At 32.2% G+C, this 57,671-nt stretch carries 45 protein-coding genes, 3 tRNA genes and 2 rRNA genes (2 of these 50 only partly in view); 11 read left to right on the top strand and 39 right to left on the bottom strand.

The window, feature by feature from the left end:
• From AX016_RS15325 to AX016_RS15340, 4 genes are all read right to left on the bottom strand, one after another.
• Window positions 1-710: ribosomal RNA gene (locus AX016_RS15325) — 23S ribosomal RNA — on the bottom strand; it reaches 2,115 nt to the left of the window's first position.
• Between the two features lie 145 nt (window positions 711-855).
• Window positions 856-932, bottom strand: a tRNA-Ala gene (locus AX016_RS15330).
• A 180-nt stretch (window positions 933-1,112) separates the two neighbouring features.
• Window positions 1,113-1,186, bottom strand: a tRNA-Ile gene (locus AX016_RS15335).
• A gap of 115 nt (window positions 1,187-1,301) precedes the next feature.
• A 16S ribosomal RNA gene (locus tag AX016_RS15340) occupies window positions 1,302-2,821 on the bottom strand.
• Together the 16S and 23S rRNA genes with 2 tRNA genes alongside form the textbook arrangement of a ribosomal RNA operon.
• A gap of 812 nt (window positions 2,822-3,633) precedes the next feature.
• Here AX016_RS15340 and thrS point away from each other — a divergent pair.
• The 6 genes from thrS to AX016_RS15370 all read left to right on the top strand — a co-directional run bounded on the left by thrS (window position 3,634) and on the right by AX016_RS15370 (window position 8,551).
• Window positions 3,634-5,577 carry a threonine--tRNA ligase gene (gene thrS, locus AX016_RS15345; RefSeq protein ID WP_100896449.1) on the top strand — a complete coding sequence of 648 codons (1,944 nt, stop codon included), beginning with the start codon at window positions 3,634-3,636 and terminating at the stop codon, window positions 5,575-5,577.
• 39 nt (window positions 5,578-5,616) lie between these two features.
• The gene (infC, locus tag AX016_RS15350; protein ID WP_100896450.1) at window positions 5,617-6,165 is read left to right on the top strand and encodes a translation initiation factor IF-3; all 549 of its coding nucleotides are present in this window, start codon (window positions 5,617-5,619) and stop codon (window positions 6,163-6,165) included.
• Between the two features lie 108 nt (window positions 6,166-6,273).
• Window positions 6,274-6,471, top strand: coding sequence for a 50S ribosomal protein L35 (gene rpmI, locus AX016_RS15355; RefSeq protein WP_034647033.1), 198 nt, complete (start codon window positions 6,274-6,276; stop codon window positions 6,469-6,471).
• Between the two features lie 96 nt (window positions 6,472-6,567).
• Complete coding sequence (gene rplT / locus AX016_RS15360; RefSeq protein ID WP_013621964.1) at window positions 6,568-6,912, top strand: 50S ribosomal protein L20; 345 nt, start codon at window positions 6,568-6,570, stop codon at window positions 6,910-6,912.
• A gap of 350 nt (window positions 6,913-7,262) precedes the next feature.
• The gene (locus AX016_RS15365) at window positions 7,263-7,649 is read left to right on the top strand and encodes a DUF4870 domain-containing protein (protein WP_100896451.1); all 387 of its coding nucleotides are present in this window, start codon (window positions 7,263-7,265) and stop codon (window positions 7,647-7,649) included.
• A 98-nt stretch (window positions 7,650-7,747) separates the two neighbouring features.
• Window positions 7,748-8,551, top strand: coding sequence for an HAD family hydrolase (locus AX016_RS15370; protein ID WP_100896452.1), 804 nt, complete (start codon window positions 7,748-7,750; stop codon window positions 8,549-8,551).
• Here AX016_RS15370 and AX016_RS15375 read toward each other — a convergent pair.
• From AX016_RS15375 to AX016_RS15390, 4 genes are all read right to left on the bottom strand, one after another.
• Entirely contained in the window at window positions 8,548-9,807 is a 1,260-nt protein-coding gene (locus AX016_RS15375; RefSeq protein WP_198519448.1) for an asparagine synthetase B, read from the bottom strand. The genes AX016_RS15370 and AX016_RS15375 overlap by 4 nt on opposite strands.
• A 125-nt stretch (window positions 9,808-9,932) precedes the next feature.
• The gene (gene dnaB / locus AX016_RS15380) at window positions 9,933-11,483 is read right to left on the bottom strand and encodes a replicative DNA helicase (protein WP_100896453.1); all 1,551 of its coding nucleotides are present in this window, start codon (window positions 11,481-11,483) and stop codon (window positions 9,933-9,935) included.
• A 168-nt stretch (window positions 11,484-11,651) separates the two neighbouring features.
• Window positions 11,652-12,605: an acetyl-CoA carboxylase carboxyltransferase subunit alpha gene (locus AX016_RS15385; RefSeq protein WP_100896454.1), complete on the bottom strand. Its 954-nt coding sequence runs from the start codon at window positions 12,603-12,605 to the stop codon at window positions 11,652-11,654.
• Between the two features lie 120 nt (window positions 12,606-12,725).
• Window positions 12,726-14,912 (bottom strand): glutamine synthetase III family protein, encoded by a 2,187-nt coding sequence (locus AX016_RS15390; protein WP_100896455.1) that lies wholly within the window; start codon window positions 14,910-14,912, stop codon window positions 12,726-12,728.
• 204 nt (window positions 14,913-15,116) lie between these two features.
• On the opposite strand from AX016_RS15390, the gene AX016_RS15395 reads away from it, so the two are divergent.
• Window positions 15,117-16,133 (top strand): glutamine synthetase beta-grasp domain-containing protein, encoded by a 1,017-nt coding sequence (locus AX016_RS15395; RefSeq protein ID WP_100896456.1) that lies wholly within the window; start codon window positions 15,117-15,119, stop codon window positions 16,131-16,133.
• Between the two features lie 103 nt (window positions 16,134-16,236).
• Here AX016_RS15395 and AX016_RS15400 read toward each other — a convergent pair whose 3' ends face one another.
• Window positions 16,237-17,172, bottom strand: coding sequence for a calcium/sodium antiporter (locus tag AX016_RS15400; RefSeq protein WP_100896457.1), 936 nt, complete (start codon window positions 17,170-17,172; stop codon window positions 16,237-16,239).
• 578 nt (window positions 17,173-17,750) lie between these two features.
• Here AX016_RS15400 and AX016_RS15405 point away from each other — a divergent pair.
• On the top strand, window positions 17,751-17,903 hold the full coding sequence (locus tag AX016_RS15405) for an SsrA-binding protein (protein ID WP_100896458.1): 153 nt from the start codon (window positions 17,751-17,753) through the stop codon (window positions 17,901-17,903).
• On the opposite strand, the gene AX016_RS15410 is transcribed toward AX016_RS15405, so the two are convergent.
• On the bottom strand, window positions 17,900-18,412 hold the full coding sequence (locus tag AX016_RS15410; RefSeq protein ID WP_100896459.1) for an adenine phosphoribosyltransferase: 513 nt from the start codon (window positions 18,410-18,412) through the stop codon (window positions 17,900-17,902). The two genes, AX016_RS15405 and AX016_RS15410, sit on opposite strands and share 4 nt — an antisense overlap.
• Window positions 18,413-18,491: 79 nt before the next feature.
• Between AX016_RS15410 and AX016_RS15415 the strand changes: the two genes are divergently transcribed.
• Window positions 18,492-18,565, top strand: a tRNA-Arg gene (locus AX016_RS15415).
• Window positions 18,566-18,660: 95 nt separating this feature from the next.
• Here the strand turns inward: AX016_RS15415 and AX016_RS15420 are convergent.
• The 18 genes from AX016_RS15420 to AX016_RS15505 all read right to left on the bottom strand — a co-directional run bounded on the left by AX016_RS15420 (window position 18,661) and on the right by AX016_RS15505 (window position 35,265).
• Window positions 18,661-19,662, bottom strand: a complete 1,002-nt coding sequence (locus tag AX016_RS15420) for a tetratricopeptide repeat protein (RefSeq protein ID WP_100896460.1) — start codon at window positions 19,660-19,662, stop codon at window positions 18,661-18,663.
• A 75-nt stretch (window positions 19,663-19,737) separates the two neighbouring features.
• Window positions 19,738-20,745 (bottom strand): hypothetical protein, encoded by a 1,008-nt coding sequence (locus tag AX016_RS15425; RefSeq protein WP_100896461.1) that lies wholly within the window; start codon window positions 20,743-20,745, stop codon window positions 19,738-19,740.
• 54 nt (window positions 20,746-20,799) lie between these two features.
• Window positions 20,800-21,378, bottom strand: a complete 579-nt coding sequence (locus AX016_RS15430; RefSeq protein ID WP_100896462.1) for a hypothetical protein — start codon at window positions 21,376-21,378, stop codon at window positions 20,800-20,802.
• Between the two features lie 2 nt (window positions 21,379-21,380).
• A complete protein-coding gene (locus tag AX016_RS15435; RefSeq protein WP_100896463.1) occupies window positions 21,381-22,082 on the bottom strand; it encodes a hypothetical protein in 702 nt (233 codons plus the stop codon).
• Between the two features lie 71 nt (window positions 22,083-22,153).
• Complete coding sequence (locus tag AX016_RS15440; protein ID WP_100896464.1) at window positions 22,154-22,579, bottom strand: hypothetical protein; 426 nt, start codon at window positions 22,577-22,579, stop codon at window positions 22,154-22,156.
• 360 nt (window positions 22,580-22,939) lie between these two features.
• Window positions 22,940-23,422 carry a hypothetical protein gene (locus AX016_RS15445; protein ID WP_157811142.1) on the bottom strand — a complete coding sequence of 161 codons (483 nt, stop codon included), beginning with the start codon at window positions 23,420-23,422 and terminating at the stop codon, window positions 22,940-22,942.
• Window positions 23,403-23,654 (bottom strand): hypothetical protein, encoded by a 252-nt coding sequence (locus AX016_RS15450; protein ID WP_100896466.1) that lies wholly within the window; start codon window positions 23,652-23,654, stop codon window positions 23,403-23,405. Before AX016_RS15450 ends, AX016_RS15445 begins: the two co-directional genes overlap by 20 nt.
• Before the next feature lie 7 nt (window positions 23,655-23,661).
• Window positions 23,662-24,129, bottom strand: coding sequence for a lipocalin family protein (locus AX016_RS15455; protein WP_100896467.1), 468 nt, complete (start codon window positions 24,127-24,129; stop codon window positions 23,662-23,664).
• Between the two features lie 205 nt (window positions 24,130-24,334).
• Window positions 24,335-24,724 (bottom strand): hypothetical protein, encoded by a 390-nt coding sequence (locus AX016_RS15460; protein WP_100896468.1) that lies wholly within the window; start codon window positions 24,722-24,724, stop codon window positions 24,335-24,337.
• A gap of 191 nt (window positions 24,725-24,915) precedes the next feature.
• On the bottom strand, window positions 24,916-25,842 hold the full coding sequence (locus AX016_RS15465; protein ID WP_100896469.1) for a retropepsin-like aspartic protease: 927 nt from the start codon (window positions 25,840-25,842) through the stop codon (window positions 24,916-24,918).
• A 121-nt stretch (window positions 25,843-25,963) separates the two neighbouring features.
• Complete coding sequence (locus tag AX016_RS15470; RefSeq protein ID WP_100896470.1) at window positions 25,964-27,097, bottom strand: hypothetical protein; 1,134 nt, start codon at window positions 27,095-27,097, stop codon at window positions 25,964-25,966.
• Between the two features lie 270 nt (window positions 27,098-27,367).
• Window positions 27,368-28,237, bottom strand: coding sequence for an RNA 2'-phosphotransferase (locus tag AX016_RS15475; protein ID WP_100896471.1), 870 nt, complete (start codon window positions 28,235-28,237; stop codon window positions 27,368-27,370).
• A gap of 181 nt (window positions 28,238-28,418) precedes the next feature.
• Window positions 28,419-28,886, bottom strand: a complete 468-nt coding sequence (locus AX016_RS15480; RefSeq protein ID WP_100896472.1) for a hypothetical protein — start codon at window positions 28,884-28,886, stop codon at window positions 28,419-28,421.
• A gap of 73 nt (window positions 28,887-28,959) precedes the next feature.
• A complete protein-coding gene (locus tag AX016_RS15485; RefSeq protein ID WP_100896473.1) occupies window positions 28,960-29,622 on the bottom strand; it encodes a hypothetical protein in 663 nt (220 codons plus the stop codon).
• A 227-nt stretch (window positions 29,623-29,849) separates the two neighbouring features.
• Window positions 29,850-30,230 (bottom strand): hypothetical protein, encoded by a 381-nt coding sequence (locus AX016_RS15490; protein ID WP_100896474.1) that lies wholly within the window; start codon window positions 30,228-30,230, stop codon window positions 29,850-29,852.
• Window positions 30,231-30,466: 236 nt separating this feature from the next.
• Window positions 30,467-33,202, bottom strand: a complete 2,736-nt coding sequence (locus AX016_RS15495) for a class I SAM-dependent DNA methyltransferase (protein ID WP_100896475.1) — start codon at window positions 33,200-33,202, stop codon at window positions 30,467-30,469.
• A 336-nt stretch (window positions 33,203-33,538) separates the two neighbouring features.
• Window positions 33,539-34,210, bottom strand: a complete 672-nt coding sequence (locus tag AX016_RS15500; protein ID WP_100896476.1) for a bifunctional 4-hydroxy-2-oxoglutarate aldolase/2-dehydro-3-deoxy-phosphogluconate aldolase — start codon at window positions 34,208-34,210, stop codon at window positions 33,539-33,541.
• A gap of 32 nt (window positions 34,211-34,242) precedes the next feature.
• Entirely contained in the window at window positions 34,243-35,265 is a 1,023-nt protein-coding gene (locus tag AX016_RS15505) for a sugar kinase (protein ID WP_100896884.1), read from the bottom strand.
• Between the two features lie 150 nt (window positions 35,266-35,415).
• Between AX016_RS15505 and AX016_RS15510 the strand changes: the two genes are divergently transcribed.
• Window positions 35,416-36,429, top strand: coding sequence for a LacI family DNA-binding transcriptional regulator (locus tag AX016_RS15510; protein ID WP_100896477.1), 1,014 nt, complete (start codon window positions 35,416-35,418; stop codon window positions 36,427-36,429).
• A gap of 71 nt (window positions 36,430-36,500) precedes the next feature.
• On the opposite strand, the gene AX016_RS15515 is transcribed toward AX016_RS15510, so the two are convergent.
• From AX016_RS15515 to AX016_RS15565, 11 genes are all read right to left on the bottom strand, one after another.
• Window positions 36,501-37,976: an arylsulfatase gene (locus tag AX016_RS15515; protein WP_100896478.1), complete on the bottom strand. Its 1,476-nt coding sequence runs from the start codon at window positions 37,974-37,976 to the stop codon at window positions 36,501-36,503.
• 36 nt (window positions 37,977-38,012) lie between these two features.
• Window positions 38,013-39,578 (bottom strand): sulfatase family protein, encoded by a 1,566-nt coding sequence (locus AX016_RS15520; RefSeq protein ID WP_100896479.1) that lies wholly within the window; start codon window positions 39,576-39,578, stop codon window positions 38,013-38,015.
• 89 nt (window positions 39,579-39,667) lie between these two features.
• Window positions 39,668-40,150: a hypothetical protein gene (locus tag AX016_RS15525; protein ID WP_100896480.1), complete on the bottom strand. Its 483-nt coding sequence runs from the start codon at window positions 40,148-40,150 to the stop codon at window positions 39,668-39,670.
• An 11-nt stretch (window positions 40,151-40,161) separates the two neighbouring features.
• Complete coding sequence (locus AX016_RS15530) at window positions 40,162-41,910, bottom strand: RagB/SusD family nutrient uptake outer membrane protein (RefSeq protein ID WP_100896481.1); 1,749 nt, start codon at window positions 41,908-41,910, stop codon at window positions 40,162-40,164.
• 10 nt (window positions 41,911-41,920) lie between these two features.
• Window positions 41,921-45,031 carry a SusC/RagA family TonB-linked outer membrane protein gene (locus AX016_RS15535; protein ID WP_100896482.1) on the bottom strand — a complete coding sequence of 1,037 codons (3,111 nt, stop codon included), beginning with the start codon at window positions 45,029-45,031 and terminating at the stop codon, window positions 41,921-41,923.
• Between the two features lie 84 nt (window positions 45,032-45,115).
• On the bottom strand, window positions 45,116-47,020 hold the full coding sequence (locus AX016_RS15540; protein WP_100896483.1) for a right-handed parallel beta-helix repeat-containing protein: 1,905 nt from the start codon (window positions 47,018-47,020) through the stop codon (window positions 45,116-45,118).
• Window positions 47,021-47,400: 380 nt separating this feature from the next.
• Entirely contained in the window at window positions 47,401-49,746 is a 2,346-nt protein-coding gene (locus AX016_RS15545) for a glycoside hydrolase family 2 protein (RefSeq protein ID WP_100896484.1), read from the bottom strand.
• Between the two features lie 12 nt (window positions 49,747-49,758).
• The gene (locus tag AX016_RS15550; protein ID WP_232732640.1) at window positions 49,759-51,297 is read right to left on the bottom strand and encodes a sulfatase family protein; all 1,539 of its coding nucleotides are present in this window, start codon (window positions 51,295-51,297) and stop codon (window positions 49,759-49,761) included.
• Window positions 51,298-51,302: 5 nt separating this feature from the next.
• Window positions 51,303-52,724, bottom strand: coding sequence for an arylsulfatase (locus AX016_RS15555; protein ID WP_100896485.1), 1,422 nt, complete (start codon window positions 52,722-52,724; stop codon window positions 51,303-51,305).
• 12 nt (window positions 52,725-52,736) lie between these two features.
• Window positions 52,737-54,155 carry a sulfatase gene (locus AX016_RS15560; protein WP_232732641.1) on the bottom strand — a complete coding sequence of 473 codons (1,419 nt, stop codon included), beginning with the start codon at window positions 54,153-54,155 and terminating at the stop codon, window positions 52,737-52,739.
• Window positions 54,156-54,366: 211 nt separating this feature from the next.
• Window positions 54,367-55,725 (bottom strand): Iota-carrageenase A2, encoded by a 1,359-nt coding sequence (locus AX016_RS15565; RefSeq protein ID WP_100896486.1) that lies wholly within the window; start codon window positions 55,723-55,725, stop codon window positions 54,367-54,369.
• Window positions 55,726-55,973: 248 nt separating this feature from the next.
• Here AX016_RS15565 and AX016_RS15570 point away from each other — a divergent pair, with 248 nt between their 5' ends.
• On the top strand, window positions 55,974-57,671 hold the 5' portion of the coding sequence (locus tag AX016_RS15570) for a TonB-dependent receptor (RefSeq protein WP_100896487.1). 1,035 nt of this gene lie beyond the right edge of the window; only the first 1,698 of its 2,733 coding nucleotides appear in the window; the start codon lies at window positions 55,974-55,976; the stop codon falls past the right edge of the window.

Below are 57,671 nucleotides of genomic sequence, written 5' to 3' on the forward strand. Positions count from 1 at the left end.
CACACGGTTTCGCGTCTACTACTACCAACTATGGTCGCCCTATTCAGACTCGCTTTCGCTACGGCTCCGGTCCATAAGACCTTAACCTTGCTGGTAAAAGTAACTCGTAGGCTCATTATGCAAAAGGCACGCCGTCACCCCTAAAGGCTCCGACCGCTTGTAAGCGTATGGTTTCAGGATCTTTTTCACTCCCTTGTTCAGGGTTCTTTTCACCTTTCCCTCACGGTACTGGTTCACTATCGGTCTCTCAGGAGTATTTAGTCTTAACGGATGGTCCCGCCAAATTCACACAAGGTTTCACGTGCCCGTGCTACTCAGGATACCACTATCGGTAATGGTCTTTACTTATACAGGGCTATCACCTGATACTGCTACGCTTTCCAACGTATTCTAATTCATAACACACCAAATGTCGTGGTCCTACAACCCCAATATTGCCGAAACAATATTGGTTTGGACTAATCCGCGTTCGCTCGCCACTACTAACGGAATCACTTTTGTTTTCTCCTCCTCCGGGTACTTAGATGTTTCAGTTCTCCGGGTTTGCTTCTCTTTCGAGATGACATATCTTCAATATGCCGGGTTGCCCCATTCGGATACTTGCGGATCATATCATATGTGCTGATCCCCGCAAATTTTCGCAGCTTATCGCGTCCTTCTTCGCCTCTGAGAGCCTAGGCATTCCCCATACGCCCTTTTATAACTTGTCACTACTAGATACTTTACAAATATCTAATAGCCTCTTGCTCTTCTCTATTTCGTATTCTTTTTATTTCTTATCGTGATAATTACCCCTGTGGTAATTATACACAATGTCCCAATATGTCAATGAACGTTTTTCAGTACAATACTGAATGGTGGAGAATATCGGAGTCGAACCGATGACCTCCTGCGTGCAAGGCAGGCGCTCTAGCCAGCTGAGCTAATCCCCCATATACTAAAAGTAGTATATAGTAGCTTGTAGTTAGTACTGCCAACTACTACTCAACTCCAGAATTTCCTTCTACATTACGTTTATAATGTTATCTCAATACAATCAAACTAAGCAACTATAGCCTCTTCATTTACCCTAACTACTTCCGTAAACCTTACTCTTGATAAGCATTACTTAGTAGTCCCAGGCAGACTCGAACTGCCGACCTCTACATTATCAGTGTAGCGCTCTAACCAGCTGAGCTATGGGACTCAATCTTAGTTGTTGTATCTTAATATTTTGAAGTGACAGCGAAAAAAGAAAATAAATCTAATTATAACTAAATTTTTACTACATAATCTAATATGTAACGGTCGTCTTTCTCTAGAAAGGAGGTGTTCCAGCCGCACCTTCCGGTACGGCTACCTTGTTACGACTTAGCCCTAGTTACCAGTTTTACCCTAGGTCGCTCCTTGCGGTGACGAACTTCAGGTACCCCCAGCTTCCATGGCTTGACGGGCGGTGTGTACAAGGCCCGGGAACGTATTCACCGGATCATGGCTGATATCCGATTACTAGCGATTCCAGCTTCACGGAGTCGAGTTGCAGACTCCGATCCGAACTGTGATAGGTTTTATAGATTCGCTCCTTATCGCTAAGTGGCTGCTCTCTGTACCTACCATTGTAGCACGTGTGTGGCCCAGGACGTAAGGGCCGTGATGATTTGACGTCATCCCCACCTTCCTCACGGTTTGCACCGGCAGTCTTGCTAGAGTCCCCACCATAATGTGCTGGTAACTAACAACAGGGGTTGCGCTCGTTATAGGACTTAACCTGACACCTCACGGCACGAGCTGACGACAACCATGCAGCACCTTGTAAATTGCCCGAAGGAAAGTCTATCTCTAAACCTGTCAATCTACATTTAAGCCCTGGTAAGGTTCCTCGCGTATCATCGAATTAAACCACATGCTCCACCGCTTGTGCGGGCCCCCGTCAATTCCTTTGAGTTTCATTCTTGCGAACGTACTCCCCAGGTGGGATACTTATCACTTTCGCTTGGCCGCGCAGTCCGAAAACCACACAGCTAGTATCCATCGTTTACGGCGTGGACTACCAGGGTATCTAATCCTGTTCGCTACCCACGCTTTCGTCCATCAGCGTCAATATATTGTTAGTGATCTGCCTTCGCAATCGGTATTCTATGTAATATCTATGCATTTCACCGCTACACTACATATTCTAACCACTTCACAATAATTCAAGACCATCAGTATCAAAGGCAATTCTACAGTTGAGCTGCAAACTTTCACCCCTGACTTAATGGCCCGCCTACGGACCCTTTAAACCCAATAATTCCGGATAACGCTCGGACCCTCCGTATTACCGCGGCTGCTGGCACGGAGTTAGCCGGTCCTTATTCTTACAGTACCGTCACCAGACTACACGTAGTCCTTATTCTTCCTGTATAAAAGCAGTTTACAATCCATAGGACCGTCTTCCTGCACGCGGCATGGCTGGATCAGAGTCTCCTCCATTGTCCAATATTCCTCACTGCTGCCTCCCGTAGGAGTCTGGTCCGTGTCTCAGTACCAGTGTGGGGGATCCCCCTCTCAGGGCCCCTAACCATCGTAGTCTTGGTAAGCCGTTACCTTACCAACAAACTAATGGTACGCATACTCATCTTACACCGTAATCTTTATTATTAAAATGATGCCATCTTAATAAACTATAAGGTATTAATCCAAATTTCTCTGGGCTATCCCTTAGTATAAGGCAGATTGTATACGCGTTACGCACCCGTGCGCCGGTCGTCAGCAGAAGCAAGCTCCCCTGTTACCCCTCGACTTGCATGTGTTAAGCCTGCCGCTAGCGTTCATCCTGAGCCAGGATCAAACTCTTCATCGTTGTTTTGTAAATATTCTTAACAACCTAAAATCGTCTTCAACCAAACTCATTCTCTTTTTTAATTCAATAACACTACAAGTAGTATTATTTTGCTGTCTCTTCAATATGTCAAATGAACTTTTAATTCTTGTAGAAATACTAGACTCGAACTAGCTGATTCTCAAAACAAATCATTCCAAAATTTCTTATCGTTTTGTCCTCTCTGAAAGCGGTTGCAAATGTAAAACGTTTTTTTAAACTGACAAAATAAAAAATTAAATTATTTTACTGTTTATTTCCGCTTAACAACCTTGTCAAATTCGGACTGCAAAAGTAGTTCTTTTAATTGTTACCAAACAAGCTTTTTTTAACTTATTTCTTAACCTTATTTTTAAACTAATTTTACGCTTTTCTCAATGAACTTTGCTAACTTTAATGACGTATGTTTTTCCGTTAGCGGGTGCAAATATAGGCAGCTTTTCTAACACCACAAGTCTTTTTTACATCTTTTTTAAAAGTATTTTTAAAACAAGCTTTACTACGCTATTTTTCAGACGTTTAAAACCCATTCTTTTTTGATGCTTTTTAAAAAAATATCAGTCCGCGAGTTTTAACCGCTCTTAAACCCTATTACTTTAACTATTGAATGGCGATTATCGACCTATAGAATTATTTGAATTAACACTAGACAATTACTACCATTATATATAGGTATATAACCTCTGTTACAAAAACAACAAGTATTAATGTTGTTATAGTGTAAAATATCTAATTTATTATTGTTAGGGTGAAAACAAGATATTATCTTTGTAGACTATATATTAATAATAGGTATGATTAAAATTACTTTACCAGACGGTACTTTAAAAGAATTTTCCGAAGGAAGCACTCCTATGGACGTTGCTAAAAGCATTAGCGAAGGATTTGCTAGAAATGTTATTTCTGCAAAATTTAATGATACCACGGTAGAAACCGTTACCCCTTTAACCGAAGATGGTTCTTTGGTTTTATATACTTGGAATGACACCGAAGGAAAGCAAGCTTTTTGGCACTCGTCTTCACACATTGTTGCGCAGGCTATAGAAGAACTATACCCTGGTGTTAAATTAACCATTGGCCCGTCTATTGAAAACGGATTTTATTATGATGTTGATTTGGGTGACGACAGATCTATATCTGATAAAGATTTTCCTAAAATAGAAAAGAAAGCAATTGAAATTGCAAGAGGGAAACACGATTTTAAAATGCGCTCCGTTACCAAAGCAGAAGCTTTAACTTTATATAAAGAACAAGGTAACGAATACAAGACCGAATTAATTGAAAATTTAGAAGACGGTACTATTACTTTTTGCGACCACGATACCTTTACTGATTTATGTAGAGGTGGCCACATACCTAATACAGGTATTGTAAAAGCTATAAAAATATTAAGTGTTGCTGGTGCATACTGGAGGGGTGACGAAAACAAAACACAACTTACACGTATATACGGTATCTCTTTCCCTAAACAGAAAGAACTTACTGAGTACTTAGAGCTACTAGAGCAAGCAAAACAAAGAGACCATAGAAAATTAGGAAAGGAACTTGAGCTTTTTACTTTTTCACAGAAAGTTGGTGCAGGTTTACCTTTATGGCTACCAAAAGGCGCTGCTTTAAGAGAAAGATTAGAAAACTTTTTAAAGAAAGCACAAAAGAAGGCTGGTTACGAAATGGTTGTAACACCACATATAGGACAAAAAGAACTATACGTAACGTCTGGGCATTATGCCAAATACGGTGAAGATAGTTTTCAGCCAATAAAAACTCCTAAAATGGATGAAGAGTTTTTATTAAAACCGATGAACTGTCCACACCACTGTGAGGTTTTTAATTTTAAACCACATTCTTACAAAGATTTACCAAAGCGTTATGCAGAATTTGGTACTGTTTATAGATACGAACAAAGTGGAGAACTACACGGATTAACACGTGTTAGAGGTTTTACTCAGGATGATGCTCATATTTTTTGTACTCCAGAACAATTAGATGAAGAGTTTAAAGATGTGATTGATTTAGTACTTTATGTATTTGGATCTTTGGGTTTTGAAAACTTTAAAGCACAAGTATCTGTAAGAGATTTAAATAATCCCGACAAATACATAGGTAATGTTGAAAACTGGGAAAAAGCAGAAAATGCAATTATAAATGCAGCCAAAGAAAAAGGTCTTGATTTTGTTATAGAAAGTGGTGAAGCTGCATTTTATGGTCCTAAGTTAGACTTTATGGTAAAAGATGCATTAGGTAGAAACTGGCAGTTAGGAACAATACAAGTAGATTACAACTTACCAGAACGTTTTGAGCTTACATATAAAGGTAGTGACAATGAAGACCACAGACCTGTAATGATACACCGTGCACCTTTTGGAAGTATGGAACGTTTTATTGCCATATTACTTGAGCACACAGGAGGTAATTTCCCATTATGGCTAACACCAGAACAAGTAATAATACTGCCTGTTAGCGAGAAATATGAGAAATATGCGAAAAAAGTTTTAAATTCATTAGAAAATGACGAAATTCGCGCCCTGCTAGACAACAGAAACGAAACGGTTGGTAAGAAAATTAGGGAAGCAGAGATGAATAAAATCCCTTTTATGATTATCATTGGCGAGAATGAAGAGGCTACAAACACAATATCTGTGCGTAAACACGGAGGTGAAGATTTAGGCTCTATCTCAATAAAAGATTTTAGTGACTTGGTAACTAGCGAAATAAATAGTACCTTAAAGTCGTTTTAAAAAAATAGAAGTTTAATCTAAAAATTATTAGTTATAGCAATTAGAAAGAGATTTAGGCCACAGCCGAGGAGAGAGAATAAAAACCCGCACAATATTAACAGCGATATAAAAGTACCTAATGTACGTTTGGTTGGTGATAATGTAGAGGTTGGTGTTTACACGACTAAAGTGGCGTTAGCAAAAGCAGAGGAGTTAGAATTAGATTTGGTAGAAATCTCACCAAAAGCAGATCCTCCTGTGTGTAAAATTATAGATTACAAGAAGTTCTTATACGAACAAAAGAAGCGTGAAAAGGTTATGAAAGCCAAAGCGTCTAAAGTTGTTGTTAAAGAAATACGTTTTGGACCACAAACTGATGATCATGATTATGAGTTTAAGAAAAAACACGCAGAGAAATTTTTAAAGGATGGTGCTAAATTAAAAGCATATGTGTTCTTTAAAGGTAGATCTATTGTCTATAAAGATCAAGGAGAAATATTGTTGTTACGTCTTGCTCAAGAACTAGAAGAACTAGGTAAAGTAGAGCAAATGCCAAAGTTAGAAGGTAAAAGAATGACAATGTTTTTAGCTCCTAAAACGAAAAAATAAAAATACTTTTAGTTAAGTATTTTAAAATAAACCAAATGTAATAGTTTGGAATACTAAGCGAGAAATACCGGAGTTTTTTCGGTATTTAATTTATTAAATAGGAGAAAAATGCCTAAAATGAAAACTAAATCCAGTGCTAAAAAGCGTTTTAAGCTTACAGGTACAGGTAAAATAAAAAGAAAGCACGCTTTTAAGAGTCACATTTTGACAAAAAAATCTAAGAAGCGTAAGCTTGCATTAACTCATAGTGGATTAGTACATGAGTCTGATGTAAAAAGTATTAAAGAGCAGTTACGTTTAAAGTAATTAGATTCTTTACGGTAATTATTATTAACCATGGAGTTAGGCTTAAAAACAAAGTGTCTTAATTAAGACCGCCTACTACAAAAAAAATTAAAATTTATGCCAAGATCAGTAAATTCAGTTGCTTCTAGAGCCAGAAGAAAAAAGGTTATGAAGCAAGCCAAAGGTTACTTTGGAAGACGTAAAAACGTTTGGACAGTAGCTAAAAATGCGGTTGAAAAAGCAATGCAATATGCTTACAGAGACCGTAGAGTTAAGAAAAGAAATTTCCGTGCTTTATGGATTACTCGTATTAATGCGGGTGCTAGATTACATGGAATGTCTTACTCTCAGTTTATGGGTAAAGTTAAAGCTAACAACATTGAGTTAAACCGTAAGGTTTTAGCTGATTTAGCTATGAACCACCCAGAAGCTTTTAAAGCTATTGTAAACAAGGTAAAGTAAAAAAATAATTCATCTCGCTTAGGTGAATAAAACCTGCTCTTTTATGAGCAGGTTTTTTTTTGACAAAACTTTAAGCTTTAGTAACACAATATTTACACTTATGAAATGTTTTATACTATAGCTAATATTTTATTTAAAATAAAAAGCAACCTTTAGGCAGTTTTACATCTACCTAAAACAATAAACATTATAAATACAGAAACGATTATGACAGGAGAATTTGCAGAGATGACTGACTTCTTAATTAACCTTACCGAGAAAAACCCATACTTTTTTATTACGTTATGCATACTAATTACTGCTTTTTTAACGTTCTTTGAACTACGAAAAAAACATCATAAAAACAGTTAATGCACAATAACGAATTACAAGAAGATTACAGCTCTATATCCTTAATGCATTATTCTCAGCTCCTAAATTTTTTAGGCCCTTTTGGCATTATTGTGCCAATTATAATATGGTCCTCAAAAAAAAAGGATATAAAAGATATGGATGAGCATGGTAGAGCTGTAATTAATTTTCAAATTAGTGTACTAATTTACTCTGTTGTATTTTCTATACTACTGTTAGTATCTATGGTTTTATCGTTATTCATTGTAGGCTTTTTGTTTTTGTTTATACTATTTTTTGTTGGTATTGCACTAGCTTTATTAATGATAATAACTCCAATAATGGGTGGTATGGCAGCTTCTGAAAAAAGACTATACAAATATCCAATGAGTATTAAGTTTCTTTAATGAACAAACCTCTATAATTTACAAAATGATTAAGTATTATTTATACTAATCTTTTAAGATAAAGAATATCTTTGCTACTTATAATTTAGCAAAAACATATGGATTTATCTAAAGTAAAAATGGTTGTTACAGATATGGACGGCACCTTACTAAACTCTAAACACGAGGTTAGTGAAAAGTTCCTTAATCAATTTAAAAAATTAAAAGAAAACAACATTTTATTTGTTGCTGCCAGCGGTAGACAATACCATAGTATAGTAGATAAATTACACCCTATAAAAAATGATATTTTAGTTATTGCTGAAAATGGTGCCATTGCAAAAGACAAAGACAAGGAGTTGCTGCAAACTGGCTTAGATAAAAATACTATATTAGAACTGCTAGACTTAATTTCTACCATAGACAATGTTTATCCTGTACTCTGCGGCAAAAAGAAAGCCTATATCTCATCTAACTCTGAAGAATTTATTATGAAATTTAAAGAGTACTATGCTGAATATGCACTTTTAGAGAATCTAAAAAGTTATGATGATGATATTTTAAAAATAGCAATTTATCATTTTGAAAGCTCTGAAACCTTTATCTATCCAAAGGTAAAACACTTAGAATCTAATTTAAAGGTGAAAATATCTGGAGAAAATTGGCTAGACTTATCTCATAATGATGCACACAAGGGACACGCTTTAAAAAAACTCCAAGACATGTTTAATATTTCTTCTGCAGAAACTATGGTGTTTGGAGATTTTAATAATGATTTAGAGATGCTTGCCCTTGCAGATTTTAGTTTTGCAATGAAAAATGCACACCCAAACGTTACAAAAGCCGCTAACTACAGCACCAAAAGTAATGATGAATATGGCGTTGAAACTATTTTAGATCTACTTTTAGAAACTAGAAATTAAGTCTTTTTCTTTTTTTTACGAGCAGCAGGAAACAATACATTATTTAATATTAGCCTATAACCAGGGGATGTAGGATGCAACTCTAACTCGGTTTTTGGATCCCCTACCCTGTGCTGATAGTCTTCTGGATCATGACCACCGTAAAAAGTAAAAAAGCCTTTTCCTTTTATACCGTGAATATACCTAGCCTCATTATTTATTTTATTTTCTCCTAAAACCAAAACATTTGATTTTATTAATAATCTATTAAAAGATGTTGTTTGCCCCATAAACCCTTTTACCAAGGAAGTATGGTTTTGACAAAGCATTGTTGGTACTGGATCCCACTTTGCTGAAAAATCCATTAACGAAAAATAATCAGTTTCTTTAGATATTTGTCTTTTTTGAGTCATATCTATATTCGAAAATTCATAAACCATTGGGTTACGCTCTAGTGTAAAATCTTTAAACGCAAATGTTTTTTTATAATCTATTTGAGTTTGGTAACTAGGATCAGATGCATCACCATCAAACATTGGCTCACAAATATCTACACCTTCTGCAGATAAAGCAATATCAAAACTATCTGTAGCGGAACACATAGCAAACATAAAACCACCTCCTATTACGTAGTTTCTAATTTTTGTAGCAACTGCTGCTTTTTCCTCAGAAACTTTAGAATACCCTAGTTTGCTAGCCAATTCTTCAGATTTCTTTTTATTTTCTATATACCACGGAGCAGCTTTGTAACTACCATAAAACTTACCATACTGACCCGTAAAATCTTCATGGTGCAAATGTAGCCAATCATATAAAGCCAGTTTATCACTTAAAACTTCCTCGTCATAAATGGTAACATAAGGAATTTCTGCATACGTTAACACCATAGTAACAGCATCATCCCATGGCTGATTGCCCTTGGGTGAGTACACTGCAACTTTAGGTGCTTTTTCTAAAATAACTGCATCTTGATTTTTAGACGGGCTGCTAATTTCTTCTAAAATTTGTTCTGATTGAGCTGTAGATAAAACCTCAAAAGAAACTCCTCTTATTTGACATTCTTTACGAATAGCATCACCATCTGGTAGAAGAAAAGAACCACCTCTGTAATTTAACAACCAATGTACTTTTTGCTGTTTAGCTAATACCCAATAGGTTATACCATATGCTTTTAAATGATTTTTTTGACTTTCTGCATCCATAGGAATTAGAATGTTAGAAGCCATTGTACATAGCGTACACAAAAGAAAAGAAAAAAGTAAAAGGTATTTGCGCATTCTAAATGATATTTTTTGCCTTTTAAAGGTAAGTAAATCTCATTTTATATTGCCTAAGCAAATCTTAAAAAGCAAAAAAAATTGTTCTACACATAAAAAGCACAGAACAATTTTTAAATATTTAATTAAAAAGGAACGTCATTATCGTCCTCGGGAGGTAATCCATCATTCATAGAACTACCAAAAGCCTCATTTGCACTTGGCAACCCTTGTGTTAAAAATGGATTTTCTTCGTTTTCATTCATTTTAGATTGAAATTCTACAGGAGAATCAAAATCATCTAGGTTATCAAACTTACCTTGACTACCAATAAATTTAAGTCTAATATTTTCTAAACCACCATTCCTGTGTTTTGCTACAATAAATTCACCCTGACCTTGTGTTGGAGAGTGTTCATCATCATCCCACTCATCAATTTTATAGTATTCTGGTCTGTAAATAAACGATACAATATCGGCATCTTGTTCAATTGCTCCAGATTCACGTAAATCTGATAGAATTGGTCTTTTACTGCCACCACGTGTTTCTACTGCCCTTGATAACTGTGAAAGTGCAATTACTGGCACATTAAGTTCTTTTGCTAGTGCTTTTAAGTTTCTAGAAATTGTAGAAATTTCTTGTTCCCTGTTTCCTCCTTTTTGTGTTCCACCTGCGGTCATAAGCTGCAAATAATCAATCATGATCATTTTTATACCGTGTTGTGATGCTAGTCTTCTACATTTTGCTCTTAAGTCAAAAATAGAAAGAGACGGAGTGTCATCTATAAACAACGGTGCAGACTCTAATGTTTTTACTTTAACATTTAACTGCTCCCACTCGTGTTTTTCTAATTTACCTGTACGTAGTTTTTCTGATGACAAACCTGTTTCTGAAGAAATAAGTCTTGTTATTAACTGTACAGAAGACATCTCTAATGAGAAAAAGGCAACTGGCATTTGAGATTGTACTGCCATATTACGCGCCATAGATAAGGTAAATGCTGTTTTACCCATACCAGGACGTGCTGCTACAATAATTAAATCACTGGGCTGCCAACCAGATGTTAACTCATCTAACTTATGAAAACCAGATGGTACACCACTTAAACCTTCTTTACCAGATATTTCTTCAATTCTTTTCTTAGCCTGTATTACTAAGTTTTGCGCTGTTTCTGCAGAACGTTTTAAGTTACCCTGTGTAACATCATACAATTTAGATTCTGCTGCATCTAATAAATCAAATACATCTGTAGCATCTTCATATGCTTCCTGTATAATTTCATTAGAAATTTTTATTAAACTTCTTTGAATAAATTTCTGAAGAATAATTCTAGCGTGAAACTCTATATGAGCAGAAGATGTAACTTTTTGGGTTAATTTAATAAGGTAAAAATCTCCTCCTGAAACATCTAACTTCCCATCTTGCTTTAATTGGGTAGAAACAGTTAATAAATCTATCGGTTCAGAAGATTCAAACAACTTAAAAATTGCTTCATATATATTTTTGTGTGCTTCTTTATAAAAAACATCTGGATGTAAAATATCTATAACTTCATCTACACCTTTTTTATCAATCATCATTGCACCAATCACAACCTCCTCTAAATCAACGGCTTGTGGCGGTATTTTTCCTCTCTCTAAATTTATAATTGTAGATTTATCTATCTTATGTCCTACTACTGGGCTTGGCTTATCCATATTTGCTAAAGTATGCAATTAACGTTTAGTTAACTTATAAAATGGGTGTAGTGATATTCACTATTGATTAACAATTGACCTGTTGATAAGTTACGAATTTGTGTTCATAACCAAAAAAAATCCAAAGATTAAACTTTGGATTTTTATTATTTTGAATAAAAATGCCTGTTAGCCATTAAAGACTCCCATACTTTCATATTTACCCATTCTGTTTTCTACCAATTCTTTTGGTGATAACTTTTTAAGATCATCAAAATGAGAAATAATTTTGTTTTTTACAATTGTAAAATTCTTATCTCTGTTTGCATGAGCTCCACCTGCTGGTTCACGTACAATTTCATCAATAAGTTTTAATTTCTTCATATCTGTTGCTGTAAGTTTTAATGCTTCAGCAGCTTGCTCTTTATACTCCCAGCTTCTCCATAAAATTGAAGAACAAGATTCTGGAGAGATTACAGAGTACCACGTATTTTCTAACATTAGTACTTTATCACCAACACCAATACCTAATGCACCACCAGAAGCACCTTCTCCTATTATTACAACAATAATTGGCACTTTAAGGCGTGTCATTTCTAATATATTACGTGCAATAGCCTCACCTTGCCCACGTTCTTCTGCTTCAATACCTGGGTAAGCACCTGGAGTATCTATAAAACATACAACAGGAACATCAAACTTTTCAGCAGATTTCATTAAACGTAATGCTTTACGGTAGCCCTCTGGGTTAGCCATACCAAAATTACGATACTGTCTGGTTTTAGTATTGTATCCTTTTTGCTGACCAATAAACATAAAACTTTGGTCACCAATTTTACCAAGACCACCAATCATTGCTTTATCATCTTTTACATTACGATCTCCGTGAAGCTCTAAAAAAGTATCTCCGCAGATTGCGTTTATGTAGTCTAATGTATAAGGTCTGTTTGGGTGTCTAGATAATTGCACCCTTTGCCAAGGTGTAAGATTTTTATATATATCTTTTCTAGTCTCTGTTAATTTTTTCTCTATCTGCTTACAAGTTTCAGATACATCAACATCACTCTCCTTGCCAATTATCTGACACTTATCTAGCTGCTCTTCTAGCTCTTTGATAGGGAGTTCAAAGTCTAAATATTCCATATTTTCAAATAGGTTTGATTTATATCAAGAAACAAATATATGATATTAATGTAACTCACCCATTAGACATCTAAAAAAATACTAAAAATATCTAAAAAGCAACTATTAAAATCTTTGCCTTTATTTTGTAAATAACAGCTCTCTATATTTTGTTAAAGGCCATAACTCATTCTCTATCAACTGCTCTAGCTTATCACTATGGTGTCTAATTTCTTCAAAAAACGGTTTTACATTATCACAATAAGCAAATGCTTTTTTACTTAAATCTTTTAAGTTATTTGCATCTCTACGTGCTTGGGTCATAGCATCTGTCTTTTCTTTAATACCATTTATATGCTCTAGAATTTCTTCTAAAATAGTAGTTTGCGAAGCTGCCATTGTTTTATAAGAATCGCCATAAATGCTTTTTAAACCTACTATAGTTTGTATTAATTTATTTTGATAAGCCAATGCTGCTGGCACAATATGACTATAGACTAACTCATTAAAAACACGACCTTCTATTTGTACATGCATGATATATGATTCTAGCTCAATTTCTTGCCTAGCTGTAATCTCTACATCACTCATTACCTTCATAGACTTAAAAAGGTCTAAACTCTCTTTAGAAGTTAAAACTTTTAAAGCTTGAGGTGTATTTTTGTTATTACTTAATTTTCTTTTTTTAGCTTCTTTTTCCCATTCTTTACTATAACCATCACCATCAAACCTAATTCTTTTAGATGTTTTGATATACTCTCTTAAAACGTTAAAAACAGCTTCGTCCTTTTTAAGACTCTTATTATCTATAAGTTCATCTACCTCTGTTTTAAATTCTATTAATTGCTTTGCTACAATTGTATTTAAAACCGTCATTGGTTTAGAGCAGTTTGTTTTAGAGCCAACACCACGCATCTCAAACTTATTACCTGTAAAAGCAAAAGGTGACGTTCTGTTTCTATCTGTATTGTCTAAAAGTATTTCTGGTATTTTACCAACTACATTTAACTTAAGTTCTGTTTTTTCTTCTGGTGATAATTTTCCTTTAGAAACACCTTCTAACTCATCTAAAACCCTACTTAATTGCGTGCCTATAAAGATTGAAAAAATTGCTGGTGGCGCTTCATTAGCTCCTAACCTATGATCGTTACTTGCAGATGCTATTGAAGATCTTAGCAACTCCTCATACGTATCTACTGCTTTTATTGTATTGATAAAGAACGTTAAAAACTGAAGATTTTTCATTGGCGTAGAACCAGGACTTAACAAGTTAGTACCTGTATCTGTTGCTAACGACCAATTGTTATGCTTACCAGAACCATTTATATGTGCAAATGGCTTTTCATGAAACAAGACTTTTAAATTATGTTTGTCTGCAATTTTATCCATAACATCCATTAATAATAGGTTATGGTCTACTGCAAGGTTTGCTTCTTCAAAAACCGGAGCAAGCTCAAACTGATTAGGAGCAACCTCATTATGTCTGGTTTTAACAGGTATACCTAGTTTAATACACTCTACCTCTAGCTCTTTCATAAAGTTAAGCACCCTACTAGGAATAACACCAAAATAATGATCATCTAATTGTTGTCCTTTTGCTGCATGATGACCAACCAAAGTTCTACCTGTAAGTATAATATCTGGTCTAGAGTATGCCAAAGCCTTATCTATAACAAAATACTCTTGCTCCCAACCTAAAGTAGCATTTACTTTAGTTACATTTTTATCAAAATATTTAGCTACAGCAGTTGCTGCCTCATCTACAGCAGATAATGCACGTAAAAGAGGTGCCTTGTTATCTAAAGCTTCACCAGTATAAGAAACAAATATTGTAGGTATACATAAAGTTTTATCATATATAAAAGCTGCAGAAGTAGGGTCCCATGCGGTATATCCTCTTGCTTCAAACGTATTTCTAATTCCTCCACTAGGAAAACTAGAAGCATCTGGTTCCTGCTGTACCAATTGTCCGCCTCCAAATTTTTCTAAAGCTCGCCCATCATTTAAAACATCAAAAAAAGCATCATGTTTTTCTGCTGTTGTTCCGGTTAATGGCTGAAACCAATGTGTGTAATGCGTAGCACCCATTGTTATTGCCCAAGACTTTATACCTTCTGCTACTTGATCTGCTATTTTACGATCTATTTTAGCTCCAGAAAAAATAGCTTCTTTTACAGTTGCCAGCGCATCTTTGGTTAAGAACTGCAACATTCTTTCCTCGTTAAAAACATGGTTTCCAAATTTTTTAGAACGAGTTCCTTTTTCATTTATCACAAAATTTTGCCTAGACAAACTTTCTTTAACAGCATTGAACCTTACTAAAGACATATTTATAGTTTTAAAAGTGGTATGAATTGCAAAATTAGTAATTAAACTGATAAAAAATATAATATTTTTAATTAACCCCTAAAAAAATAAGGGTATCAAGAATTTCATCTAATAATTTAGCAATTACCCCTATAAAAATTATGGAGATACAATGAAAAAAATTACTTTTGCCTCATCTTTAATGAAATTACAACAATCAACATTATGAGCAAATCTAAATTAGAGTATATCTGGCTTGATGGTTACAAGCCAACTCAAAACATGAGAAGTAAAACTAAAGTAGTAGAAGACTTTAGTGGAAAACTAGAAGATTGCGAAATCTGGTCTTTTGATGGTTCATCAACAAGACAAGCTTCTGGTGGAGCTTCTGACTGTTTATTAAAACCTGTTGCTATATATCCAGACCCTGCACGTAAGGATGGTTATTTAGTAATGACTGAAGTTTTAAATGCAGATGGTACTCCTCACGAATCTAACGGAAGAGCTACAATCGATGATAACGACAATGATTTTTGGTTCGGTTTTGAGCAAGAATACTTTATTATGGATACGCAAACACAATTACCTTTAGGTTTCCCTATTGGTGGTTACCCTGCTCCACAAGGTATGTACTATTGCTCTGTTGGTGGTAAGCACACTCACGGTAGAGAATTAGTAGAAGAGCACGCTGATCTTTGTATTGAAGCTGGTTTAAACTTTGAAGGTATTAACCAAGAAGTTGCAAGTGGACAATGGGAATACCAATTATTTGCTAAAGGAGCTAAAAAAGCTGGTGATGAAATATGGGTATCTCGTTACTTATTAGATAGATTAACTGAGCAATATGGTTACTATATAGAATACCACCCTAAACCATTAGGTAAGGATATGGACTGGAACGGTTCTGGTATGCACGCAAACTTTTCTAATACAACTTTAAGAACTTGTGGTTCTCAAGAAACTTATGAGAAAATATGTGAAGCATTTAGACCAGTTGTTAAAGAGCACATTGCTGTTTACGGTGAGTTTAACGATCAACGTTTAACTGGTGAGCATGAGACTGCTTCTATTAACGATTTTAGTTATGGTATTTCTGATAGAGGAGCTTCTATTAGAATTCCTATTATTACAGTAGAAAAAGGCTGGAAAGGCTGGTTAGAAGACAGAAGACCTGCATCTAACGGAGATCCTTACAAAATTGCTGGAAGAATTATTAAAACTGTAAAATCTGCAAAGATTTAAGTATATAATTAAATTAATTGTTTTTAAAAACGCCTAAGAATTTTTCTTAGGCGTTTTTTTATATCTAACAGGTTAACAATGTTACTTTGTAATAGCTGTAGTATTATATAGTAAAGTATATAAAAGTAGCATAACCAGCCAAGAGCACAATTCCGTCTCTCCACCCCAAACGTAATCCTTTAGGTATAAAAACCAATGGTAACAATACTAATGCAAAACCAAGCATCCACAAAATATCATTACTAAGTAGTGTTTGGTCTACAACTTTTAAAGGTGTTATCATTGCTGTAATACCAAGTACTGCAAAAATGTTAAAAATATTAGAGCCAATTAAGTTTCCTAAAGAAATAGCCTTCTCCTTTTTTATTACTGCAATAATAGATGCCGCAAGTTCTGGTATACTTGTTCCTATAGATACTACTGTTACACCTATTACACGTTCACTTACATTATAAAACCTAGCTAAACCAGTTGCACCACTTACCAGTAGCTCTGATCCTCCCCAAAGTCCTAGACCACCTAACACTAAAAACAGTATCATTTTAAAGGTAGGTAAAGGCATATCATCCTCTTGAGCCTCATCTTCTACTGCTGTTTTCTGAAACTTAATAAGATATACTATATATATTATTAAAAGAGCAACCATCACTAAGCCCTCATAAAAAACAATAACACCATCAAAATAGATAAAGCCAAAGAATAATAAAGAGGCAAACATTAAAATAGGCCAATCTGTAGTATAAAAACTTTTGCGAACATTTATACTACCCAATAAAATTATAAACCCTAAGACCAAACCTAAGTTAGCAATATTAGAACCTACAACATTACCTAAAGATAAATCTGGCGAGCCATCTAATGCAGCTTTGATACTTACAATTAATTCTGGTGCAGATGTTGCAAAAGAGACTACCGTCATCCCCACAACAATTTTTGGAATTTGTAATCTTAAAGAAAGTGCTACTGATGATTTTAGCAACCAGTTACCTCCCATTATTAAAAAAACCAAACCAATAATTATGTATACAATATTAAGCATCTATCACTTTTTTTTGAGCAAATATAGCAATTAGAACGCTACATATTTTTTAAAAAAGTTATATTTTAAAATTGATAAAAAAAGTATCTAACACTAGCAAAAACAACTACTTGAAAGAATGAAACATCAAAAAAAGCGCTAATCTAGAATGAAAATCCCCTTGTAGAATTATTCAACCACAAAAACGCCCCTACAAAAGCTACATTTTAAAACAAAAAATGCAATTTAACATTACATATACAAACAATATACAAGCTTAAAGTTTAAATATTAAAACAATTATTATTATATAGTTATAAATAGTGTATTCACTTATAATAATAGTAGTTAACTTATTTGCAAGTGAGTATAATTTATATATATCTTAATTGAATAATCGATTATTTACAACTAATTATTAACCTTTTTAAACCACACATTATGATTATTCTATCTGAAATTTTATTTAGTTATACCATAACTATTATTGTAATACTATTCTAAGAAAAATCATATAGGCCTATATACCAATAAAGGTTGCTATAAAAGCAACCTTTATTATTTTTAGTATTACCATATATTTGCAGAAATATACTTTTATGAAAAAAGCTCTTTTTAAATTTCTTGCCAAAATTAATCGCATACTACTACCATCTTACAGTAAAAAACAGCTAGATTTATCTAAGGCTAGTAAATTACAGTTAGCAGTAATTGGTTGGCGTTATTATGTAACCACAAATGCTATAGACTAATAATGTAGTAAAGATGCAACGCTATAGTTGGCTATTTTATCTTTACCGTTTAAAAAGTCTAGTTCTATCAAAAAGTTACACTGTACTACCTCTCCTCCTAATTCTTCAATTAATTCACAAACAGCTTTAGCGGTACCACCAGTAGCAAGCACATCATCATGTATTAACACCTTATCCCCTTTTTTAATGGCATCTGTATGTATTTCTAATGCATCTTCACCATATTCTAAAGAATAAGGCTTAGATAGCACATTAAAAGGTAATTTTCCTTTTTTACGCACAGGTACAAAACCAGCTTTTAATTTGGTTGCTAAAAGGGTTGCAAAGAAGAAACCACGGCTTTCCATACCCACAACTTTGTCTATTTTTTGCTCTTTTACTAAATTTAAGAGCGCATCTGCAGTTTTTTCTAAAATTTCTGCATTATTTAACAAAGGTGTAATATCCTTAAAAACAATGCCTTGCTTAGGAAAATCTTGAACGTCTCTAATATATTCTTTAAAATTCATATATTTTTCTTTAGTTATTTTGTGGTAAAAGTAAAAAGAAATATATTTGCACCCTCGTTTAAAGGAATTTAAACATAACGGCCTCGTGGCGCAACTGAATAGCGCACTTGATTACGGCTCAAGAGGTTACAGGTTTGAATCCTGTCGAGGTCACTAAAAGCTTGCTAAATCTTAGATTTAGCAAGCTTTTTTCTTTTTATCACTTTACTTGTTATAAAACACTAAACTATTAAAAATAAAGTATAGATTTAAGCTATTTGCTCTATAACACATTCTTTACCCACTATATTATCCTTAAGAAATGGAGAAATTTTACTTGCTAAATAGTTATAATCTCTTTCTCCATAAAAATACAAACCAATTTGATTTTCGTTTTCACTGTAACTTGGTATTAAAGCACCATTATTACCAAGAATTTTTATAAGGGAGTTATACAATTCTGTAACCACATCAAATTCTATATTTTTTTCTTGTAAAAACTTTTTTTCTATATATAATCCTAAGCCAACCAATTTACCAATTGGATATTCTACATCAAATTTTGAATTAGCATTTTTTTCTTTAGCATAAAATTTTAGCTTAGAACCCTTTGCTACCTCTATATTATTTGCGACCATAATTATATTATTCTTTATTTCTTCAGAATAGGATATTAAATCAAGCTCTATATCACAAGATTCTGGTTCTCCATTTTTACTAATTAATGTGCCTCCACCACTAACACATCCCCACTTTTTTATACGCAACATATAATCTAAAGAATCTTCTATATGACCACGATGTTGCGGTTGAAGTTTCATATTTAAAGATAATTGTGCTTTAGCTTTAGGCTCAAAAACAAATTCTTCTTCAGTTACTTTATCATTCTCCACTTCTTCCTCTAAAAAAGATTTTGCTTCTAATAGCAATTCATAAGTTGAAGGATAGTCATCACCTAGCTCAATAGCTTTTTCAAAATAAGGTATGGCTTCTACTTCTCTACCATCTAAATAAAATAACGAGTAGCCTACACGAAAATACCAGTCTCTATCTTCTTTGCCTTGTTCGCTAACACCTTGCAATAAACCAAGTGCTTCTTCATATAGATTAAGATTGTTTAATGCCCTTGCTAAAAGGCTAGTTAATACATAAGATTTACTGGTTTCTGGTAAAGACCTTAGCTCTAACACTACTTTTAGATGGTTGCCTGTGTTGTGCCACTCCTTTAATTGCGCTACTAGTTCTTCCGATATGTTTTCTTCTGTTTTCATTTGTACTAATTTATAATGACTTAAGGTAAGTTGCAGTTATTGTTGATAATAAGCTGTAGATATACGATTAACCAACTACTCTAAATTAGCTATTTTACCGTCTTTGATTATCAGATAAAAAATATTACCAGCAGTAACATTTTGGTCCATTTTTTTAGAGTAAGAAGGTATCATTTTAGGTAAACCAATAATAGTTTGCAATGCTATTGTCTGTAGTTGCTTGTTTTTTGATTTTATATCTCTTTCAAAAGGAGTTATATTGCCATCTATTTCTACCCTAAATCCTACTTTTAAAATAGCATTTTCAATTACTACATTTTCTACTTCTAACTCTTTAAGTATTCTTTTTCTAACGCTATTACGCAAACAAACTCTTTTGTCTACACTATTTTCGCAACCAGGGTAAATGGGGTCTTTATTACCTATTATAGGGTACTCAGTATGGGGAATTTCCTTTCTTTCTCTTTTTATCAACTCTTTTTCTGCGTAGGTTGGTCTATCGGTTATATTTGTTGCTCTCATACTCACAACAACCTTATGCGCAGGAAACTCTTCTGTTTGTTTATTATAGTTGTTAGACATTGTAATGCTTAATTTTACTAATGTGTTTTCTAAATTCCAAACTGTACTTTTATAATAAGCAGTGCTATCATTAATTTCTAAAGGAATATTTCCTTCTACAGTACCTTTTCCCATAGAAGCTATCATTGCTTTTTCTCCTCTTAAATAAAAACTGAGCATATTTTTTCTAAACTCTAAGTCTTTTTTATTATTGATTTTTTTGTTGTGATTGGCTACATCCCACTCATTAATTAATTCTAGAATAAGACTATCTTTTTTATAATAAATATACCTAGTAACTATGTCTATATCTGCAATGTCATTATCTTTTCTTATATATGAAAGTAATCCTAAATCATCAGAAACTGTATAGTAGTCAGAATTTAATATTTTACCTCCAGGAAAGTTATTTTCTGCTTCTAAGTAAGTTGAAAGCGGAAATTGATTTAAATCAAAATTTGGTGCTTGACAGAAACCTGTAGCAACAACAAACAAAACAAGCAGTGAAGTTAGTTTTTTCATTTTCAATGATTTTATTACAGTTACATAAGTAATTTATATTATTATAAGAGAAATCTACTCTAGCTTATTACTATTGATTTTAGTGTATAGCCTACCTGATTTAGGAAAAAAGTAAAACCCATCTTTCTTAATCTTATTAAATTGTTCGTTAGATTGCTCTTTAGATATTCTATTTAAAACATTATTCTCGTAAAAATAAATGCCTTCTGTGGTTGGCACTTTAGACCTCCAATTAGGAGGAATAGAGTCTACATTAAATTTTATACCTTTTGTTTGAAAAGGAAAAGTACCTTCTGTGTAAAAATCTGAGTAAACCCAGATTCCGTTTTTTCTGAAAGAACCATTAGAGTCTATAACAAAAGCTAAGTCGTAATTGTATACAATAGAATCTTGCTCAAAAGAAGAATCATAGCCAAAAAGATACATTTTACTATTCTTTACTAAAATCCTTGGAGATTTGTCTGTAGCAGAAGTTCCCACTAAGTAAACAGATGATTCTGTTGTACTACGCAAGGTATCTAAAACTACAAATTTATTAAACTGATCAGTGCTAATTACCGTATAATCCTCATTACAAGAAAGTAACAAAACTAGAACCCCACAAAAAAAATAAAAGCTATATTTTTTTAACATTTTTAACCCATTTTTTTCATTCTTAATTCACTCTTTAAAACCAGATTAATTGATTCTTCAACCTCACTTACATTAAAAAATTTATCATCTAAATCTAGAATTTTAAACGTAGTTTTATTTCTTGACATAACACCTTTTTCATCTTTCCATCCATAAGAAAAAACAATTTCATCATCAACAAAAGACCAATTTTGAATAGCTGTTTTATCTGGATCATTAAATTTAACTTTGCACGTTCCGTCTTCATAAAAAATAATCCAACTATTGTTTGGGTCTAACTTAAAGGCTTTAGATGCTAATTCTGGGTTAGATTCTACAGCATCTGGATTAACCTCTAAATAATCTGGTTTGTAATAATACATTCCCCATTTAATATTACAAAAAAGCTTTATTTTTTGTTTTTTAAGAGCCTCTTTTTCCTTTTGTTTCTGCTTTTCAAGATTACTTTTTCGTTTCGCTAAAGTATCATTCCACCTTTCTTTACCGTTAGCCAGCATCTCTTGGTATCTTTTAGCAGACAAATCTTTTTTATTTAACTTTAAAAAAGAAAGCTGCCATTTAAGTACCTTATAATCATAAACTGTTATCTCTTTTCTAATTGCTAGTAAATCTTTAGTTTCACTAGTCTTATCATATTTTTTATCAATAGGAGCTGTACACCCTATAAAAAATAACACAAGAGGAATTAATATAATTTTTTTCATTTTAATTTTTATCTAATGCCTTATCAATAGTACCTACAATTAAGCAATAATATGACTAGTAATTTATATATTTAATACCCTGTTTTCTCGTACACCTCTTCAAAAATAGGATTTTCTACAACCTTATACATCCTTTGGTTGATGTCTTTAATTTTAGCTACTTTCTTTTTTATTTGAGAAAAAATGATGCCTCTTGTTTTAATTAAATCATAGACAAAGCCTACTCTACGGCCGCCAACAAACCACATAAAACTTTTTTCTTTTCTCTTTTTAAATATAAATAACTCAATTTCTGAAACTCTAAACTTAGGATAATCACTAATATTTTTTTTGATAAAAACAGATTGTCTCTCTACACCCAGGTCTTTGAGCATTTGTATATTTCTGTTATGTATTTCTAAAAATTCAGAAGCAGAATTAACTAAATCTACACGCTCTTCAAAACCTATTATAATGTTAAGTGATTTCTTTAAAATATCTACATCAGATTCTCTCATACCCTATCTTATAAATAATTATATAGAAACAAGGTTCTTTAATAACCTTATTGTCTTGTGATTAATACAATCCCAAACAATAATAGGTACATTTAGTTTATAAAAGTATGGGAGGTTTATATTTGTAAGTATACAGTTTATATTCGCTGTAGATTTGTTAGGTGACTAAAAATTGCTTTATAAATTATTTTTAACATTCTTTGAGTTCAATGCCTTTATAAGCATACTAATTTCAATAACAACAACCATTCGATTATAGCTTGCTAAGTCGTTTATATTTTAATTACAAGTATGATGCTAACTATAGTTGATAATCTTATTTAGAGCAAATTACATTAAGAAAATTAAAAGCTCCATTTTTTAAACATTTATAAAGATTTCCTTTTTTGTTCCCGCCCAATACACTTTATTTTCACCTATAACACTTATATTTTCACCATCTACATAAAAAGATAAATCTGCTGTCATTACGGCTGAAGACCCTGAGATTACCCAAGCTATTTTTTCTATTTTCATTATAACTTGCATTACTGATTTCGTTGGCAATCCAAGTTTCTGCTTAAACTCTATTTCTGTATTGGTAATCTTATTTAATTCTATAATAGAATTTTTAAAAGTATTTTTATAATTCGGATAAGGAGAATCTCCTATCGTTTCCTTTCCAAGATATTCAATTTTAACAAAGTTACTGGCTTCATCATAAATAAAATGTATGGTTTTATTACATCTAATTTTTGATGCTTCTTTATTAATTTTTTTATGTGATGAGCAAGCAGACAATAAAATAATAATTCCTATGTATATTATTTTATTAAGGCTTGGTCTATTTATTTTTTTCTTCACTATTTCTAACAATAACAAAATAAATAACATAAAGCCAGCCAAGAAGTCCGTGTAAAATTGCGTAGAGAATAGATTTGTTTCTATCCCACGAAACCACAATTGCAATTGCACTTCCAATTCCAATTCCGTTTTTTAAAGCAGTTTCTTTTATTCCTGTAGATCCAACTTGCTGACTGAAACAATCCAAAGAAAATAGTAACACTAAAATTAGTGTCAGTTTTATTTTATTCATATACTTTCTATTCTATTCTAGTATATCCTAAATATTCTATTGAAGGTGAATCTTCACCATCACAAGGATCTGAATCTCCTCCTAATTTTAGGGTGCTTTTAGATACTTCAAACAAAGTGACTTTAGTTAGGCTTGTAGCTTCAATTTCTTTAATATAAAGTTCATTATCAACAAACTCCCAAGTACCATTAGTTTGCCCATCAATAATACAATCGTTGTTGTATTGAACATAAGGAATATCTACATACGTACCATCTGCATTAAACGTAATGGACCCATTTTGTTTACAAGCAGAATATTCTTCAGAAGTTTCTGATCCAGAAGAGCAAACTACACCAATTCTAACTTTTTTCCATTTTCCAACTAACAACTCTTGTTTACTAGTTTCTTCTGTTTTATTGTCATCATCAGATGAACAAGACAACACTGTAAATCCAAATATTAGTATTCCAATTAATAAGTTTAATTTTTTCATTCTTTTTTTTGTAGGTTTTAAGCTAACTAAAGCTTTATATTTTATTTATTTTTTCACAATATAAAACTATTTTTTGTAGTACAAATAGGTATTTAAACTATTGTATAAAATAATAGTGTACAAAAACGCAAAATCTATTTCAAATTCTCTCATAGCTACTAAAATAAATTTGGCGAATTGTATTGTCTCCTAAATAGTATTTTAATTAGGTTACTTTATATAAAGACGCATAAAACAGTTCAAAAGTGTCATAAAGGGTTGCAAAAATATCTTGACCATCAAAAATAACAACAGGGAAGTCTTTTTTTGTTGTATCAACAAACAAAACAAACTCTGCGTAAGAATCAAAATGAAAATCTGGATCTATCTCTAAAGCATACTCTAAATCTAAAGCTCCCAATGACTCATAATTTGGATAACGCTCTAATAATTCTGAGTCAAAATCTTCCATTTCATTATCTTCTAACCAATCGTATAAATCATAATCGTCTAATCTATAGGTTAAATCTCCAAACTCTAGTGGATAACCTTGTAGAATATCACAAGCAAGACCTACTGGTTTTTCTTTAAGCTCCTTAAAATCTGTATATTTCATATTTATTTTTTATACTATACAGAACGGATTTTAAAATAGTTTGTTGCGTGTTAAAAATTAGCAGATACAAAAGCAAATAGGATTAAGACAATTAGAAACTATTGCAAACAGGTTATAGGTTAACATATAATATAAAGCTAGCTATTATTTTTTTTATGCCGCTACGCACTAATTTTATTAAGAGTTAGTGTTTATTCATTTTTAATTAATTTTATTTTTTTACTATTCCAATTTAGAATAACTCTATAATTTTTAAAAAAATCTGAACCAAACCTACGTCCCAAATATTGCTCTGAATATACTTTTTGGTTTTTTAAAATAGAATTTCCAAATTCTAATTCATTAACAACTCCTGTGTATGATATTCTTGTATTATCTTGCTTTCCATAAATTCCAATGGCCCCATTTGTTTTAGATTCTTTAAAATCTAAAATTCGCCTATTTTCCTTTTGCTTTTCAAATTCAGAAAAGGGTATTACTACACCTCCATTATAGCCAAGATCTACAGTAAAATTCCAAACTTTATTTCCATTTAGCTTACAAGCAATAGAAAGTAACCCTCCATAACCAACAAATAACTTATTTTCAATTACATTTTTAGGTAAGTTTAATTTTAATTCATCATCAGTTATAGTAATTTGTTGCTTATCAAAATCAATATCCCAAACGGCGTGTTGCATTAAGCTTGCTCCAATAAATCCGTCAATATTAAGAGCAGACCACGTTGGTATTGAATTAAAATTATTAATTATTGCTACAGTTTCAACAAAATCTATAGTTCCAATTCTAACTTTTTTTAGCCTTGTATATTTATTTTGTTGTTTATTGTTATAAACATCAGCTGCTTTTATAGAATCAATAGCTTTTAATTTTAAACTTTTAGCAAGTTCTTTAGATACAAGAGTTGGCGTTCCTGTATCAAAAAGAAAATTATAATTTTTATTATTTATTTCTACTGGAACAATTATAAAACCGTTTTTAATTTTAAAAGGTAACGTAACTTTAAAGTTTTCTTGTTCTGTTTTACCTTCTTTAAAGTATTTTACTGCTTTGCTAGTTGTACAACTGCTTATTAAAATTAATAGTACTGAATAAATAAATACTCTTACTTTTTTCATATTTGTTTTCCTTGTAAATACTTTATTTGTTTACACTAAAAAGGTTTGTATATGCCTAGTTCTCTTCTTAAAACTAAAATACCAATAAGTCACTAACAATTAATTTCATTAAAAGTTATCTTTAGTTTTTGGTTATTGGTTTAATTATAAATATTCCAGTGTTTTCAATTTGAGGCTCTAAATAATTCGTTCTTGGATCTACTTCAACCCCTGTATATTTTTTGATATCTAAAAAAGCCACTTTCGTGTTATCTCTCATATTCTTTGGCAATTCAAACAAGTAAAAGTCTTTATTAGTAATTTCATTTGATACTAAATTATATTTAAATGTATTCCCCTTAAAAAATAGCTGTTCATTTTCATAATTTAACTCAAAGTAAGCTAGCTTAAAAAATGTATGATTCATCCAAGCAGGTAAACCGTAATAACTTTTATTTTTAATAGCAACCATTTTTAATTCATTTGTTGTTTTATAATCTAGTTTTGATTCCTTTAAAACTACAGTAGAATAGTTATTTAAATTACGATCTCTTTCTTTTGCTGAGTATAAACCTCTTTGATTATCTTTTAAAGCAATTAATTTTTTATTTGAAAACTTTGAAGAAAATTTACTGTAATCAATTTGTGCTGTAGTGTTAGCATTTTTTTTAAACGTTTCAGGATATCTAAATTGATTGTAATCTCCTTTTTGGGATAGTAATAAAATCCATTTTTTATCAACTCTAAAATAGATTCTAAACTGGGCTGTTTCATCTTCTATTTCATTACCATAAATAACTAAGTCAGCACTATTATAATTTTCTTCAAAAATAGATTTGAAGTTGCTATTACTTAATTCACTTTTGATATTAAATTTTTCCTCAAAAGGCATAAAAATAAGCTCTTTACCAGAAAAGTCGTAAACTCCTTTAGATGTAAATACAAAGGGAATAAAATTGTTATAATCTAAAGTACTTATGTATGATTTTTCATTTGATAAATCATCAGAAAACATTACATTTCCTTGGTTATCTAATTTAGTTAAACCTTTCTCATTTTTTAAATAAAATTGATTTTTTATACTGTCGTACAAAATTGGAAGAGTACCTTTTATTGGTGTAATTTCATAATTTTTTGAGCGTACACGCTCTAAAGAACTAGTTAATATTTTAAAATTCTCCAGTTTTTTTAAACTAATTTGCTCTCTTATAAAACTAATACTAACAAACAGTATTATGGTTATAAGTGTTATTTTTTTTAACCTAAGTATTTTCAAAATTATAGATAATGACTATTATATAAAACATATATGTATAAACGACACTTATATTTTAAGGGTTAACATTTAGCTAAATATAAATATTTTGCATTATTTTTTAAAGTAGAATCTTACTTTATAGTTATTTCAATTTCATCAATTAATTGAACTAAGTTCCTTTTTTCTCAAAAATGCCTCTCGATGCGTCAAGATAAAAATTTAATGGACTTTGTTAATATACCAAAGCCATTAAATATAGTACATTTTGCCCTATTTGTTATAGCCATTTTAGTGCATAGTATTATGTAAGTACCAATCTTTTTGGTCTGGTATTAATCTTTTTTCTATCCATTCTTCTAAGTTTCGATATTTTTCTACTGTAGGATAATGTCTTATTTCTTTCTTTCCACTCCAAGTAGGGTGTATTACATATACTATTTTACTGTCACTGTCTATAAATAGGTAATCATCTGATGGCATATGAGATGCAATTAATTTCAATTTTTTTAATCTCCAATAAATTTTTTGAGTCCATCGAAATTCTTTTTTTAATTCATTCATTATAGATTCAGCTACATTTGGTCTTTCTATAAAAACCCAAGGTTCAAAATATAAATATTCAATTGGAATGTTTGAAGTTAACCAAACACTTTCTTCGGTTTTAAAAAACTCCCAACCATTTTCAATTAGTTCTATAGTATCTATTTCTATAATAATTGGTTTTCCGTGTCTTTTTCCTACTTCACGAGCCATTTCAATATTCTCGGATAGATGAACATATTGTCTTTTTCTAGAAATTAGTCCATTTTTTATAATTCCGATTAAGTTTTTTGAAGCAGTTCCGTGAAATAGTATTTCATTTGGAATTTTAGAATTTAACTCTTGTTCAATAAAAATTGAATGTCCGTGTGTTGCTTTAATTTTTTGAGTACTCAAATCAATTTTCCAACGAACTTTGTCAAAACTACTGTTAAGTTCTATTAATTGATTCGAAGTAAAATTGAAATTATTTGAATTTAGAGCATTTATAACATCTTTTATATTAGCCCAACCATATCGGTCAAGCTCAATATTTCCATCTTCAGGTTTATGTCTTAACCAATAGCTGATTAATTTGCTTATTTTTTCTTTTTTTTGCTCATTTTGGTTATTCTGCATAACGTTCTTGTATATGTCTCGTATCGTGTAAATTAGAAAATTAATTTCAGATGAAGCACTTAGCAATTCCGACGCTTCGGGATTTATTTTGTTTTAATTTTTTCATTTTAAAAGTCAAATCAAAAGATTTGGCGTTGTTCGTTAATTGCACTCATCTTACATAAACTAAAGAACAAACTATTTACTGTATACCGTGTTGCGCATAGTTTTTTATTTCCTCTATTTCTACAACTATTGCTGAAGAATCAATTAAATTTTCTTCATATTGCACTTCTTTCTTGGTCCTTTTCCAATAGGGAAACAACCAAGTCATTGCGGTTCCTAAATTTTCAAATTCTGAATCGTTTAGAATAAGTTCAATCTTGTTTTTATATGAAAAACTGCCCTTATAATATTTAGTAATTCGCCTTCTTTTAGTCAGCAAATTGAAAAACCTGTCAATTGCATTTTGAATATCATCATAGTCTGGGTCAAAATGTTGGCATACTAATACATATCCAACCGTCAGCTCTCTCTCGTTACAAGAAATCCATACTCCCGTATCACCAATTGTTATGTGGTCGCCCTCTTCATATTCTTTTAAGTCACTCCCAAAATGGTTTTTCAAAAGTTCTTTAATCTTAGAATATATGACTTGGTGTTTTTTCATTTCAAATGTGTGGTAACACGGTCTTGGCTATGAGTAGTTGCGTGGTAAGCAATCAACTATATATGGTGATAAGTTACCTTTTTATTCTTTCAATTTTCAATTTTGTTAATTTTTCTGATTCGATAATATAAGATATTTCCTTAATTGAGCCTATTTCAATTTTCAAAGGTTTATTATTCACATTTTCAACATAAACTCTAAATTCATTCTGATTTTGAAAAGTTGATGCTTTACTGAATATATCGAGTTCTTTTAAATTCCTTTCGTTTTCATTGTAATAGTCAACAATTCCCCAAATAAATTTAAATTTTTGTTTCTCTAATTCCAATTTTAATCTTTTAAGAAATTCATTCACATTAGTAATTATAAGAGCAGTTTCTCCAAAGGTTTTCATAGATTTATCAAATTCTATTACCTGTGTTTCTTCTTTATTATTAAATATTGAAAAAAGGCTGAAAATGTTTCCTTTATAATTGTAGAACTGACGAATTTGTGCTTTAGTCAAATTAATTTTAATTTCACTTTTTGCTCCTGGATTAATTGTAAGAATCGATTTGTCTTTTTCTAAAACATTTCTTATTTCAGTTGCACCTTCTAATAAATCTCCTCTCGTACCTTGTTCTGATTCCAATTTTTTAAAAAAGTCTACAGTATTAAGATATAATAATCCTTTATTTTGAAGCGCTTCAATGTGATCTTTTTGTCCAAATTTTACAAATAATATCGGAGTTTTCATAGCTGTTTTTTTGTTCCGGAAAATTTAACATAACGGACTTGTGTATGAAACGTAGTGCATAAAAAGACACTAACTTTTCGGATTGACACAGAGCCGAATTTTTATATTCTGTTTTATTTTTTTCATTATAAAGCCAAATCAAAAGATTTGGCGGACTTAGTAAAAATACACTTTCCTTTTGATTAAACATTAAACCCCGTATTAATTATAGCCATTGTTGGGTAGCGTTATTTTGTCATTCCCATTATCATATCGGCTCCTTGCTCTTTCACAGAAACAACTAATTTATTTTCTGTTACTGAAATTAGTTTCTGGTCAACTTTTCCATCTAAATCGTCGGTACGTATTATTTTTTTCAGTTTGTCAAATTCCCATTTCCCAATATATTTACGTCCTTCTTCCATTCCTTCTTGTTTTCCATCAGAGTGAAAAATTACCCAGCTATTTTTCTGCATTTCTACAGGTAATTTCATTTTTTGTCCAGCCATTTCAACATATTCAAGATGCCATTTTCCAGATGTAATTAGGTCAAAGTCACTTTTTTTTTGAGCTGAAAGTATTTGAAATGATGTCAATATCAAGAATACTGCAAAAATTATTTTTTTCATATTTTTTATTTTATTAAGTTTTTTTTTAATTGTCCATAACGGTTAGTATAAGAAACGTAGGGCAGGTGATAAGTACTTTCGTTTCAATTTATTACTTAGCTAAATATAAATATTTTGCTTTTATCTTTTTTACTATAAACGCCAAATTTTATATTTAGCGGACTTTGTAAATATGCACAGACCTTTAGATTTAGCACAAACGCCCTATGTTTTTTATACATTGTTGTGCCCAGTGTTTATTTCTTTTTCTTCGTTTTCTTTTCATTCAATAATGGTTCTGTATATTGATTGTACAAGTCAAATAAATATTCGATTCGAGTAGTTTCATTTGTGAAAGCTTGTGGTCTATAGCATAAATCAACTGCTTTGTCTAATTCCGAATGTGCTTTTATTAACTTTGGTGGCATTGTTAACGGGTCGTACAAATCTGCTAAACTACTATCAGGAAATACTGTTCTTACATCTAAAACTTTTTGAGCTTTTTCCTCAACTTTCTTTTTGTTTTTTTCGCTTACTTCTTTTGGCCAAGGATAATTATTATAAACTAAATCTTTTGAATATCTAAAATCACTTTTTAAACGACCACAAGTATATTTAACCCAAGACATATGCATTTGAGACATAAGAACTCCAAAATTATATATAGTTCCACTTGGCACAATATATACGCTATTTAAAGGTATGTGAGTATTATCGAAAAAACCAAAAGGAATATATTTCCTTCTTTCAGAAGTTGTTGCAGGAATTACAATAAAAGTATCAGGATTTTTTAAATCTCTAAATAGCGTTGGGTAATTGGCTAATTCTCTGGTAGGTGCAAAACTACTTTCAAGTCTCATCTTTTTTACATTCTCAATTCGATTTAACAGCTCAGAATATTTTTTTATTTCTTTAGGCGAAACATCCACTAACCAAAAGCACCACCTTGGAATATTGTTTAAAAATTCTCGACCACTTACAACTGGTTTAATTAGGTTAGAAATATTTGAATATTTATTTTCTAATTCCTCTTTTTCTTCCTTATTTAATAACAAAAAACCTCCTTCAGTTGGTTGATTACCTTTAAATATCTTTGGTATGTCTATTAAAGGTTTAGTTCTTTTCGATATAACTAAGTCCTTAGCTTCAACTAAATATGGATTTATGTTCTTTACTAATCTAACGTCAGGTTCACCCTTAATATCTAGATAAGTAAAAAGATATTTGGTTTTGGTGTCAAAATTTGCAAAGCCAACTATTACACAGTGTACAGCTGCTTTTCCTTTAGCTTCGTTTGTCCAATTGAAAGTTGTATGCGCAAAATGGATTTTAACATTGAATCTATTTAATAACTCATTCCATAATATACTTACTTGCTCTCCTTGTGTAACAGAATTCGTTGAAACAAATGCTACTTTAATATTGGTATTTTGAACGTATTGTGAGGCTATGTAATACCAAGCAGCTACGTAATCCAAGACACCAGCACCTTTTACAGTACTAAAGACTATTTTTAAGTCATCTCTTTGTTCTTTAGTTTGATACTGTTTACCGTAAAATGGTGGATTTCCAATGATATAAGAAAGTTCAGTTTTAGTAACTATATCTTCCCATTTTATTTGCAAAGAATTTGCGTGTACAATTTTAGCCGCTTTTTTTAATGGTAAACGCGCAAAGTATTGTCCAAATTCTTCTGAAACGCGCATATTCATTTGATGGTCGATTAACCACATTGCAACTTCGGCTATTTTTGCTGCAAATTCATCATATTCAATACCATAAAATTGGTCAACATCCAGCCATAAAATAGAAGAAATATCTAAAACTTGTTCTCCTTTTTTAAATAGCTCACGTAAAATTTCAATTTCTAAAAGTCTTAATTCTCTGTAAGTAATAATTAAGAAATTTCCACTTCCACAAGCTGGGTCAAGAAATTTTAAAGTCGATAATTTATGATGAAATTCTTTAAGTTTTTTAGAACTTGATTTTACCTTTTCAAATTCTTCTCTTAACTCGTCAAGAAAAAGAGGTTTTATAAGTTTGAAAATATTTTTCTCTGAAGTATAATGAGCTCCTAAATTTCTTCGTTCTTCTGGATTCATTACACTTTGAAAAAGTGAACCGAAAATTGCGGGCGATATTTTTCCCCAATCCAAAGCTGATGCTTCTAATAAAATGCTACGCATTTTAGAATTGAAAGACGCAATAGGTAAAAATTCTTCGAATAATTTACCATTTACATAAGGAAATTGATTTAAATGGTCGTCTAAATTTTTAAGTCGTTTTTCTTTTGGTGTATTTAAGACTTGGAAAAACTGAGCCATTAATGCTCCTAAATCACTACCGTCTTCATTTGTTTTTTGGTCTAAAAACTCCTTGAAAATATCTTTTTCAAAAATACTTGTATCATCTGCGAACAGAATAAAAAGCAATCGAACTAAATATACTTCTAAATGATGACCTTCATAGCCAAACTCTTCGAGTTGGTCGTGAAGTTTTCCCATTAATTCAGCTGCTTTTATATTTACTGGGTCTTCTTCTTTAAAAGTTCTCTTTTGATAACCTGCAATGAAGCCAAATAGTTTTACATTTTTATAAAGTTCAGAAACGTGAAATTCGTGTTCTGTTCTTTCATCTAGGTCAAAAAGTTTGATTTTGTCAAAATCTGAAACTAAAATGTATTTTGGTAATTCGTGTTCTTTTAGTCCCGGAAAATAATCAGTTGCTTGCTCAAAAGCTTTGTCTAAATTTTTCCCCTTTGATTTATGCTCAACAAGTAAAGTACCTTTCCAAAAAAGGTCAATAAATCCTTGATTTCCACTTAATTTTTTGACAGGCTCTTCAAATGTTGCAACTCGTCTGCGTGATATTCCAAAAACATTAAAAAAGTCATTCCAAAAACTGTCTTTTTCAGCTCTTTCTTTCGTTTCTTCTGCCCATTCATTTGAGAATTTTAACGCTCTATCTTTTATCTCGTTCCAGCTTAATGCCATTCAGTTATTTTGTTTTTTCGGTTTGTTTGTTTCTCAATTTTGGTTTTTTTCGGCATTGGGCACAACTATATATAAACGCAATTAATTGCGTTTATTCCCCCATATTGGTGTAATAAACGCACCTTTTTATTTTTAGCGCTTAATTTTCTTACAATATAAAAACATTTTTTTTTATACAATTACGGATATGTGTAATTGTATCAGAATTAATTATAAATGGTAGCTATTGTAACTTAAAATGTAAAATACCTTTAACTTTTAGGCATAAAAAAACCATACTTTACTACAAGTATGGTTTTATGGTTTGTGTTTAGTATAACCCTAAAATGGGATAAATTATTTTTTCTTCAGCTTTTTAATTACTGCTATAGTTTGTTTTACGGTAGCTTCTAAACCTTTATAATCTTTATTAGCTATAATGTCTTTACTTATTAATTTAGAGCCTATACCAACGCAAGTAACACCTGCATTAAACCAAGCTGCTAAATTATCTTCTTCTGTGGTTACACCACCTGTTGGCATAACGTTTGTCCACGGTTGTGGGCCTTTTATGGCTTTTACAAAATCTGCTCCGTAGGTTGCACCAGGAAATAGTTTTACTACCTCACAGCCTAATTCTTCTGCAGTGTTTATTTCTTTTAAAGAACCACATCCAGGAGACCACATTACTTTACGCCTGTTACAGGCTATGGCAATGTCTTCTCTAAAAGATGGTGTTACTATAAAATTGGCTCCCATTTGCATATACAAAGAGGCTGCTGCTGCATCTGTTACAGAGCCTACACCTAGTACCATACCTGGTAATTCTTTTATGGCGTATTTGTTTAACTCAGAAAATACTTCAAAAGCAAAATCTCCACGTGCGGTAAATTCCATTAAACGCGCACCTCCATTGTAACAGGCCTTTAAAATGTTTTTTGCTAAATCTACATCAGAATGGTAAAATAGGGGTACCAAACCGGTTTCATTCATTATATTAAAAACTTCTATTCTGCTATATTGTGCCATAATTGTATGCTGTGTTTTTATTATTTTAAGTGTTAGCGTGCTACTTTACCAGAGGCATCGCCACTCATTAGTTTTTCTACCTCATCTACTGTTACCAAATTAATGTCTCCGGCAATGGTATGCTTTAAACAACAGGCTGCTACTGCAAAATCTACTGCTTGTTGTGCGTTATACTCCTTATTTAGTAGGCCATAAATTAAACCTCCCATAAAAGCATCTCCGCTACCTACCCTATCTACAACTGGTGTAACATCTTTAATTGCAGCGCTATAAAGCGCTCCATTATCATACAAAATACCACCAATTTGCTGGTGAGATGCACTTATAGAGTAGCGTAATGTTGTGGCTACTTTTTCTAAATTAGGATACAATTTAAACAATTTATTATACAAGCTAGGTAAGGATTCTTTGTTATTATAATCTGGATTTTCTTGTGCTAAGCCCGACATAAAAAATGCGGTGTCTAAATCTCCCAATATAACATTACTGTAAGATAACAGCTCTGGCATAATATCTTTTGGCTCTTTACCATATTGCCACAATTTTGCTCTGTAATTAAGGTCTGATGTTATAAAAACTCCCATTTTACTAGCAGCTTTTACCGCTTCTAAACACACATCTGCTGCCGTTTGCGATACTGCTGGTGTTACACCACTCCAATGAAAAACGGTAGCGTCTTTAAAAACCTCTTCCCAGTTTATAGTACCAGTGGTAATAGTTGCCATTGCACTATCTGCCCTATCATACACTACCTTACTACCTCTAGTACCCGCACCTGTTTCTAAAAAATAAACACCCAAACGCTCACCACCAAAAACTATGTTATTGGTTTGTACATTTCGTTTTTTAATCTCCATTAGTGCTGTGTTACCTAAATCGTTCTCTGGTAAACGTGTAACAAACTCAGCCTCTAAACCATAGTTAGCTACAGATACAGCAACATTAAACTCGCCACCGCCATACGTAGCTGTAAAATTATTTGCTTGCGAAAAGCGCAAATGTCTTTGCGTAGACAAACGCAACATAATTTCTCCAAAGGTGACTACTTTACTCATTTTTATATTTTTTAAAAAAATTGGCAATTGCTTAATCGATTAAGCATTGGGGTAAAATAAAATCAAAACTGCGTTGTAAACAACTATAGCTTTGATTGTAATTGTATTTTCAATACTTTTGGTTAATCGATTAAGCAAATATATTAAAAATTGTCAAACAAAAAAACCACCCTTAAAGATATTGCTGGTAAGCTAAACATATCTACCGCTGCTGTTAGTAAGGCTTTACGTAATGATTCTCGTATTAGTAAAAAGACAAAAGAGGCTGTAAAAAAAATAGCAAAAGATTTAGATTACCAACCAAATAACCTTGCTAGTGCCCTACGTAGTGGTAAAAGTAATTTGGTGGGTGTTATGGTACCAAGCACAAATAGCTCTTACTTTTCATCGGTTTTACAAAATATAGAAGAGGTTTTAAATAGTAAAGGCTATAATGTAATTGTAACACAGTCTAACGAGTCTTACACTAAAGAATGTAATAATATAGATACGCTACTTTTTACACAGGTAGATGGCATTATTGCGTCTATGGCAAATGAAACGGTAAACTTAGATTTTTTTGAAAAAATAAAAACCAAAGGCATACCACTTATTTTGTTTGATAGAGGTGAAAATGATTTAAATGTAGATTATATTGGTATAAACGATTATGATAGTAGCCATATGATTGTTGACCATTTGGTACAACAAGGCCGTAAAAATATTGCTCATATAGGCGGATTTAAACACACACGTATTTTTAACAACAGAATTAGAGGTTATGTTGATGCTTTGCAAAAACACAAACTTACTTTGTTTGATGATTATGTGAGTGAAAGTAACCTTAAAATTGAAGATGGCAGAGCACAAATGAAAAAGTTGCTAGCACTTAAAAACCCACCAGATGCTGTATATGCTGCTAGTGATTATGCCGCTCTTGGTGCTTTGCAAGTTTTAAAAGAAGAAGATATTGCAGTACCCAAAACTATTGCGCTTGTTGGTTTTGGTAACGAACCCTTTACCACAATGGTTACACCAACTATTACAACTGTAGACCAGCATAGTGCAGAAATTGGTAAAATTGCTGCACAAACCTTTTTAGAATATGCAGACAAAAAAACAGCTACACAGCAATTAAATAAAAAGATATTAGAGGCTAAGCTTATTGTTAGAGAATCGTCCTAAAAAAACTTAGTGTTATAAATGCAAAAAGTCGTGCTAACAAGCACGACTTTTATATATGTAAAATCTCAAGTTTACTTAAACGGAAACAACTCCGACTCGGTATGAGAATCTTTCATTATTTGTTTTAACTCTGCAACTAAATTTAAGTTTGCAGAAGCAACATTGTGTTCTTCTTTAGGGTCTGTAGCTAAATTATACAGCTCAAACTTACCTTGTTTTGCTGCATTCATTTTATACCAAACACCTTTCCAATCGCCTTTTCTTACTGCTTTTCTACCTTTTTGAATATTAAATTCCCAATACAAATACTTATGTTGTTTTTGCTCGCCTTGGTCTAGTAATGTTGGTACTAAAGAAATACCATCTACCTCTACCGGAATTGTAGTTTCTGTGATATCTGCTACTGTTGGTAAAATATCCCAAAAAGCAGAAACCATATTTGTGGTTGTACCTGCTTTAATTTTGTTAGGCCAAACTGCTATAAAAGGAGTACGTATACCACCTTCATACAAATCTCTTTTTTCACCTTTTAATCCGCCTCCACTATTAAAATAAGCCGGATTTGCACCACCTTCTTTGTGTGGACCATTGTCACTAGCAAACATAATAATTGTATTGTCTGCAATACCTAGTTCTTCTACCTTAGCTACAATTTGCCCTACATACACATCTAACCTATCTACCATAGATGCATACATTGCATATGGCTTGTCTTGTGAGCTATATTCTGTTGGGTTTATATCTGCACCATAATCTGATGTGTAACTTTCTTTAGTGGTATGTGGTACTTCTTTAAACTTACCATCGTACTTTTTAAAAATAGAATCTTTAGGAGCCATTAACTCTGCGTGTGGCAAAACTAAAGGTACATAAGCAAAAAATGGTTTGTCTTTATTGTCCTCTAAAAACTTTAAAGTTTCTTCTTGTATAAGGTCTGGTGCATAGGTTACCATATTGGTATAATCATTACCCTCTAAAAGTACTTTTTCTTCATTTTTCCATAAATGAGGCGGATAGTAACGGTGTGCCATACGCTGACAATTGTACCCATAAAAGTCATCAAAACCTTGCTTTATAGGGTCTCCTGTAGAACCTATATAACCCAACCCCCATTTACCAAAAGCACCATTAGTATAGCCTGCTTCTTTTAAAACCTCAGCTATGGTAACGCTAGAAGCTGGTATGGGCTCCTGGCCTTCTTGCCCCTTTAATTCTCTATTACCTCTAATAGGAGTGTGCCCAGTGTGCAGACCTGTCATTAAAGAAGATCTAGACGGTGCACATACCGCAGAACCGGTATAGTGTTGTGTAAACTTTATACCCCTTTCTGCTAACTTATCTATGTTAGGTGTTTTAAAATTTACCTGACCATAACTACTTAAATCACCATACCCTAAATCATCTGCCAAAATGTAAATAATATTAGGTTTTGGTTGTACGGCTTCTTCTTTTACAACTGTTGCTTCAGGTTGCTTTTTTGTTTCTTTACAAGCTAAAAAAAGCAATGAGGCAGAAACAACATACAGGCTACTCTTTATAAATCTCATTAATTTCATTCTAAATTATTAAAAAAAACACACTATTTACCTAAGTTTAAGTTGTTGTATATTTTTGTATTCTTTACCACGAATAGCTTCAAACTCAGTAACCATTTCTTGTAACTTTTCTGGATTAGCTTTTGCTAAATTGTTTTGTTGTGCCTTGTCTTCTTTTAAATTGTACAACTGAAAATCTGGACTACTACCTGTTTCTATATCAACTTTTTCTTGGTAAGTTTTGCCTTTGTAAGGAGGTATCATTAACCAATTTCCACTGCGTAATGCAGTTCTAGAGGTTGCCTCTATCACTAAATTATTTCTCCCCTTATCTGTTTCTCCTAAAAACGTTTGCATTAAGTCTTTACTATCTGTTGTTGCTTCTTTTGTACCAGTTAATGTTGCTAAAGAAGCTAATAAATCCATTTGACAAACAATAGCGTCAGATACTCCAGGTTTTATATGGTCTTTCCAATAAGTAATAAAAGGAACACGTGTACCTGCCTCAAATAAACTATACTTACCTCCTCTTAAACCTCCTTTTGGGTCGTGTTTTCCTATTTTTTCTACAGCATCATCATAATACCCATCATTTAAAACAGGACCATTATCACTAGAAAAAACAATTAAAGTATTTTCTAAAAGCCCTTCTTCTTTTAATGTTTTTACAAACTCGCCAATACACCAATCTGCTTCTAAAATAACATCTCCTCTTGGACCTAAACCAGATGTACCTGCAAAACGAGGATGTGGTGTACGTGGTACGTGTGGTTGCTGCATTGCATAGTATAAAAAGAACGGAGAGTTTTTATGTGTTTTTACATAATCTTGTGCTTTAGCTAAAAAGTGATCTGCCATATCCACATCACTCCATTTTGCAGCCTCGCCACCTTTCATAAATCCAATTCTACCAATACCATTTACAATACTATTATTGTGGCCGTGGTGCCATTTCATATCTACCATTTCTGGATTATCTATAGCAGTTGGTTCCCCCTCAAAATTAGTTTTGTAATTTACCTCTATTGGGTCTTTAGGATCTAAACCAACAACATTACCATTATTTATATAAACCGTTGGCACACGGTCTTGTGTTGCTGCTAAAATGTAAGCATCATCAAAACCAACTTCATTAGGTCCTGGAGAAACACGCTCATTCCAATTTACATTTCCTGTACCTAAACCTAAATGCCACTTACCGACTATTGCCGTTTGGTATCCTTGATTTTTAAGCATTTTAGGCAGTGTTTGTTGTTCTGTGCTAATTAACAATGGTGCAGTACCAGGTAATATTTTTGCATCTTTATTACGCCAAGGATACATACCTGTTAATAAAGCATACCTACTAGGTGTACAAGTTGCAGAAGAAGCGTAACCGTTAGTAAACTTTATGCCTCCAGAGGCTAAAGCATCTATATTTGGCGTGCTTAATTCTGTTGCTCCGTATGAGCTAATGTCACCATATCCTAAATCATCTAAATAAATAACAACAACATTAGGCTTTACTTCTTTGTTTTCTTCTACAACAACATTTTTCTCCTCTTTGGGTTTTTCTTTACAACTAAATGCAACCAATGCAAAAGAAAGAGCTATTAGGTTAAGAGCTTTTTTCATAGGGTATTCATTTTTATTTTAATAATGCTTATTTCTATCTAAAAAAAAGATTCCATTTCAATATTAAATTGAAACGGAACCTTTAAACTTTATTCTTCTAATACGTTAACTGTTATTGTTTTATCTACTTTCCAGACATCATCTACTTTTACAGATTCTGCTACAGAGTCCTTGTAGGTATTTATGAGTCTTACATTTTTTTCTCCTACCTCATCAAAAAGCACATAAATTAATTCATCTGAAGAATTTTTTCCTACGCCAGATTTTACAAAACGTGCATAGTTTAGAGTATCTGCTGCGGTAAAATTACCATTCATATACCGCATACCATCTTCAATTTGCCACTGGTGACTTAATAAGCCTCTAGACAAATCGTTAAAAGCAACATACTTGTTTACTGCTACAACTCTTTTTTCTTCTTCGTTTTCATCAAGATCAAAAGAGGTCCAAATGGTAATACTAGAAAAGTCTCCGTATGGTGGTTCATAATCATCTTCTTCTGAACAACTAACAGTAAAGCATAACACCGTTAATGCTACAGCACATTTTATTTTATTATGTATTGTTTTCATAGGTTTATATTTTAGTTGTTAAGCTTATTATTGTTAAGTGTTTCGCCTTGAGGAATATCAAAATAACCTGTTTGACCAGCAGACCAAGCCGATGCAGCATCTATATACTCTGAGAATTTTTTAGGGCCATTACCTGTTTGCAATAAACTTTGTTTACGAACAGCTTCCTTACCATTAGTTCTAATATATGTGTAATCTGCTACAGAAAATACTTGTGTACTTAAATCCTGAAATCTTTCTAACGTAACTCCCCAACGACGTAAATCTATAGTCCTTGTAGAAAAACCTTCTAAAGACAACTCTAAAGGATATTCTTTATACATTAAATGCTCCATTAAAGATGATGATGAATATGTAACACCATCAAAATCGTGCGCACTGCCATCTGGCATACCCAACAATTGTAATCCCCAACGTTGACGTATTTGATTAACTAAATTTAATGCTCCGCTTACGTTACCTGCATTTAGCATACATTCTGCTTGCATTAAATACACTCCAGACAAACGGTTAACAACTATGTTTCTACCAGATTTCCAAGGAGAAGTAGAGGTTTCAAACTCGGTTATATGCCCTATATGATTGGTATATTTTTTATAATTAGAAAATCTTGTGTTACCAAAAGTTGTAGTTTGTGGTGCTACATAACCGTAGTATTCTGATAGTTCATCATTAACCACAGCAATGGTCTGTGACGCTCTTAAAGGTATAGTTTTAAGCGTACCAGTAATATCGCCATCTATGTAATTTCTAGGATCTTGTGTGTCCATAGGTTCTGTAGAATACGCATATGTTAACCAAGCAGAAGGCAACAACTGTGCTTGTCCGCCTATAGCTAATTTTTCTTCTGCGTGCCTAGCTGTTGGCGCTGTTCTACGTGCCAATCTGTTATTAAAAGATTCTTCATTAAAAAAGCCATCTTCTAATTGTTGATCATTTGCATAGTTAATTTCAAAAATAGATTCTGAGTTAAACTCACCAGCAGTGGTAAACATTTTAGAAATATCTTGCTCTAACTCATACCCATAATCACCTCTTACATTGTTAATAATGTCGTTAAAATAAGTACTTGCTTTATCATACTCTCCCCTATACAAACAACTAGTTCCCAATATAGTTGCAGCTGCACCAGCATCTACTCTAGATTTAGGTTCCATTTGCAATGGTAAGTTATTATAAGCATACTCTAAATCTTCAGTAAAAAAAGCTATTACTTCTTCTGATGTAGATAATGCTTTAGAGTACTCTGCATTTGATTTTGGTGCAGACTCTCTAATAATAATTTTTCCTTCATTAAAAGTTGAGTGCAGGTAAAAATGCATTAAACCTCTAAAAAAACGTGCTTGTGCCATTTGTTCTGTCCATCTTTTTTTAGATTTAAGATCATCTGTCATAGAGTTTAAACCCTCTATAACTTGGTTAGCCCTCCAAATTACTCTGTATTTAGAATCCCATCTTTTTTGAACAATAGGATTATCAAAAGTTAAACGATGTTGGTACCAAGGCAAATAAGCACCAGTTGGATTATTTCTAGGTCCTGGATGTGCCAAATCTGTACGATAAAATTCCTCTTCTAAACCTAGTATGTTATGGTCTAACATACCGCCGTATAAAGATGTAAGGTTAGACTCTGACTCCTCTAGAGTTCTCCAATATGTATCTGAAGATAAAAAATTTGGATTGGTTTCTTCTAGATAATCTGAACAGGATTGAAAAACTCCTGCCGCAATTAATACGATTATAATTATATACTTTTTCATAATGTTGTGTTTAGAAGCTTATATTAATACCTAGTGAATACAAAGATGTTAATGGAAATCTAGATAAATCTAGTCCTCTTTGTGCTACATTGCCCCCACCTACTTCGGGGTCATAACCATCATAACCAGTAATTGTTAACGGATTTTGTGCAGAAAAATAGATTCTTAATTTAGAAATTCCGTTTCTCATTAACATATCTTTATCTAAGCTATACCCTAAAGAAACTTGTTTAAGTCTTAGGTAATCTCCGCTCTCTACCCACATATCTGTATCGCCATCATAATTTGGGTGTCTACCATTACGGTCTATATAAAAAGGTACATTAGATGTTGGGTTCTCTGGTGTCCACATATTATATAAATCTCTGTGACGACCTCTAGTAAAAGCATCTGCTTTTGTACCGTTTATGATTTCTGCTCCAACAGATGCATACCAGTTCATAGAAAAATCGAAATTCTTATAAGCCCAAGTAAAGTTTAAACCAGCCTCAAAATCTGGTAAACCGCTACCAGAATATACTCTGTCATCATCTGTAATTTTACCATCGCCAGCATCTGCAATACCATCATTATCTGTATCTACAGTTTTTTGATCTGTATAAATTAAATCACCTAGTCTTGCATTAGAATCTAATTCTTGGTAAGCTAGCAGTTGTTCTTCTGTTTTTATAGTTCCTTGTGTTTGGTGTAACCAAAATGAAGCTGCTTCTCTACCAACTTTAAAAACTGTAACAGGAGAACCAAGCACTTGAGAATTAGAGTTGTAAATAATATCTACACCATCTACAATACTTGTAATCTCATTAGAGTTTTTAGTAAACGTAGCACCAATAGTAATTTTGCTTTTTCCTATTTTTTCATTGTACTGTGCGCCTATTTCTAACCCCTTGTTAACCATATTACCAATGTTTAAAATTACATTTTGTGGCTGACCAGAAACAACACCTGTAGATCCCGGTAACCTAACAGGAAATAACATATCTTCCTTTTTAGTTACGTAGTAATCTGCTGTAAGTGTAAATTTATTTTTAAAGAAACCTAAATCTATACCAATATTATCAGATATTGATGTTTCCCATTTTACTTGTGGATTAGAATAAGCTACTATTGCAGAACCTAAGTTTACAACTGCATCATTAGGATCAAAAATATAATCTCTTTCTCCAGAGATTACAGATGCAAACTGATAATCGTTAAAACTATCATTACCAACAGTACCGTGACTGGCTCTAATTTTAAAGTTATTTACTGTTCCTTTTAAAGAAGACCAAAACTCTTCACTAGATACATTCCACGCTCCTGATATAGAAGGAAAGTTACCCCAACGGTAGTTTTCTCCAAATTTACTAGAACCATCTCTTCTAATTAAACCAGATAATAAATATTTACCCTTGTAGTTGTATTGTAACCTACCTATTAAACCTATATTTTTTCTAACATAGTTAATTCCTGATTCTGCTAAAGGATCTTGTCCTGCGTTGTTTAAAACTTCTACCTCGTTAGAAATAACTCCGTTTCTAGAAGCTATAAAAGACTGAAAATTTCTTTCATCAAAAGATGTACTTGCTAAAGCAGTAACCGTATGGTCTCCAAAAGATTTTTTATAGTTAAAGCTACCATCCCAGCTAAAAACACTTAACCTAGAAGACTCTGCAGATACACCACTTTTTAACGGATCTACTTCAGATGTTTCTGTAGTCACATCAAAAAGCTCAAATCTTGGTCTAAATATGTTTCTAATACTATTGTTTATATTAGCACCTATTCTAGTTGTAAAATTAAGATCGTCTGTAATTTTACGGTTAATACTTAAACTAACATTAATTTTGTCTGTCTTTTGGTTATCGCTTCTTTTTAAATTTTGTGCTAAAGTATTTAAAGGAGTTTCTACACCACCTTGACCAGACTCTGTAAAAAAGACATCGGAATCTCTATCAATTATAGGATAATAAGGTTTGTAGCGTATAGCATTAGTAAGCAAACTATTTGTTGCCCTGTTTCTATCTTCTAATGTATACCCAATACTTGTATTAATTTTCCAGTTTTCTGTGTTGTAGGTTGTATTTGCTCTACCATTATACCTTCTAAAAGAAGAGCCAATAAGTACACCATCTGCATCAAAATAACCACCTACCACGTTGTAAGTAAATTTTTCTGTACCTCCAGAAATGTTTAAATTATAGGTTTTGCTTTCTGTATTATTTATTAAAACAATGTCTCTTAAATCGTTATCATTACTTAACCATTCTGCTCTATTTGGCCCTGGATCAAAAGCTTGTGGGTAGTACTTCTTCATTTGTGTTTCAAAATAAAGCTGCTCCTTCGTATTTAAAAGTGGTATATTTTTACCTAAATCCTGTATACCGTAAGAGTGATTAAACTCTACACGCATTGCTCCTTCTTTACCTCTTTTTGTTGTAATTAATATTACACCTGCTGCACCACGAGTACCATATACAGCTGCAGAAGCGGCATCTTTAAGTACATCTATAGTTTCTATTTCGTTTGCACTTAACCTAGGATCTCCTTGCTGTGGTATACCATCTACAACAAACAATGGTGTATTGGTACCAGACAAAGAGGTTATACCTCTAATTTGTATGCTAGACTGTTCTCCTGGTTCTCCAGAATTTGCGGTAATATTTACACCTGCTACTTGCCCTTGTAAAGCAGAAGCTAAATCTGGTGTAATAAATTGTTCTACTGCCTCTGACTTTATTTGTGCTACGGCTCCGGTAAGTTCCTTTTTCTTAACTGTACCGTACCCTATAACAACTACCTCGTCTAGAGTTTCTAAATCTGTATCTAAAACAACATTAAGTTTGCTGCCAGTTACTTTTATAGATTTAGGTTCCATTCCTATAAAACTAAATTCTAGGATAGCTCCTACTTTAGTTTTTATAGCATAATTACCATCAAAATCTGCTGCTACACCATTTGTTGTTCCTTTTTCTACTACAGACACTCCTGCAATGGGTAAACCATCATCAGAGCTTGTTACTGTTCCTTTTACTTCTAGTTCTTGTGCTATTGCACTAAAAGTGAAGAACAACAACACAAAAGTTAGTAGTACTTTAGAACCAATTGCCTTTGGTTTTAGAGTTTTTGTTTTGTTTTTCATTTTCTTAAGTTTTAGTTTTTTAGTTTTAGTTAGTTTCCTTTTTATCGCTATCTACTTCATTTATATATTGATTTTAATTATTACTTATTTAAATTTTAGTTTACCCACAGAATCATCTGCTTCTAAAATTTTAGTTGCTTTACCTTTGTATTTATTCTTTTTAAACTGAACATTTTTTGAATGCTCTATTCTTATAGCCGGATTACTTGTATGTAACTGCGGAAAAGTACCTGAGTTTGTTATTGTGTTTTCTTTAAATAATAAACCGTCTGTATTTTTTACCTGAAGAATTAAATTATCAAACTGGTTAAAAGTATTGTTCTCTATTGTGATGTTTTTAAATGCAATGTTTTCATTATCATCATCTGTATCAAACCTAATAACACCTCTATTAAAACCGCTATGCTGACAATCTTGAAAAGTATTTCCTGTAATTAACAAATCACTTGCACTACCAGACTCATACCAATGTCCGCTTTCTACTGGTATTAAAATAGCTTCCATTTCTGTACTAAAAAAGTTGTTTTTAATTACCGTTTTTCTAGGTGTAGAAATTAACAAACCTCGGGCTCTATTGTTTTTGATGGTACAATTTTCTACCGTTAATTCTGGGTAAGCATCTAGATTCTCTATTAAATCGCCAACTTTAAGATCTGCTGGTAATTTTTCATTAAAAGTTATAATTTGATATCTACTGTTTATATTTTTTATACTTTTTATAGAATTGTTTGCAAACGGAAAAAATGAATTACTTAAACGTAAAAAACCAATTTTATCGTTAGTTCTTCCTATTACAAATCCTTGTTGCTGAAAATGCCCCATTCTAATACCTAAAGTATACTCGTCTTTTATATCTTGAATAATTTGGTACGTACCGTGTACATTTGTTGCATCATCTAACTGATTGGTTAAAATGCAGTTTTTTAACACAACCTTACCTCTACAGCCTACAAAATGTGTAGCATCTGCACTTGTAGATACCATACGCCCTTTAGATGGTGTTACATTAAAAGCGTCTAAAATAAGATTCTCGCTATTTTCTGCAATTAATCCCATACCACCTGCATGGTGCACATTTACATTAGTAGCATTAAAACCAATAGTGTTAGATACTCTAAAAGCAGGTGCCAACCTATTGTGTTGTTGTTCTCCTTTGCTAACTATGATTTTACCAACTTCTGGCAACTTTTTTTTATGATTGTAAATACGGACCAAACCTGGCTTAATTTCCTTAAAAACCATATTATATTCTCTACCAATAATTCTTTTATCTGGATCTTGCCTGTCTGTAGGGTACTTGTATTTTATATTATCTATGTTACGACTAACATTTACCTTTTTATATAATGCCAAAGATGTATAAGCCTCTGTATTAAATGAAATTGCTTTACGTATTGGATCATATAAAATTGCCTGACCAAAATCGTGCTCATAATATTCTTTCACAAATATTAGTTGTTCATTTCTAATCTCGTAAGGGTACTCATTAGATATTTGAATATCAAAAGTGTGTTCTTCATTATTATTAGCCACAACTGTAGCCTCACTATGAAAAGATTGCGCCCAATCTACAGACACATTTTTTATTGTAATATTAGTAGCATTGTCTATTAAAAAAGGAATCATTCTTCCGTGAAAAATAAAACTAGAACCCTGACCGTCTATTGTTAGGTTTTTAAAACTGTTTAAAGGAAAAGCTGTTTTTACAATAACATCATTATGGTTAGATATATGTACAAACTTTTCTAATCCCAAATCTGGATAAAAATGATAAGTACCTTTTTCAAATTTAATTTCTGAAATTGGTGCTACCTCTGCCTGCATTACTCTTGCTAATACACTAGCAGTTGCATCTTCTGCTATATCTAATGTAAATAGTACTTTTTCTGGTGCTTTGTTTTGCCCATAACCAGTACTTGATATAAATGAAACTAGTACAATAAATAGTGCTAATTTTAGATTCGTATTATTTCTGAGATTATTGTTCATTATTTACTTATAATATGTTAATTATTTTATAAAGTTGCAGATTTTACACAATAACTTTGTCTATACCCGTAAATCAAATGTAGCTTTCAGTAAAACAGAACATAAACAACTATTAATCAACACCTTAATTACATAAAAAATCTTTTATCTTTTCATTTAAAAACTTCAAAAACAGGCATAAACACCAATAAAACTACTGCTGTATTCCTGTTTTAAACCTAAAAAGTTGTGAAAATACCCTAAATGTTTAGCTACTGTAAAAAACAGTATCAAAAAGAGTTGTTTTGATCATAGTATATAATAAAAAAAAGCAGCTTCTATTTGGTTATTTAAACCTATAGAAACTGCCTTTAATCAACAGAATGTTTTCCCCCAACAATCTACTTTATCATAAAATCATAAGTACCTTTTAAATTTGTAGAAGTAGCTTTAACTGGCACAGGTCCAGATACATTACCAACCTTAACTACTGCTGTAGCAATACCTGCTTCTGCCTTAATTGCTTCATCATTTAAAACTTCTAATCCATTACCAAGTGTAATATTTATTGTATCATTAAAATCTGGTATTACAGTACCATTAGCATCTACTGCTGCTATGTAAACAAACAAAACATCGTTTACATTTGCAGTAGCTGGTTTACCACTTTCATCTACCCAAATTTTTAATTTTGTAGCTTTTTCTGGAGTTGATACTTTATCTTCTGCTACTTGTTTACCGTTAATAAAACCTTTAGCTACTAAAGTGCCTGCTGTAAAAGATCCTAATTTAAAAGTAAATGGCGGATGTGTCAATTTTGTTGAAATAGCATCTTCATCTGGTTTTTGAGTAGCTATTAACTCATCATTTAAAAACAGCTTCACTTCATCTACATTAGAAAATATTTTTACGTCTGTAGGCGAACTTTTATTCCAGTATGTAGCTATTTTTAATACCTTTTTCTGATTAAAGTTTTGTTGACTTTGATAAAAGTAATATGCAAACTTTGGCAATCTAAAGATATCCATAATACCTGAAGCTTCAATATCATTATGATACCCACGGTTATAGTCATACATTACCCAATAACTGTCTGAGTATGCAGGAGTATTTAAATTATCATTATGAGATTCTTGTACGTTATAAGCTTGTTGCAACAGCCTAATTTCGCCATCTGCTCTTAACTGTCTACTACTCTTTTCTAGCCTAATATCTTTTGGTAATTTATGCTGATTTAAGCCTGCGTTGTTAGAGTAATACTCCCAATCTCCGTATTCAGACACAGAGTACGGTTTATCTTTTAGTTCATGCGGATGTAAAATTCTGTGTTGGCGCGCTTGCAAATAAATATCATACACATCATCCATCCAACCACAAGAATATACATTGTCTCCAGGGTATTCCGCATGTACAATTTCATTTAACTTTTCCATAAAAAAGATAGGCATTTTAGTTTCGTTTAAAGATACTTCCCAAGCTAAAACAGATGGCCTGTTCCTGTCTCTACGTATTAATTGGGTTGCAGAACGGTAACAATATGCCCTAAACTCATCGGTATCATTATAATATTGCCAACCCATAATAGCATCTATAACTACCAAACCTAACTCATCACAAGCATCTAAAAAAGCTGGTGATTGTGGATAGTGTGATAACCTTATATAATTAAAACCTGCATCTTTTATTTTTTTAGCATCGCGGTACTGTGCATTATCAGACAGGGCATAACCAATAAAGGGATATTCTTGGTGTCTATTTACTCCACGTAAAAATGTTTTTTCACCATTAACATACAATTGGTTTTCTTTAAATTCAAAAACACGAATACCAAACTTCGTTTTTTCTAAATCTACTGTTTTGCCATCTATTTGTATTTTGGTTTCTAATACGTACAAATTAGGGCTGTCTGGCGACCACAAATCAGGATTATCTAAATGTAAATCTACAATATGATCTGTGTTTTTATTAGCTGCAATTACTATTTCTTTTGATGTGTATTCCTTTACAACCTTTCCTTTTTTAAGTATATTTTGTACTACAGTAATACTTTGTTCCTCTTTACTATCATTAGCAACATTTGTTTTAATTTTTACCACAGAAGAAGATGTACTAACTTTTGGGTAGGTTATAAAAATACCACCACCAGCAACTTTGTTAGCCAATACAGCATTAGAAATATGTACATTTTCTTTAACAGATAACTTTGCGTTTCTATAAAGACCACCATACATATTAAAGTCTAACCTTTTTAAAGGCTTTGGACCTGTAATGTCATTATCTGTATTATCTAGCCTAATAGCAATAGAATTTTTTCCTGCTTTTATGTAGTTTGATAAATCTAAAATTACTGGTAAATAACCGCCATGATGTTCTGAAACTAATTTTTCGTTTACCCAAATTTTTGAAAAATTCATTGCAGCTTCTAATTCAAAAAACACCTTTTTATTAGCATCTTCCTTAGCAATTGTAATTGTTCTTCTGTACCAACAAATGCCTTGCCATTGGTTGTTAACAACTAGTGGCTCTAGATTTGCAGTATGTGGTAATTGCACGTCTTGCCAATCTTTGTCGTTAAAATTTGCTGTAAACAATTCTTTATCAGATGTTTTAGACTCGTCTACTATTTTAAATTTCCAATCCTTATTAAGGTTAATTGTTGTAGGCTCATCTTGGGCACAAGAGTGCAGTGCTAAACTTAATAATAAAATAAAAAAAGTATAAGCAGTTTTAAATTTTAGGTAATTCATTTTTAGTTATTCTTATTTTTTATGAGCCTTTTTTAAGTAAGCTTTATACTCTTTATTCATTTTTTTATGTCCTATTTCTTCGCCAGCAAGCATTTTTTTATACTCATCTGGTCTCTCCTTTTTAACCCAAGCAATTAACTCTGGTCCGTTTGTTATTACAGGGTTATAAATATCACTAACAGGTTTCATTTGCTCATCAAAAAGAATTGTTTGTGCTCTAAGCTTATCTAAAACATCTTTGTATTTTGGATCTTCTGCTAAGTTTACCAACTCATTAGGATCTTCTGTTAAATGGTATAGTTCTTCTTTGGGCTTTGTAGGCGCAAAAAATGGAGCTTGGTTCTCGTTTAACTTTCCTTCTTTATAAAGGGTACGCATTACGTGTACAGCTGGTCTATAAAACTCTAAATATGCTTGGTGTGCATCATAAGGCACCTCTGGCATATCATTACGTATGTAAGACCATTCTGTTGTGGTTACAGATCTAGATTTTTCCATTATTTCATCCCATAAATCCCTAGCCGCATAATTATATTCTCTATTAAAATCCTCACTAAAAATAGGTGTACCCGTCATATAAGTTGGCACTTTTATACCTGCAAAATCTACAATACTTGCAGTTATATCTGTTGCACTAACTACATCTTCTCTTACCTTATTTCCTTTAAACTTTGCTGGGTAATGTATTAGTAAAGGAATACGTAAACCAGGATCTTGTAAATACCCTTTACCACGAATATTGCAACGACCGTTATCACCTATAAAAATTACAATAGTATTATCTGCTAATCCTTTATCTTCTAATTCTTTAAACAACATTCCCACTTCATTATCCATATATTCTATTTGGTCTAGATATTTAGCCCAATCTAGTCTTACTGCAGGATGATCTGCCATATAAGGAGGCAGTGTAAGTGTTTCTGGGTTTACTGGGTGTTTAGATTCTTCTCTAATCTGGTCCCACCAATCTCCTCTGTGCGTAACTTGTAATTGTATTTGAGCAAAAAATGGCTGATCAGATTTTTCTATAGTATCATATTTATCAAACAAACCAAATTGAGTTTTTCCGTCCCACTCACCAATAGCTTCATGCTTAAAATTTACATCTATTTTTCTACCTTTATTTAAAACAGCGTGGTTACCTAAAATGGTTGTATACCCAGCATCTCTTAGTAACTTAGTAAAAGGTGTAAACTGAGCATCTAAAGGAACCTCCCTGTTGCTACGGTGATTATGCGTATTTGTTTTTAGTTGATGTGTACCCACCATCATAGCAGATCTACTAGGAGAACATATAGGGTTTGTAACAAAAGCATTGGTAAAAAGTACACCTTCTTTTGCCATTTTATCTAAAAACGGAGTTTTAACATCTGGCATACCATAACACGCTAAATCTGTGCTCATATCTTCTGCCATTATCCAAATAATATTTGGCTTTTTAGCTTCTGCAGGTGCTTCTACAGCTGCTACTTTTTTATCGGTTTTACCACCACAAGCCATTAACAATAAAGCTAAGGCTATACACCATAAAATTTCTTTTACTTTAATCATAGTTTTTAATTTTTAAATACGCCTCCAGAAAATGGATAATGCGCTATTGGCACACTTTGTTCTTTTAATATTTTGTTTGCTTTGGCAACTATTTCTGGGTGTTTAGCAGATATATCTTCTTTCTCAAACAAATCTGTTTCTAAATTATATAATTCTGTGTGATAATTATCTTTATAACGTACTGCTTTCCAATTACCAAACCTAGTAGCTTGTCTGTAGCCTTTTACAGACCTACCTTCTTGTATTTCCCAGTACAAAAAACTATGTTTTTCTTGTTCTTTACCTAAAAGTTCTGGTAAAAAAGAAATTCCGTCTGTTTTATTTGGCACTTTTGCCTTTGCTACTTCTGCCAAAGTTGGCATAACATCATAAAAAGTACTAGGATGATTACTTGTTGTTCCTCCCTTTATTTTTCCTTTCCAATAAGCAATCATTGGTACTCTTACACCACCTTCGTATACATCTCTTTTATAGCCATTAAGGTTTCCCGAACTATTAAAAAAAGTATAATCATGATGATTTTCATTGGTTGGTCCATTATCGCTAGAAAATACAATTAACGTATTTTCTAACTCGCCACTTTCTTTTAGTTTAGTAAACAAACGTTTTATTTGTGTATCTAACATTGTAATACGTGCTGCGTGTCTACGCTCTATCTCTGGCCACTCTTGTATTTTATCACTGTACAAATCATTTTTACTTAAAAAGAACTCGTGTGCGTGTGGCGTTCTGTAAGACATATATAAGAAAAATGGCTTACTAGCTTCCTTTTTATCTAAATATTCTAGTGCAAAATTAGTCCTAAACTCATCTAAACAACTGTAGTTATTGTAATTGTAAAAAATAGAATCTTGGTTGTTGTTTACCCAGTGTACGCGTTCATCAATCTCATTGCCTTTAGCATCTTCTCCCCACTGTTCTTGTACTGCATAGGTAAATCCTCTGCCTTTTGCCCAGGTAGATACATCTTCTGGTACTCCTAAATGCCATTTACCAATCATAGCTGTTTGGTAGCCAGATTGCTGTAACATTTCTCCTATTGTTTTTTCAGATTTTTTTAAAGGTACTCTATCGTATTTATTAGGATATTCGCCTTTATTACCACGAATACTAACGTGGCCTGTGTGTAAGCCTGTCATTAATACAGCTCTAGATGGTGAACATACAGATGTACCAGAATAAAAGTCTGTAAAACGCATACCTTCTGATGCTAAACTATCTAAAAACGGGGTTTTAATTACTTTTTGTCCGTAAGAACCTAGCTCACCATAGCCCATATCGTCTGCCAACAAAAATATAATGTTTGGTTTTTTAGTCTGAGGGGTTTCTTTAGGTTCTTTACCGGTTAAAGCAATGTCTTTTTTATCTTTAGAACCGCATGAAATACATATTGCAAGTATAAAGATTGATAAAATAAGGTTTTTCATAAATTTAATCTTCTATTTTGTATAAACAGGAACAGCTTCCTTTTCCCAATTTGCAAGGTCATTTTTAAGCTCTTCTTCTATTTGAAGACCTTTACCTATTAAATCATCTTGCTCGCTTATATCTTCAGCAACATTAAATAAATGGTACGTACCACTGTGGTATTTTATAAGTTTAAAGTCTCCTGCCATTACAGCTGCATACTGATCTTCATAACTTCTAAAAAAGTATAAATTTCTTTTTTCTAATGTTTTTCCTTTTAAAACTGGTAGTAAACTAACACCGTTAATCTGGTTGTCTTCACATTTTTTACCAGATGCAATTTCTATTAAAGTAGGGTAAATATCTATAGACTGCACAGGTACATTGGTCTCTGTATTGGCTTTAGTTACTCCTGGATAATTTATAAGTAATGGTACACGAGCACCACCTTCTCCTAACGTATTACCTCCTTTTTTACCACCACTTAAGGGTGCATTTGTATACGCGCCACCTTGGTCTGATAGTACAATGATTACTGTGTTATCTGCAATTCCTTTTTCTTCTAATGCTTTGCGTACACGACCAACAGACTCGTCCATAGCTTCTACCATAGCAGCGTGGTGTGCATATTTACCCTCTAAGCCTGCATCTTGGAATTTTTTTAGTAAATCTTTACGACCAATAGACGGGCCATGAACAGAGTAATACCAAAACGAAAGCATAAATGGTTTTTTATTATCATAATCTTTTATAAAATTAACAGCCCCATCTGTAAGTACATCTGTTAAATAATCTCCTTTTTTAACTCCCGACTTTAAAAAACCTCTTGGATCATCTTGTGGTTTAAAAAATGGATAATAGTAACTTTTTGGATGTCCGGAGTTTGTTGTACCATATTCTGCATCAAAACCTTGATCTTTTGGGTAACGTCCTGGATGACCCAAATGCCATTTACCAATAAACATATTATAATACCCTAATTCTTGTAAACGCTCTGCATAAGTTACCTCTTTTAAAGGCAAGTAGTTTCTAGAAGGCATTTGTACAGGATCTGTGGGCCATAAATTATACTCTGCGTCAGGATTATTTTTATCTAAAGAAATATGTCTTGGCATACCTAATCTAATTGCTTCTTTACCTGTTAGTAAAGACAACCTACTTGGACTACAAGTAGGTGTTGGTATATATGCTCTAGTAAAATCTAAACTTTCTTTTTTAAATTTATCTAAGTTAGGTGTAGTAAAGGTTTGGTTTCTATACCCAATGTCAGACCAACCATAATCGTCTACAAATAATAGTACAATGTTTGGCTTTTCAGTTTTTATTACTTCTTCTTTTACTGTTACCTCTACTGTTTGTGATGGTTTATTTTTACAAGATGTAAAAACCAATCCTGTAATGGTGACAGTAGCAAGTAGTAAGGTGTTTTTGTAAATGTTTGCTCTTTTCAAAATATAAAAATGTTTAGCGTAAATATCTCTAATATCATTAGAGCAAATGTGTCTAGTAGTTTACAATATGTATTTATAAGTAAATTAAACGCACATTACTAGTTAAAGCTACATACTTTTTACACAAAAAACCAGAACATATATATGTTCTGGTTTAATTAATTAAAACTAAATACTCATTTAAGAGCCATTATTAAAAACACATTCTTAATTAATTACATTGTTCGCTTGTTTTAGCTTGTTCATCTGTTACTATTACATAATCTTCTACAAAGCCAATACCTTCTACACTATTTTCATCTAAATTAACTGTATAATTTGGCGTGTTTACTATTGCACTTATAGATGGTCCGTTATAAGATTCTCCTTCAGCTACAATAGGATTCTCATTTATTAAACTTCTTAAATTACATGGCATATACTTATAATGTTTAGGCTTTAACTGAGCTTCTTTGTTACCGTAAGTAGCCTTAACATTACTAATTGTTACGTTGCTAAAAGTACCTTTTGTTAACCCTGGAGTTGAGTATTTTTTAGAAACAAAGCCACCCTCTAAACGTACAGCAAAGCCACAACTATTAGCTGTTATACCATTTACATATACTTTACCGTTATGCATAGCATGCGGAGAAACCATAACTGCTGCATTACCATTGGTACAAGAAATATTTTCTCCAAACATATCTTCTACTCCTCCTTTTTGTAAGTCGTTCATAAATGTCCAGCCAGTTTCTAACCTTAATGTTACACCACCAGTACCTTTAAGTTTTTTGTATAAAACATTTTTTGCTGCTTGTACTTGCACTAGACCATAACCGTAGTCAGAGTTTAATGTATTGGCATTTTTAACAACACCATTTCTAGGCCAAAAATATTTGTCATTAAACTTTGTAATTCCCATAGTAACAGAGGAGAACTTGGTTAACTTATCTAATATTTTAAAGTCTGATATTGAAAAATTATCTACATTATTAAAGTTAAACACGGCAACATTTGGATTGTTAGCCTTGGTTAAATCTACAATAAATTTATTTGAAGATGCACTACTAAAACTAACGTTTTTAATTACATCAGATTCTTTACCAAAGGTAAACATTGCGTAGTTTTTATCTGTATTAGGCCTAATAGATGGTCTAATTACAGCTTCGTCACTTACAATAATATGTACATTAGATTTTAGTTTTACATTAGATACAGAATAATTACCTTTTGGTATTAGTAGTTTGCCACCTCCTTTAGCTGAAACATCATCAATTGCTTTTTGAAATTTTTGACTATCATCTGTACTAAAAATTTTGTCTACTCCGTAATCTGTAACTAAATCTTTTGTTACTGTATAACTAGTTGGTGGTGTGTAAAAATCTTTTTCTTTAAGCAATAAAACTTTTACACTAGTGCCCTCATCTAAAAGAGCACTAGAATTATCTAATGATACAGGGTCTTGTAAATCATCATTTGAACAAGAAATAAAACCTGCTGCTAATAGCCCTAAAAAAATACTTTTAACTCTTAAATTATTAAATTTAGGAGCTTGGTAGTATACCCAACTGTTTAAATTGTTTTTCATCATAGTAAAAAAATTAAAGTTGTTATTTATTTGTACTACAAATCTACCTATAACATTTAGTAGGATTGTACTTACAAATAAATAAAATGTATTTACCAGTAAATCAACAAAAAAGACCCTTGTCCATGTCCTTATCAATAAAAAAACTAATTTATTTTTAGCTACATACAGGCAGTATTAACTTATTATATTTGACCTCATAGTACATAACCAATACTATTTTTTTAATTGATACTACAACCAAATAGTCTATGCCTAAAAGAGGATTTTTTACCACAATTAGTTATATTTTTATTCTTTTTCTTTCTTTTACAACTGCTTTTTCACAATCTAAAAGTGGTATTACAGGTAAAGTTACAGAAGAAAACAACCAGCCTATAGAAGCTGCAACAGTCACGCTACTAAACCCAACAGATTCTACTTATGTAGATTATACTATTACAAATAGTACTGGTTATTTTAATTTAGATAAAGCAAAGGAAGGAAACTACATTTTACAAATTTCATTTATGGGGTTTGAGTCTTTTTCTAAAAACATTAATTTTAAAACTAGCTTGTTAGACCTTAACACAATTGTACTTAAGGAAGATTCATTTGCTTTAGACGGAATAACATTAACTGCTGTTGTACCTATACAAATAAAACAAGACACTATAGCTTACAACGCAAACTCGTTTAAAACAAATCCTGATGATAATTTAGAAGAATTACTAACCAAACTACCTGGATTAGAAATTGATGCTGATGGAAATATTAACGCTCAAGGTAATGAGGTTGCTAAAATAATGGTAGATGGTAAAGAATTTTTTGGTGGTGACCCATCTATTGTTTTAAAAAATTTATCTGCAGATGCAATAGCCAATATAGAAATTATAGATAAAAAAAGTGATGAGTCTGAACTTACAGGTGTAGATGATGGCAACAAACAAATGGTAATAAACTTTACTCTTAAAAAAACAAAAAAGAATAATGGTTTTGGCAAAGTATCTGCAGGTATGGGGTTAGATAGTAAGTATTTTAGCAACCTTAACTACAATAAGTTTACATCTAAAACTCAGTTTTCTGTAATTGGGAAATTAAACAACATAAACATTACTGGTTCTAATATACAAGGCTTTTTAAAAAATGCAAATGGTATTGCAGACGACTCTGATGATGATGACCAAACCAATCAAAAAAACAAAAGCTTAAGCGGATACTTAAAAACAGGTGTTGCAGGTATAAATATTGGTCACGAGTTTAAAGATAAAGAATCTTTAAATATAGATTTTTTTTACAATTTGTCTGACAATGAAGGTGTCTCTAAAACTAAACGAATAAATTTTTCTAACAACTCTAATTTTGATTTTAGAACAGAGAACACTTTTAATAACAGCTCTAATAACTACAATCTAAATTTTGATTATAAAAACAAGTCTAACAAAAACAATAGCTTGTTAATTAAAGGAAAGTTTACCAAGGATAATGTTGATTACATAACCAATAGAGATGGTTTTTATTTTAATGAATTAAATGAATTGGCTACCTCTAATATAGCAGCATCTAATAATAAAAGAGATAAAAGCATTGGAGACGTTACTATTAATTTTTACCAACGTTTAGCAAAACTTGGACGTAGTTTTAATGTTGGTTTAAAAACAACAGCAAACAACTCTAACAGGTTAAATAACCAAACAACACTAATTACAAGAAGACAAAACACAGATAACCCTACCTCTAGTACTATTAATGCAATTAGAGATGAAGAGTTTTTAACCACTATGGTAAACCTCAACTTTAAATATACAGAGCCCTTAGGCAACAACCATTATGCAAAATTAGAGACTTATTTAAGAAACAGAACAAATAACGAAGATGTTCATCAGGCTAAAACTACAATAGGTACAACCACTAAAGATGAGTTACTTGCCTACAAATACAAGCATATAGAAAATAGTGCACAAACAAGA

Source organism: Cellulophaga sp. RHA19, from assembly GCF_002813425.1.
Lineage (GTDB): Bacteria > Bacteroidota > Bacteroidia > Flavobacteriales > Flavobacteriaceae > Cellulophaga.

Excerpts from the sequence above, each read along its gene's own strand:
- thrS (WP_100896449.1), top strand. The coding sequence starts at position 3,634 with ATGATTAAAATTACTTTACCAGACGGTACTTTAAAAGAATTTTCCGAA.
- rpmI (WP_034647033.1), top strand. The coding sequence starts at position 6,274 with ATGCCTAAAATGAAAACTAAATCCAGTGCTAAAAAGCGTTTTAAGCTT.
- rplT (WP_013621964.1), top strand. The coding sequence starts at position 6,568 with ATGCCAAGATCAGTAAATTCAGTTGCTTCTAGAGCCAGAAGAAAAAAG.
- AX016_RS15365 (WP_100896451.1), top strand. The coding sequence starts at position 7,263 with ATGCACAATAACGAATTACAAGAAGATTACAGCTCTATATCCTTAATG.
- AX016_RS15370 (WP_100896452.1), top strand. The coding sequence starts at position 7,748 with ATGGATTTATCTAAAGTAAAAATGGTTGTTACAGATATGGACGGCACC.
- AX016_RS15375 (WP_198519448.1), bottom strand. The coding sequence starts at position 9,807 with ATGCGCAAATACCTTTTACTTTTTTCTTTTCTTTTGTGTACGCTATGT.
- dnaB (WP_100896453.1), bottom strand. The coding sequence starts at position 11,483 with ATGGATAAGCCAAGCCCAGTAGTAGGACATAAGATAGATAAATCTACA.
- AX016_RS15385 (WP_100896454.1), bottom strand. The coding sequence starts at position 12,605 with ATGGAATATTTAGACTTTGAACTCCCTATCAAAGAGCTAGAAGAGCAG.
- AX016_RS15390 (WP_100896455.1), bottom strand. The coding sequence starts at position 14,912 with ATGTCTTTAGTAAGGTTCAATGCTGTTAAAGAAAGTTTGTCTAGGCAA.
- AX016_RS15395 (WP_100896456.1), top strand. The coding sequence starts at position 15,117 with ATGAGCAAATCTAAATTAGAGTATATCTGGCTTGATGGTTACAAGCCA.
- AX016_RS15400 (WP_100896457.1), bottom strand. The coding sequence starts at position 17,172 with ATGCTTAATATTGTATACATAATTATTGGTTTGGTTTTTTTAATAATG.
- AX016_RS15405 (WP_100896458.1), top strand. The coding sequence starts at position 17,751 with ATGAAAAAAGCTCTTTTTAAATTTCTTGCCAAAATTAATCGCATACTA.
- AX016_RS15410 (WP_100896459.1), bottom strand. The coding sequence starts at position 18,412 with ATGAATTTTAAAGAATATATTAGAGACGTTCAAGATTTTCCTAAGCAA.
- AX016_RS15420 (WP_100896460.1), bottom strand. The coding sequence starts at position 19,662 with ATGAAAACAGAAGAAAACATATCGGAAGAACTAGTAGCGCAATTAAAG.
- AX016_RS15425 (WP_100896461.1), bottom strand. The coding sequence starts at position 20,745 with ATGAAAAAACTAACTTCACTGCTTGTTTTGTTTGTTGTTGCTACAGGT.
- AX016_RS15430 (WP_100896462.1), bottom strand. The coding sequence starts at position 21,378 with ATGTTAAAAAAATATAGCTTTTATTTTTTTTGTGGGGTTCTAGTTTTG.
- AX016_RS15435 (WP_100896463.1), bottom strand. The coding sequence starts at position 22,082 with ATGAAAAAAATTATATTAATTCCTCTTGTGTTATTTTTTATAGGGTGT.
- AX016_RS15440 (WP_100896464.1), bottom strand. The coding sequence starts at position 22,579 with ATGAGAGAATCTGATGTAGATATTTTAAAGAAATCACTTAACATTATA.
- AX016_RS15450 (WP_100896466.1), bottom strand. The coding sequence starts at position 23,654 with ATGAATAAAATAAAACTGACACTAATTTTAGTGTTACTATTTTCTTTG.
- AX016_RS15455 (WP_100896467.1), bottom strand. The coding sequence starts at position 24,129 with ATGAAAAAATTAAACTTATTAATTGGAATACTAATATTTGGATTTACA.
- AX016_RS15460 (WP_100896468.1), bottom strand. The coding sequence starts at position 24,724 with ATGAAATATACAGATTTTAAGGAGCTTAAAGAAAAACCAGTAGGTCTT.
- AX016_RS15465 (WP_100896469.1), bottom strand. The coding sequence starts at position 25,842 with ATGAAAAAAGTAAGAGTATTTATTTATTCAGTACTATTAATTTTAATA.
- AX016_RS15475 (WP_100896471.1), bottom strand. The coding sequence starts at position 28,237 with ATGCAGAATAACCAAAATGAGCAAAAAAAAGAAAAAATAAGCAAATTA.
- AX016_RS15480 (WP_100896472.1), bottom strand. The coding sequence starts at position 28,886 with ATGAAAAAACACCAAGTCATATATTCTAAGATTAAAGAACTTTTGAAA.
- AX016_RS15485 (WP_100896473.1), bottom strand. The coding sequence starts at position 29,622 with ATGAAAACTCCGATATTATTTGTAAAATTTGGACAAAAAGATCACATT.
- AX016_RS15490 (WP_100896474.1), bottom strand. The coding sequence starts at position 30,230 with ATGAAAAAAATAATTTTTGCAGTATTCTTGATATTGACATCATTTCAA.
- AX016_RS15495 (WP_100896475.1), bottom strand. The coding sequence starts at position 33,202 with ATGGCATTAAGCTGGAACGAGATAAAAGATAGAGCGTTAAAATTCTCA.
- AX016_RS15500 (WP_100896476.1), bottom strand. The coding sequence starts at position 34,210 with ATGGCACAATATAGCAGAATAGAAGTTTTTAATATAATGAATGAAACC.
- AX016_RS15505 (WP_100896884.1), bottom strand. The coding sequence starts at position 35,265 with ATGAGTAAAGTAGTCACCTTTGGAGAAATTATGTTGCGTTTGTCTACG.
- AX016_RS15515 (WP_100896478.1), bottom strand. The coding sequence starts at position 37,976 with ATGAGATTTATAAAGAGTAGCCTGTATGTTGTTTCTGCCTCATTGCTT.
- AX016_RS15520 (WP_100896479.1), bottom strand. The coding sequence starts at position 39,578 with ATGAAAAAAGCTCTTAACCTAATAGCTCTTTCTTTTGCATTGGTTGCA.
- AX016_RS15525 (WP_100896480.1), bottom strand. The coding sequence starts at position 40,150 with ATGAAAACAATACATAATAAAATAAAATGTGCTGTAGCATTAACGGTG.
- AX016_RS15530 (WP_100896481.1), bottom strand. The coding sequence starts at position 41,910 with ATGAAAAAGTATATAATTATAATCGTATTAATTGCGGCAGGAGTTTTT.
- AX016_RS15535 (WP_100896482.1), bottom strand. The coding sequence starts at position 45,031 with ATGAAAAACAAAACAAAAACTCTAAAACCAAAGGCAATTGGTTCTAAA.
- AX016_RS15540 (WP_100896483.1), bottom strand. The coding sequence starts at position 47,020 with ATGAACAATAATCTCAGAAATAATACGAATCTAAAATTAGCACTATTT.
- AX016_RS15545 (WP_100896484.1), bottom strand. The coding sequence starts at position 49,746 with ATGAATTACCTAAAATTTAAAACTGCTTATACTTTTTTTATTTTATTA.
- AX016_RS15550 (WP_232732640.1), bottom strand. The coding sequence starts at position 51,297 with ATGATTAAAGTAAAAGAAATTTTATGGTGTATAGCCTTAGCTTTATTG.
- AX016_RS15555 (WP_100896485.1), bottom strand. The coding sequence starts at position 52,724 with ATGAAAAACCTTATTTTATCAATCTTTATACTTGCAATATGTATTTCA.
- AX016_RS15565 (WP_100896486.1), bottom strand. The coding sequence starts at position 55,725 with ATGATGAAAAACAATTTAAACAGTTGGGTATACTACCAAGCTCCTAAA.